Here is a 44,871-nt window from a genome sequence, read left to right as displayed (position 1 = left end):
GGTGCCTTCACGGGTGGCCGGACCGGGAGGCGCGCGCAGTGGGGCTGCGAGACAGGACGTCGAGCAAGGGTGACCAGGACAGGGATGTCCTGTTCACCCGTGCCCCCGAGCACGGCTCCCGGGCTGGGCACCTGCCGCGCCTCCGGCGCGGCAGGCCACCCGTGCGGCACCATGGCTTTGGTTCCTTTGGCCGTAACCAAAGGAACCCGCGCCGGTCGAGCGGCATCACTCGATAGCGCCGAGGTTCCAAAGCGCGGAACCCGAGAGCAAAACGGGGCCAACGAAGAAGCTGTGAACGCCAGGACAGGGACCACCGAGGTACCCCATGCTTGAAGCCATCCTCGCCATGGGCGGCCTGGCCGCGGCGTTCGGCGTCGGGCTCGGCTTCGCAAGCCTGCGCTTCAAGGTCGAGGGCGACCCGCTGGTCGAGCAGATCGACGCCGTGCTGCCGCAGACACAGTGCGGCCAGTGCGGATATCCGGGCTGCAAGCCCTACGCCAAGGCCATCGCCGCGGACGAGGCGGACATCAACCAGTGCCCGCCGGGCGGCGAGGAAGGCATCGTCAAGCTCGCCGAGCTGCTGGGCAAGGAACCCAAGCCGCTCAATCCCGAGAACGGCACCGTCAAGGAGACGCCCACGGTGGCGCTCATCGACGAGGAGACCTGCATCGGCTGCACCAAGTGCATCCAGGCCTGCCCGGTGGATGCCATCGTCGGTGCCGCCCAGCAGATGCACACCGTGATCGAGGATCACTGCACCGGCTGCGAGCTGTGCATCCCGCCCTGCCCGGTGGACTGCATCACCATGGAGCCGGTGCAGCCCACCCAGAAGACCTGGACCTGGCCGGCGCCGGACGAGCAGAAGCGGCGCGAGGCGGCATGAGCGCGACGGTGCTGAACCTGTCGTCCTTCCCGGGCGGCCTGCATCTCGACGATCACAAGGATCTCGTCGCCGGCGAACCGATCGCGCCGGCCCCGGTGCCGCCGCAGCTGGTGGTGCCGCTGGCGCAGCACGTGGGGGCCGCGGCCGATGCCATCGTCCAGGTCGGCCAGCAGGTCCGTCGCGGCGAGCCCATCGGGCGCGCGCACGGCTACATCTCCCTGCCCATCCACGCGCCCAGCTCGGGCACGGTGGTCGCCATCGAGGACCGGCCGGTGGCGCACCCTTCCGGCATCCCGGCGCGCTGCGTGGTCATCGACACCGACGGCGCCGACACCCCGGCCGAACCGGACTGGGAGACCATCGCCGAGCCCGAGACCGCCGAGCCGCACGCGCTGCGCGACATCGCGCGCGCCGCCGGCATCGCCGGCCTGGGTGGAGCGTCGTTTCCGACCTTCGTCAAGCTCAACCCCAGCCGCCCGGTCGACGCGCTGATCATCAACGGCGCCGAGTGCGAGCCCTACATCGCCTGCGACCAGGCGCTGATGGCCGAGGACGCCGAGCAGATCATCGCCGGCGCCCGCGCCATGATGCGGGCGCTGGACACGCGCCAGTGCCTGGTCGGCATAGAGGACAACAAGCCCGGCGCGATCGCCGCCATGACCGCGGCCGCCGCCGGCGACGAGCGCATCACCGTGGTGACGGTGCCCACGCGCTACCCGCAGGGCGGCGAGAAGCAGCTCATCCAGACCCTCACCGGGCGCGAGGTCCCCAGCCAGGGGCTGCCGCTGGATATCGGCATCGTCTGCCAGAACCCGGGCACGGTGCGCGCCTTCCATCGCGCGGTCGTGCACGGCGAGCCCATGATCGACCGCGTCATCAGCCTGACCGGCAACGCCATGGCGCATCCGCGCAACGTGCGCGCGCGCATCGGCACGCCGCTGTCCTTCCTGGTGGCGCACTTCGGCGGCTATGCCGTGCCGCCCGGCCGACTGGTGATGGGGGGCCCGATGATGGGCATCGGCATTCCGGACGACGCCGAAGTACCGGTGGTCAAGTCCAGCAACTGCCTGCTGGCCATGCGACCGGAGGAAGTGCGTCCGGACGAGCAGGCCATGCCCTGCATTCGCTGCGGCGCCTGCACCGACGCCTGCCCGGCCGGACTGCTGCCGCAACAGCTCTACTGGCATGCACGCGCCCGCGAGCTCGACAAGACGCAGGCCTACAACCTCTTCGACTGCATCGAATGCGGCTGCTGCGCCGCCGTCTGCCCCAGCCACATTCCGCTGGTGCAGTACTACCGCTTCGCCAAGACCGAGATCTGGGCCGAGGAGCGCGAGCGCATCGCCGCCGACGCCGCCCGCGTGCGCCACGAGGAACGCCAGCGCCGCCTGGAGCGCGAGGCTGCCAAGAAGGAGGCCGCGCGCGCCGCCCGCAAGCAGAAGGCGCGCGGCACCGACACCGCCGCCACGGCATCGCCCGCCCCCGCTCCCGAGCCTGCCGATGATCCGGTGGCCCGCGCGATGGCCGCCGCCAGGGCGAAGAAAGCGGCAGCGGCCGGTGACACCGACACTGCGGCCACCGACGCCGATGGCGGCGACGACCCGATCGCGCGTGCCAAGGCCGCCGCCCAGGCCCGCAAGGCCGGGGAGGCAGAGGCATCGGAGCGAAGCGACGACGATCCGGTCGCCCGCGCCCTCGCCGCAGCCAAGGCGAAGAAGGCGGCGGCGGCGAAGGATGCATCGGCGCAGCCGACGGATTCCGCCGCGGAGTCCGACGACCCCATCGAGCGCGCCAAGGCCGCCGCCCGTGCGCGCAAGGCGGCGCGCGATGGCGCGGAGGCGGACGCGGAAGCGGCCGCGCCGGCGCCTGCCGCGGACGATGACCCGGTCGCCAGCGCCATCGCTGCGGCCAAGGCCAGGAAAGCCGCGGCGCAGAACGCGCCCGGAGACACGGCAAACACCGGCGCCGAAGCAACCGGCGCCGAGGCGGACGATCCCGTCGAACGCGCCAGGGCCGCTGCCCGCGCGCGCAAGGCGCAGCGCCAGGCCGCAGATGCCGACGCCGCGCCCGCCACGCGCGAGGCCGGTGGAGACGACGACGACCCCGTAGCCCGCGCCATCGCCGCAGCCAAGGCGAAGAAGGCGGCTGCAAAGAACGCGCCACCGGAGCAGGCCGATACCGCCGCCGACTCGGACGATCCCATCGAGCGTGCCAAGGCGGCGGCGCGGGCACGCAAGGCGCAGCGCGCGCAGCAGGAGAACGCAGACGGCAACGCAGCGGAATCCGCGCCAGCAGCCGATGATGGCGGCGACGACAGCGACCCGGTCGCGCAGGCCATCGCCCGCGCCAGGGCACGCAAGGCCGCGCAGCGCGGCGATTCCGGCAGCCAGGACGCATGAACGTCGTCTCTTCGCCGCACCTGCCGGTGCGCACCAGCGTGGGCGGCATCATGGCGCGCGTGCTGGCGGCGCTGATTCCGGGCCTGGTGGTCTACGTGCTGCTGTTCGGGCCGGGCGTGCTGCTCAACATCGCACTGTGCGCGGGCGCCTGCGTCGCCACCGAGGCGCTCTGGCTTAGGGCGCGCGGACGGCGTCCCGCCGCGCAGCTGCGCGACAACACGGCGCTGGTCACCGGCGTGCTGCTGGCACTGGCACTGCCGCCGCTGACGCCCTGGTGGATCCCGGTGCTGGGCGGCGTCTGTGCCATTGTGCTGGGCAAGCAGATCTACGGCGGACTGGGATCGAACCCGTTCAATCCGGCCATGCTCGGCTACGTCGTGCTGCTGGTGTCGTGCCCGCTGCAGTTGTCGCTGTGGCCGGCGATGACACCGCTGTGGTCGGATCCCCAGGCGGCACTGTCGCAGCTCGCGATCGCGTTCTCGGGCGACTGGGTCGCGCACATGGATGCGGTCAGCGGCGCGACCGCGCTCGACGCGGTGCGCACCGGCCTGGCCGACGGCCGCGCCATCGGCGAGATCGCCGCGGGCGGCGTCTCCGGCGCCTTCGCGCAGGGTCACGCCTGGGTGGCGCTGGCCTGGGCCGCGGGCGGCGCATGGCTGCTGGCGCGCCGGCTCATCGCATGGCAGATCGTGGTCGGCGTGATCGCCGGCACCGCGCTGTTCGCGCTGCCGTTCTGGGCCTTCGACCCGAGCCGCTTCGGCTCCCCGCTGTTCCACGTTCTGGCCGGCGCCACGCTGCTGGGTGCCTGCTTTATCGCCACCGACCCGGTGTCGGCCGCCACCACGCCGGCCGGGCGCGTGTACTACGGGCTCGCCATCGGCGCGCTGACCGTCATCATCCGGACCTGGGGCAACTACCCGGATGCCATCGCGTTCGCGGTGCTGCTGCTCAACCTGTGCGTGCCGCTCATCGACCAGTACACGCAGCCACGGGTCTACGGACAGCACAAGCGACCCGAGGACGCACCGTGAGCCCTCTGCTGCGGCAGATGGCGATCTCGGGCGGCCTCCTCGCCGCCTTCGCGGTGGTGGGGGCTCTGCTGCTGGCCGTGTCGCATGCGGTGACGGCGCCGCGCATCGCGGCCAACGTACAGGCGACGCTGGAGCGCCGGCTGGGCGAGGTGGTGCCGGACGGCGCCTATGACGGCCCGATCACCGACGACACCAGTGTCATCGACGACCCGGACGCAATGGCCGCACTGGGCACGCGCGAGCCGGTCACGCTCTATCGCGCCCGCCGCGACGGCGACGTGGTGGCGGCGGTCTTCGATGTCACCACGCCCGAAGGCTACGGCGGCGACATCCGGCTGCTGGTGGGCGTCGACCGCGACGGCGTCATCACCGGCGTCCGCGCGGTCTCGCACCGCGAAACCCCCGGGCTGGGCGACAAGATCGAGACCGGCAAGACCGACTGGATCCTGGGCTTCACCGGCCGCTCGCTGGGCGACCCGCCCGCCGGAAAGTGGCAGGTCGAGCGCGACGGCGGGGTCTTCGATCAGTTCTCCGGCGCCACCATCACGCCGCGCGCCGTGGTGCGCCAGGTCGCGCGCGTGCTGACCTATGTCCGCGGGCATCACGAGCGGCTGTATCCAAAGCGGCACGCACCGTGAGATCGGACGCATGAGATCAGATACAAGATCGGGGACAGTATATGAATTCCCGGGCAATGAGGTTGATCCGTACGGCGCCTTCAGGGAATTCATATACTGTCCCCGCTTTGTGGCCCGTTCTGTTCGATAGACTGGATTCGTCATGAGCTACGCCAAGATCGCCCGCGAGGGCCTGTGGAACAACAACCCGGCGATGGTGCAGCTGCTCGGCCTGTGTCCGCTGCTGGCGACCTCGTCGACGGTCGTCAACGCCACCGGCATGGCACTGGCGACGCTCTTCGTGGTGCTGCTGACCAACGTCCTGATCTCGGGCATCCGCTCGCAGACGCGCAAGGAGATCCGCATCCCGGTGTTCGTCATGATCATCGCGGCTGCGGTTACCGCGGTCGAGCTGTTCATGAATGCCTATCTCCACGAGCTCTTCCTGCGACTGGGCATCTTCATCCCGCTGATCACGACCAACTGCATGATCCTGGGCCGGGCCGAAGCCTTCGCGTCGAAGAACGCCATACCGCGCGCGGCCTTCGACGGACTGATGATGGGCGCGGGATTCGGCCTGGTGCTGATCGCGCTGGGCGCGGTACGCGAGGCGCTCGGTCAGGGCACGCTGCTGGCCGGCGCCGAGCTGCTGTTCGGGCCGGCCGCTGCCGCCTGGGAGGTCCGCCTGGTCCCGGGCTTCGAGGGCTGGCTGCTCGCCGCCCTGCCCCCGGGCGCCTTCATCGGCCTGGGCTTCCTGGTCGCCGGCAAGCAGTGGCTGGACCAGCGCGCCAGCCGGCGCGCGACGGCGGCCGAGGCCATGCCGAGCCAGGCATGACGCTTTGTGCACGCAATCAGGGGCGCACACAACCGGGGACAGTATATTGATTTCTTCTTCCGCCTGGGAGGATCAACTGCCCTGCCTGAAATCAGTATACTGTCCCTCACCCGCCCAAGAATAGAACCACAGATTGCACAGATTTACACAGATTACTTTCGGTTCCGGTGTGCGCCGGCGAAGCCGGCGCCACCAGTAGAAAATCCTTTTAATCTGTGAAATCTGTGGTTCTTTGCATGTTGCGTTTGTCTCCTGCTCACACCCCACACCTCACCCAATGAACAAGGCCAAGCGCACGGCCATCTTCGAGCGCCTGCGCGCCGACAAGCCGGCACCGACGACGGAGCTCCGCTACGACTCGCCCTTCGAGCTGCTGGTGGCGGTGGTGCTGTCGGCACAGGCCACCGACGTCGGCGTCAACAAGGCCACGGCTCGGTTGTTTCCGGTGGCGAACACGCCGGAAGCGATCCTGGCGCTGGGCGAGGAGCAGCTGCGCGAGCACATCAAGACCATCGGCCTGTACCGCGCCAAGGCGGCCAACGTCATCAAGCTGTGCCGCATGCTCGTGGAGCAGCACGGCGGTGAGGTGCCGCGGTCGCGCGAGGCGCTGGAGGCGCTTCCCGGGGTCGGCCGCAAGACCGCGAACGTCATCCTCAACACGGCCTTCGGCGAGCCCACCATCGCGGTCGACACGCACATCTTCCGGGTGGCCAATCGCACAGGACTGGCGCCGGGGCGCAACGTCCGCGAGGTCGAGGACCGGCTGGTGCGGCTGACACCGCCCGAGTTCCGCAAGGACGCGCACCACTGGCTGATCCTGCACGGACGCTACGTCTGCAAGGCACGCCGCCCGGAGTGCGGCAACTGCGGCATCGTCGATCTCTGCGAGTACCGGGAGAAGGTCCTCCCCGCCGATCAACCGGCGGACTGAACGACGGACAGGACCACCGGCAGCTCCAGCGCGATGCTGGTGCCGGCGCCGGGCCTGCTGTAGACCCGCAGCTTGCCGCCCAGCGCTTCGGCGCGGTGCCGCATGTTGGCCAGCCCCTTGCCGCACGGTCCGTGACCGTCGGCGGAACCGTCCTCGCCGGCCGCGAAGCCGCGCCCGTTGTCGCTGATGCGGACTTCGACCGTTCCCGGGTCGGCGCCGGACCCGGGGTGATGCATGGTGGCGACGGTCACCCGGTCGGCGCCGGCGTGCTGGATGACGTTCCCCAGTGCCTCCTGCGCGATGCGCAGCACGTGCAGCGCCTGCGGCGCGCGCAGCCATTCGAGCTGCGGCAGCGGTGCCGCCTGCCATTCCATCTCGATGCCGGCGTACTCCAGCTGGGGCGCGAGCCGGTAGCGGAGGTTGCCGAGCAGGCTGAGCAGGTCGCCCTCCACCGGCTCCAGCGAGTCGACCGTGAGCTTCAGATCGGATATGGCTCCGCGCAGCGCGCGGACGGCCGCGTCATCGCCGGCGCCGCGCGACTGCAGCGCCGCCAGCGTGGCAACCAGATTCGAGCCGATGCCGTCGTGGATCTCGCGCATCAGGCGCTGGCGCTCATCGGCGAGCACCTGCTCGCGACCCATGGCCTCGAGACGCTCGAAGCTCTCCTCGAGGGCGACCTGACGCTCGTGCACGCGCGCCTCCAGGGTCCGATTCATGGCCTCAAACTCGCCGAGCCACTCCACGTAGCGCGCGCCCAGGGCCAGCGAGAAGCTCAGGAACAGCACGACCGCGCCGATGGGCATGACATAAGGCAGCTCGATCGAGCTGATGTGAGTCATCACCAGGAGGTCGTGACTGCTCGCGACGATGGTGATCCCGTAGCCCACCGCCAGCAGGATCTGGGGTGCACCGCGGTGAAGCCACGCCCGCTGCAGCAGGAGTCCCGCCGTGAAGAGAGCGATCGGGATGAGGCCGAGATAGACCCAGGGGGCCGACTCGTAGGCATCGAATCCGATACCCGGCGCCAGCAGCAGGGTCATCGCCATGGCGATGGCCAGCAGCACCGCGGTCAGCCAGCGGCGCTGGATCCCGTAGTAGTGGAACGCGAACAGGAACAGGAACAGCATCGCCCAGGGCAGCGACACCACCGTCAGCCACCAGAAGAAGGCCGGCGAAACGGGCGGCACGATCAGGAAGTAGTGCAGCAGCCGCACCGAGAACATCGCCGCACCCAGCCCCAGCAGCAGATGCAGCGTCTCCGAGCGCCGTACCGCCCAGACGCCCAGCGAGAAGATGGCGAGGCCGCCCAGCATCCAGGTGCCGGCCTGCGCGGCGCCCACCCGGAGCATGTAGCTGATCTCGTAGCGCGTGCGCAGCGCCTCGGGCGGTCCCAGCCAGACCCGCGAGAGCCCGACCGATCCGGTATACGGCGAATCCAGGCCGATGAGGAGCTCGTTGCGCCCCGGCTCCAGCGCGATGGCCGGGATCACGCTCCAGACAGGGTGATTCCAGCCGTGCTCCACCCGCTCCGGCTGCAGGAAGGTGCGATCGATCATCGAACCGTTCACGTATACGCGGGCACGGTCGGAGAAGCGCGGCGTGAACAGGGCGAGCTGCCCATCGATGGGCGCCGTGAGGTTCACGTGGAAGCGATACCAGTGCACCGGCGCGTCGTCGGTACCCCGCGGGCGACGACCCAGCCGTGTGCCGGTGTAGCGCTCGGTTGCATCCGGATCGGGCAACGGCACGCGGGTCCACCCCGAGGTAAGCAAGGGCGTCTCGTCGTGCGGCGTGACCACCCAGTCCGCTTCGGCGAAGGTCAATGTCTCCGACAGCGGCGACCCCGATTCGGCGAATGCCGGCAGCAGCGCCGCCGCCACCAGCGCCGCGATCCCGCAGAACGCGCTACGAAAGCAGCCCCATGCGCTGGGCCTCGAACACCGCCTCGCCGCGCGAGCGCACCTGGAGCTTTTCGTAGAGGCGCTTGACATAGGTTCCGACGGTATGCGGCGAGACATCGAGCAGCCGCGCGATCTCCTGATAGGCAAAGCCGCGCGACAGCAGGTTCAGGACCTCTGCCTCGCGCGGCGACAGGACCGATTGTTCCTGATCGCCGAACGATGCGCCGGCACCGGCCGGCTGCAGGCGCTGCAGGAGCTGGCGCGCGATGATCGGCGTGATGGGCGAGCCGCCGGCGCGCAGCTCCATGATGCGGGCCGCGAAATCGGTGTCGGTATCGTCCTTGAGCAGGTAGCCGGTGGCACCGGCCTCGATGCTCGCCAGCACGTTGCGCTGGTCGCCGAACACCGTCACCACCATGATGTCGCACTTCGGGTACAGCGTGTGCGCCTTGGCGATGACGGTAATGCCGCTGGCGTCCGGCAGTCCGAGATCCACCAGCAGCACGTCGGGCTCCCGCGCCTCCAGCGCTGCAATGCCGGCGGCGGCGGTCATCGCCCAGTCGCGCACCCGGATACGCTCGCTCGCGGCGAGCGCCACCTCGAGCCGCTCGCGCATGCGCGGGTCGTCCTCCACCACGATCACGTCGACGATCTCGTCCATGCGTCGATTGTGCTGCGAAGTGCCGCTTTCTGAAAGCTGTGAACGCCGTCACAGGCGTCCCCAGATTTCGGTACGCGGCTCGAAATCGTGCGTCCTAGACTCGAACGCGTCGGCCGGCATACCCCCCAGACAGGGGCGGTTCCGGGCGAGCGACCCCATTCGAATCCCCGGAGAGCACATCATGCAGAACCCTTGGATCAAGACCGGCGCCCTGGCACTGAGCGCTTTCGCGATCGCCGCCTGTGGCGGCGGCGGCGGCGGCGGTGGTGGTGGTGGTGGTGACGACGGCGGCGGTGATGGCGGTGGCGGCGGCGGTGGTGAGCCGAGCGCCGAGACCCGTGACCAGGCTGCCGCAACCGCCTCCATTGCCAACCTCTTCGCGAAGGCCGGTGTTGCGGCCGCCAACCAGGTCGATGAGATGGACGACGAGGCCACCACACAGTCGTTGACCGTGAAGGAAGCCGTCTCCTGTGGCGCGGGCGGCACCATCGATGAAACCACGAGCACCGAGAACGTCGGGTCGCCCTTCGCGGCCAGCCTTTCGGTCATGACCACCATTGCCGACAACTGCCGGGAATCGGGTAGCGGTGACGGCTTCACCTTCAGTTCGCGCCAGGACGGCATCCTCGCCGTCGGCGAGGCAGAGGGTGGCGCCGTGACCTACCTGCGCGCCAGCGACATCAACGGCGACCCGGCAAGCGGCGAGCCCTTCATCATCCAGGCCAGCGGCAACACACCGCAGGGCAACTTCGAGACCGATGGCGCCTTCCAGGGCGAGCTCAACGTCTGCGACAACTGCGCAAGCCCCACCCAGGGTGGCACGCAGGAGATCATCGGCTATCTGGAGGCATCCTTCTCGGGAGGCAGCCTGCCCGGCGCTGGCGATATCCCGGACTTCACGTCCACCTTCGGCGACGGCCCCGACAGCCCGGTCACCCTGATCGCCAAGGACATGGGCGCGACCACGGAAACCACCATCGACGGGCGCTTCGGCTTCGACGACGGTGGCGCCTGCGACTTCATGAGCACCTATGAGACGGTCGATCCGCTCATCACCGACAACGAGACCGGCGTGACGGAAAGCGGGCGCCTCAACGTGACCACCGGTGGCGCCACGCTCGACGTCCGATTCCTCGGCGGCGGCAGCGTCAGCGTGAACGGCGAGACCTACACTGCCGAGGAACTCGCGGCGCTGAATGACAACTGCAAGGCCGCACTGGATCAGGTGGGCTCCGGCGACGAGGCAAGCTGATCGCCGTCATGGCGCGCCCGCGTGCAGCGGGCGCGCCAACCCTCTCCCTGCATCGACCGCTTCCGGCGTTACAGCAGCGACAGCAACGCCAGCAGCAGCGTCCCGCCGCCGAACACGCCGATCACCTCGACGACCAGGCTGCGCAGCGGCATTGCCGCCCCGCAGCAGCGCGCGCGGCCATCCAGCAGCAGCCACGACACCACCGGCACCCGGTCGCGCAGCGGTAGCGGCCGCCTGCAGGCATTGCAGAAGGCCGGCACGCGCATGGCGCGGAGCCACCCCACGCGCCGTGCCATGTCGCGCCGATCCAGCGCACGGTTGACGCGCCCGGCGACCAGACCGCCGAGCACCATGCCCACCGCGAAGAAGGCCACCAGGGTCATCGCCCGCCCCGTTGCCGTGGGCGCCTAGCCGACCCAGCGCCGCGCATTGCGGAACATCTGCATCCAGGGCGTGAACGCCCGCTGGCGGTCGGGCCACCAGGAACCCACCGTGCCCGCCACCGTGCGCTCGGGATGCGGCATGAGGATGGTGATGCGGCCGTCCGCGTTGCACAGCCCCGTCAATCCCTGCGGCGAGCCGTTGGGATTGCTCGGATAGCGTTCGGCCGGCGTGCCGTCGGCGTGGGCGTAGCGCATCGCGATCTGCTGGTTGCGCTCCAGCCGCTGTATCGCGTCGGCGTCGAGCGCCATGCGCCCCTCGCCGTGCGCCACCGCCACCGGCAGCATGGCGCCCCCCATGTCGCGGAAGAACAGCGAGCGCGACTCGGGAATGACCACCTGGCTCCAGCGCGCCTCGAACTGCTCCGAGCGATTGCGCAGCAGCGGCGGCCAGTCTTCGGCGCCGGGGATGATCCCGGCCAGCGCGGCCAGCATCTGGCAGCCGTTGCAAACCCCGAGCGCGAAGCGCGTCTCGTCCGCGAAGAAGGCCGCGAAGCGCTCGCGCGCCTCGGCGTGGAACAGGATCGAGCGCGCCCAGCCCAGCCCGGCACCGAGCACGTCGCCATAGGAGAAGCCGCCGCAGGCCACGATGCCGCGGACGTCATCCAGCGTGCGGCCGCCGTCGAGGATGTCGCTCATGTGCACGTCGACGGCCTCGAAGCCGGCCGCATCGAAGGCCCACGCCATCTCGACGTGACCGTTGACGCCCTGCTCGCGCAGGATCGCGACGCGCGGCCGGGCGATGCCGGTCACCGCCGGCGGTGCATCGTGCTCGTCGACGATGACGCGCAGCGACTCGCGCGTCGACCGGTCGGCGTCGGCCTCGTCGACGCATGCCGGGTTGTCGCGCAGCCGCGTCATGTGATGGCTGGTCTCGGCCCACAGCGCTTCGAGCGCGGCGATGCTGTCGTCGAAGACCGCAGCGCCGTCGTGCCGGAGCGTCAGACGCTCGCCGGCATCGGGCGCGCCCAGCTCGGTAACGCGGCAACCGGCCAGCCGCTCGCGCAGCATCGCGACATCGCCGGCGGCGACCTGGACCACCCATCCGAGCCCTTCGTGGAAGGCCGCGGCGATCGGGTCGCGCCCCAGGCCGTCGAGCGTCACATCGATGCCGAGGCGGCTCGCGAAGGCCATCTCGGCCAGGGTGGCGAAGAGACCGCCATCCGAACGGTCGTGACAGGCCAGCACGCGTCCTTCGCGGATCAGCGCCGAGAGGCCCTCGAAGGCGGCGCGCAGCGCGTCCGGCGCATCGACATCCGGCACCGCCCCGCCGATGGCGCCGTGGACCTGCGCGAGGATGGAGCCCCCCAGCCGCGGGCCGGCCGCACCGGGCTCGATCAGCACCAGCCGGGTATCGGCCACCCGCTGCATCTGCGGCGTGACGTGGACGCGCACATCCGGAACCGGCGCGAAGGCGCTGACGATGAGCGACATCGGCGCGGTCTGGCGGTAGTCGCCGTCGCCGTCGCGCCACTGGCTCTTCATGGAAAGCGAATCCTTGCCCACCGGGATGGCGAGGCCGAGCTGCGGGCACAGCTCGGCGCCCACGGCGCGCACGGCATCGAACAGGCGCGCATCCTCGTCATCGTTGCCGCAGGCCGCCATCCAGTTGGCGGACAGGCGCACGTCGGTGATGCGCGCGGGCGCCGCCGACACCAGATTGGTGAGTGCCTCGCCCACCGCCATGCGCGCGGAGGCCGCCGCATCGAGGATGGCCAGCGGCGCGCGCTCGCCCATCGCCATGGCCTCGCCGGTGGCGGCGGTGAAGCCGGTGGCGGTGATGGCGTTGTCCGCCACCGGCACCTGCCAGGGGCCCACCATCTGGTCGCGCACGGTCAGGCCGCCGACCGTGCGATCGCCGATGGTGATGAGGAAATCCTTGGCCGCGACCGTGGGATGGCGCAGGACGCGCGCGGCAGCCTCGGCGAAATCGATGGCTTCCGTGGAGAAGCCGTCCGCCGGCGGTGCGGCCCGACGCGTCTCGCGGTGCATGCGCGGCGTCCTGCCCAGCAGCACCGGCATGGGCATGTCGATGGCGGCCTCGCCACCGGCGTCGACCACGCGCAGCTGCGGCTCGGCCGTCGCCGTGCCGACCACCGCCATCGGGCAGCGCTCGCGCTCGCAGAAGGCGCGAAGCCGCGCGACATCGGCCTGCGCCACGGCCAGCACGTAGCGCTCCTGCGACTCGTTGCACCAGATCTCCATCGGCGACAGCGACGGATCGGCGCAGTCGACATCGGCCAGCCGGAAATCACCGCCGCGCCCGTCGGCGTCGATGAGCTCGGGCAGCGCATTGGACAGGCCGCCTGCGCCGACATCGTGGATGGAGACGATGGGGTTGTCGTCGCCGGCCGCCCAGCAGGCGTCGACGACTTCCTGGCAGCGACGCTGCAGCTCGGGGTTGGCGCGCTGCACCGAGGCGAAGTCCAGCGCGATGTCGCCGGCGCCGGTGGCGCGGCTCGACGCCGCACCGCCGCCCAGGCCGATGAGCATGGCCGGGCCGCCCAGCACGACCAGCGCCGCGTCCACCGGCACGGCGTCCTTCTGCACGTGCGCCTCGCGGATGTTGCCGTAGCCCCCCGCGATCATGATCGGCTTGTGATAGCCGCGCCGGCGCCCGTCGGCGGTGACCTGCTCGAAGCTGCGGAAGTAGCCCGCGAGATTCGGCCGGCCGAATTCGTTGTTGTAGCGGGCAGCGCCGATGGGCGCTTCCAGCATGATCCGGAGCGGGCTCGCCATGTTGGCCGGCGCGCTGTCGGGCTGTTCCCACGGCCGGGCGGCATCGGGCATGCGGAGATTCGAGACCGAGAAGCCGCAAAGGCCGGCCTTGGGCCGCGCGCCGCGCCCGGTGGCGGCCTCGTCGCGGATCTCGCCGCCGGCGCCGGTGGCCGCGCCGGGGTCGGGCGAGATGCCGGTCGGGTGGTTGTGCGTCTCCACCTTCATGAGCAGGTGCACCGGCTCGTCCACGCCCTGCCAGCGCCCGTCGGCATCGCGCAGGTAGCGCATGGCGTGCGCGCCGGCCACCACCGCGGCGTTGTCCTTGTACGCCGACAGCACGCCGCCGGGCGTGGCGGCGTGCGTCATGCGGATCATCTCGAACAGGCTGTGCGGCTGCTCCGCGCCATCCACGGTGAAGCGGGCGTTGAAGATCTTGTGCCGGCAGTGCTCGGAGTTGATCTGCGCGAACATCATCAGCTCGGCATCGCTGGGGTCGCGACCGGCGCCGGCGTAGTGCGCGGCGAGGTAGTCGATCTCCTCGTCGGACAGCGCCAGACCCCACTCGTCGTTGGCGCGCGCCAGCGCCGCGCGCCCCTCGGCGGCCAGCGGCACGCGCACCAGCGGCCGCGCCGCCGGTGCGACGAACAGGCCGTCGAGCGCGGCGGGGTCGTCGAGCAGGCTCTCGGTCATCGGATCATGGAGCGCGCCGGCCGCTGCGTCGGTCAGCGACGCGCCCAGTCCGGTGATCAGGCGGCCGCGCTCGATGCGCCGGGCCGCGACGCCGCATACCCGGGCGATATCGGTGGCCTTGCTGCTCCACGGCGACAGCGTGCCGACCCGCGGCGTGGCGTAGCGCGTGCCGGCGCTACGCGGCAGCGCCGACGGCTCGACCGGCTCCGGTCCGCCGAGCAGCGCGCGCAGCGCGCCGTCGTCGCCCTCGGCACCGTCGACCAGGAAGAGCTCGCGGACGGCGAGCGCCTCGGAGGCGGCGCCGTGCTCCGCGAGCGTGCGCGCAAGCGCATCGCGCCGGAAGTCGGAGAGCGCCGGTGGGCCGAGATAGATGCGGGGCATGGGGTGTCCTGATGCGGTCCCTGGGGTTCTATACGGCCCGCCAGGCGAGACCGTCGTCCTGATACGCGACGCCCAGCCAGTCGGGCGTGCAGCCGAGCGCCTCGGCAGCGACGCCGCGGGCGCGCTCGGGCGTGTTGTTCTGCTCGGAGAGATGCGTGAGCACGACGTGCCGCAGCCGGCTGGTGTCGACGGCGCCGAGCAGCTGTGCCGACTGATGGTTCGACAGGTGCCCCAGGCTGCCGCCGACGCGCAGCTTCAGCGCCGCCGGATAGGGCCCTTCCGCGAGCATGTCGGGATCGTGGTTGGCCTCCAGCAGGAGCGCGTCCAGCCCGCTCAGACAGGCGACCATGTGCTGCGTGATGTGCCCGGCGTCGGACAGCACGCCGAGCCGGTGGGCGCCGTCGGTGACCACGAACTGGCTGGGCTCGCGGGCGTCGTGCGGCACCGGCAACGGATGCAGCGACAGCCCGTCGATGGCGAAGGGAGTGTGCGGGTCGTAGCGTTCCGGCTCGGGCATGGTGGCGGCAATGCGCGCCGGAAGCGCAGCGCGCGTGCCGGGCGTCATCCATACCGGGATGCCGTGGCGGCGCGCGAGCATGCCGGCGCCGCGGACGTGATCACCGTGCTCGTGGGTCACGACGATGGCGGAGAGGCTCCCGGGCGCCACGCCGAGACGCTCGAGACGTCTCTCGGTCTCGCCGAGATTGAAGCCGCAGTCGATGAGGATGCGGGTGCGGCCGTCGTCGATGAGCGTGGCATTGCCACGGCTGCCGCTACCCAGGATCGCGAAGCGCAGACCGGCCACCGGTGGCTCAGTTGCCCGAGCCGTGCGGGCCGAACATGGGCAGGGTCGTGACCTTGCCGCTCTCGCCCTGGGCGTCCGAGATCCGTGCCTTGCCGCGATGCTGCACCTGATCGATGCGCACCACCTGGTGAACCGGGACGAAGAAGCGCTCGACGCCCTCGAACTCGGCCTGGAGCTTCTCCTCGCTGGGATCGATCACGACCTGGGTCTTCTCGCCGAAGACCAGCTTGCCGACCTCGACGAAGCCCATCATCGCCGAGTGCGAAACCTCGCGCGCGTAGATCTCGTAGAGCTTGCCCTGCTGAACGAAGCTGACGCGGTAGAGATGCTGCTGCGGCATGGCGGCGGAGATGGTCGGCAGCGGGAAACGGAATTCCGTGATTTTACAACACGGCTCCCGCCCGCCGCCCCAGCGGGTCAGCCCTGCCCGCGCCCTCCGCCCTGCCGCCGGCCGCCCGAGCGTGCGCGCGGCTTCTGCCCGCCGCCGTCGCGGCGCTGCCCGCCACGCCCGCTCTTCCGGGCGGCGCCGGGCTTGCCCTGATTGCCGCGCGACCGCGGCTTGCTGCCGCTTCCGGGCCGCGGGGCCGCCTTCTTGCCCGCGCCCGGCGCCGGCTGCTCGGCCGGCGCCGAGGCCGGTGGCGCGAACCCGGCGACGTCGTAGGCCGGCAGCTTCCGCCCCAGATGGCGCTCGACCCGCTGCAGGTGCTCGACGTCCTCGGGCGTGACCAGGGCGATGGCGACGCCGGTCGCCCCCGCGCGGGCCGTGCGGCCGATGCGATGAACGTAGTCCTCGGGCACGTTCGGCAGATCGAAGTTGATGACGCTGGGCAGCAGCGGCACGTCGATGCCGCGGCCGGCGACGTCGGTCGCCACCAGCACGCGCGTGGTGCCGCCGCGGAAGGCGTCCAGCACGCGGGTACGCGCGCCCTGCGACTTGCCGCCATGCAGCGGCGCCGCCGGGATGCCGTCGGCGCTGAGCTGTCGCGCCACCTTGTCGGCGCCGTGCTTGGTGCGCGCGAAGACCAGCACGCGATCCCACTCGGGATGCTGCCCGATCAGCCAGGCGAGCAGCGCGCGCTTGTGCGCACGCGGCACGCGAATGCTGTGCTGGGCGACGCCTTCCGATGCCGGCATCTCCGGCGTGATGCTGACCTCGGCCGGCTCGCGCAGGAAGCGCTCGGCGAGCGCGCGCACGTCGTCGGCGAAGGTGGCGGAGAACAGCATGGTCTGGCGCACTTCGGGCAGCAGCTTGAGAATGCGCCGGAGGTCGTGGATGAAACCCATGTCGAGCATGCGGTCGGCCTCGTCGAGGACCACGTGCCGGACCGCGGAGAGCTTGACGGCACCCTGGGCATGCAGATCGAGCAGCCGGCCCGGCGTGGCAACGAGCAGGTCGATGCCGCGCGCCAGCGCCTGACTCTGCGGCCGCGGGCTGACCCCGCCGAAGACGGCGAGGTTGCGCACGTTGAGGCCGGCGCCGCTGGCCCGCGCCGACGCGGCGATCTGCGCGGCCAGCTCGCGGGTCGGCGCCAGCACCAGCGCACGCGGCGTGCGGGCGCCCGATGGCGCCGGCTCGCTGGAAAGCCGCTGCAGCAACGGCAGCACGAATGCCGCGGTCTTGCCGGTACCGGTCTGCGCGCAGGCGATGAGATCGCGCCCGGCGAGGATCTCGGGGATGGCGCGGGCCTGGATGGGCGTCGGGGCGGTATATCCGGCCTCGGCGCAGTTGCGCGTCAGCGCAGCGCCCAGACCGAGGGAGGAAAACGGCATGCGGAGCCCCGGCGCGCGGCGCGCCAGCGGGATGGAGGGCCGCGCACTATACGCGCCCGCGCGCGCCACGCCCAGCGTGCGGTACGACCGCCGCCGAAGCGGTGTAGAGCCACCAACTTGGTAACGGGCCGTTCAGGTGCGATATGGTGGCCGCGGCGGCCCGGGGGAGACGGGGCCGCGAGGGATCCATGGGAGCTTGAGTCCAGCCGGCTCGATTCGCCGATGGTGGCCGGCTGACGGAACAACGAGGAGAGAACGATGAGCGAAGACGTGGCAGAGAAGGTGCCGGACAATCCCGATGTCGACTACGAGATCGGGCAGGACAACATCCAGATCTTCGGTCTGGATATCCACAATCCGGTATTCGCGGTTTCCGGCGGCATTATCGTGCTGTTCGTGATCTACGCGATGCTGTTCAGCACGCACGCGGAGCACATGCTCGGCGACCTCCGGCCGTGGATCACGTCCACGTTCGACTGGGTGTTCATGGGGGCGGGCAACATCTTCGTGCTCTTCTGCCTGTTCCTGCTGGTATCGCCCTGGGGCAGGATCCGGCTGGGCGGACCCGATGCGGTCCCCGACTACGGATACGGGGGATGGTTCGCGATGCTGTTCGCGGCCGGCATGGGCATCGGCCTGATGTTCTTCGGCGTCCTGGAGCCGATGTACCACTTCCAGAACCCGCCGCTGGGCGTCGACCCGGCCGATACCCAGCGCGCGGTGGCCGCCGGCATGGCCGGCACCATCTTCCACTGGGGGCTTCACCCGTGGGCGATCTACGCGGTGGTGGCGCTGGCGCTGGCCTTCTTCACCTTCAACCGCGGCCTGCCGCTGACCATCCGCTCGGCCTTCTACCCGCTGCTCGGCAACCGGGTCTGGGGCTGGCCGGGGGACCTCATCGACATCCTCGCCGTCTTCGCCACCCTGTTCGGGCTGGCCACCTCGCTGGGGCTCGGCGCACAGCAGGCGGGCGCCGGTCTGAACTACCTGTTCGACACGCCCGAGGGCGTGCTCACGCAGGTCGTCCTGATCATCGGCATCACCACGGTGGCGCTGATCTCGGTCATGCGCGGTCTCGATGGCGGCGTCAAGCGCCTCAGCGAGATCAACATGGTGCTGGCGCTGGTGCTGCTGATCTTCGTGATCGCCGTCGGCGGCGCACTGGAGGTGTTCACCGGCTTCTTCGGCGCGGCCGCGGCCTACGCCCGCGAGATCGTGCCGCTGAGCAATCCGATCGGACGCGAGGACACCGACTTCATGCACGGCTGGACCACGTTCTACTGGGCCTGGTGGATCTCGTGGTCGCCCTTCGTCGGCATGTTCATCGCGCGCGTGTCGCGCGGCCGCACGGTGCGCGAGTTCGTGACCTGCGTGCTGCTGGTGCCGACCGTGGTGTCGATCCTGTGGATGACCGCCTTCGGCGGCACCGCCGTGCGCCAGTACCTGAACACCGGCTACGAGGGCGTGGCCAAGACAGTGAGCGACTACACCCCGGAGCTGTCGCTGTTCGCGATGCTGGAAGCGTTGCCGCTGACCGCGGTGACCAGCTTCATCGGCATCGTGCTGGTGATCGTGTTCTTCGTGACGTCCTCGGACTCGGGCTCGCTGGTCATCGACACCATCACCGCCGGCGGCAAGCTCGACGCCCCGGTCGCGCAGCGCGTGTTCTGGTGCACCTTCGAGGGTCTGGTGGCGATCGCGCTGCTGGTCGGCGGCGGCCTCGCCTCGCTGCAGGCGGCGGCCATCACCACCGGCCTGCCCTTCGCCATCGTGCTGCTCATCCTGACCTTCTCGGTCGCGCTCGGCTTGCGCAACGAGCTGCGCGAACAGAAGGCCGGTACCGCACCCACGCAGACCTGACGATGATGGCCGACCCGCTTCCCCGTCCTTCGGGGAAGCGGGTCGGCTCCGGGGTCCCGGTCCCGGCGCGCATCCGCCATCGACACCGCTGCCCCCTGCCCGCCGTCGCGGGCGCTCATCGGGGCGTTGCGATGGCGCGCCGCTACCCTTCGAGCGCTTCCCAGCGCGCGTAGGCCGCTTCCAGCTCCTCCGCGATGGCGCCGAGCCGCTGCTGCGTGGTCGCCGCGCGCTCGGGATCGTCGCGGTAGAGGGCGCCGTCGGCCAGCAGCAGTCCGAGTTCGGCCTGTTCGGCCTCGAGTGCTTCGATCCGCCGCGTCAGCCTGCGGACTTCGCGATCCTGTTCGGGCTTGCGCGGCGCCGATGCCGCCTTCTTCGACGCCCGGGCCGATGCCGGCGCGGTGCGCGCGCACTGGCGCTGCCAGTCGCTGTAACCACCGACCACGTCCTCGACGCGGCCACCTCCCGTGAAGACGAAGCTGCGCGTGGCAACGTTGTCGATGAAGGCACGATCGTGGCTGACCACCAGCACGGTGCCCTGGTACTCGATGAGCCGTTCCTCGAGCAGGTCCAGCGTCTCGACATCGAGATCGTTGGTGGGCTCGTCCAGCACCAGCATGTTGGAGGGTCTGGCGAAGAGCTGAGCGAGCAGCACGCGGCTGGTCTCGCCGCCGGAGAGCGACTTGACGGGACTGCGCGCGCGATCGGGAGTGAACAGGAAATCCTGCAGATAGCCGATGACGTGCTTGCGCCCCCCGGCCAGCTCGACGAAGTCACGCCCCTCGCCGATGTTGTCCGCGACCGAGCGCTCCGGATCCAGACCGGCGCGCAACTGATCGAAATAGGCGGTCTCCAGCTTCGTGCCGAGACGGATGCGGCCCGACTGCGGCTCGATCTGTCCCAGCAGCAACCGGAGCAGCGTGGTCTTGCCGACGCCGTTGGGGCCGATGAGACCGATCTTCTCGCCGCGCAGGATGGTCGCGGTGAAGTCGCGCACCACCGACTGCTTCTCCCAGGCGAAGGCGACGTTCTCGGCCTCCACCACCAGCTTGCCGGAACGCTCGGCCTCCGAGACGCTGATCCGCGCCCCACCCTGACGCTCGCGGCGCTGCGCCGCCTCTGCGCGCATCGCCTGCAGCGCGCGCACCCGGCCCTCGTTGCGGGTGCGCCGCGCCTGGATGCCCTTGCGGATCCAGACCTCCTCCTCGGCAAGCTTCTTGTCGAAGCGCGCGCGCTCGGCTTCCTCGGCGGCCAGCGCCTCGGCCTTGCGGGCGAGATAGGTGTCGTAGTCTCCTGGCCAGCTGGTCAGGTGGCCACGGTCCAGCTCGACGATGCGCGTGGCCAGCCGTCGCAGGAAGGCTCGGTCGTGGGTGATGAAGATCAGCGTCCCGGGCCATTCGAGGAGGAAGTCCTCCATCCAGCGGATGGCGTCGATGTCGAGATGATTGGTGGGCTCGTCGAGCAGCAGCAGGTCCGGCTCGGTGACCAGCGCGCGCGCCAGCGCCACCCGCCGGCGCTGTCCGCCCGAGAGCCGGTCGCAGCGCGCATCGCCGTCGAGGTCCATGCGCGACAGCACCGTTGCCACGCGGTTGTCGAGGGTCCAGCCGTCGGCCGCCTCCACGGCGGCCTGGGCCCGGGCCAGGGCATCGAGATCGTCCGGCTCCTCGCTGATCAGGCGGTGATACTCGGCCACGGCGCGGCCGGCCTCGCCCAGCCCCTCGGCCACCACCGTGTAGACCGGCTTGGGCTCGCGAGCGGGCAGACTCTGCTCCAGCCGGGCCACGCGCAGGCTGCCCTGATGCCGGATCTCGCCGCTGTCGACCGCCACTTCGCCGGCGAGCACCTTCAGGAGGGTCGACTTGCCGGTGCCGTTGCGGCCGACCAGGCAGACGCGCTCGCCCCGCTCGATGGCGAGGTCGACGCCGTCGAGGATCGCGGTGGTGCCGAAGAATAACTCGAGTTGCTGGGCCTGAAGCATGGGAGGTCTGGATGTGGGAAAGAGACTGGAACCACAGATTTCACAGATTGCACCGATTATTTTCGGTTCTGGTGTGCGCTGGCGAAGCCAGCGCCACCAGCAAAAAAATCCCGAAAATCTATGTAATCTGTGGCTAACCCGCTTTTGACGCCAGCTCTCGGCGCGTCACCCGGATTCGAGCGTCTCGGCAGCCTCCAGCCAGAGCGCCTCGACCTCGGCGAGGCTGGCGCGCAGCTCGCTGCGCTCGCGCTCGAGACGGGCGATCTTCTGCTTCTGGCTGCCGTCGTAGAGCGCGGGATCGGCGAGCTCGGCCTCGATCGCCTGCAGCTTCTGGTTCTGGCGTTCCATGTCGCGCTCGAGCCGCCGTACGGTCGCGCGCAGGGACTTGGTCTCCTGCGCGCTGCGCGCGGGCTTGCTGCCGCCGTCGCCGGCACCGTCGCGGCTGTCGCTGGAGAGCAGCCAGCGTGCGTAGTCGTCGAGATCGCCGTCGAAGGGGCGGCATCCGCCACCCGCCACCAGCCACAGCCGGTCGCAGGTCGTGCCCACCAGATGGCGGTCGTGGGTGACCAGCACCATGGCACCCTCGAAGCTGAGCAGCGCTTCCTCCAGCGCCGAGCGCATGTCCATGTCGAGATGGTTGGTGGGCTCGTCCAGCAGCAGCAGGTTGGGTTGCTGGTAGACCAGCATCGCCAGGCCGAGGCGCGCCTTCTCGCCGCCCGAGAGCGGTGCAATGGGCTGGAAGACACGGTCGCCCTGGAAGTGGAAGCGCCCCAGCCAGTTGCGCAACGGCTGATCGCGCGCCTCGGGATCGAGCCGCTGCATCAGCAGCATCGGCGACGCCCGGGGGTCGAGCGCATCGACCTGGTGCTGGTCGAAATAGCCCACGCGCAGTCCGGGTGCCCGCATGAGCTGGCCGGAGGCGGGCTGCAGCCGCCCGCCCATGAGCTTGACCAGGGTCGACTTGCCGGCACCATTGCGACCGAGCAGACCGACGCGGTCGCCCGGCTCCAGTCCGAGCTTGAGATCGCGCAGCACCGTGGTGTCGCCGTAGGCCGCGCGCGCGCCGTCCATGCGCAGCAGGGGCGACGGCACGCTGTCCGCCTTCGGAAAGCTGAAGCGGAACTCGGCCTCGGCGCGCACCGGCGCCACCTGCTGCATGCGCTCCATCGCCTTGAGGCGGGACTGCGCCTGCCGCGCCTTGGTGGCCTGGGCGCGGAAGCGGTCGACGAAGGCCTGCATGTGCGCCAGCTGGGCCTGCTGCTTGGCGTGCTGCGCGGCCTGCTGGGCGAGATGCTCGGCGCGCTGGCGCTCGAAGCTGGAGAAGTTGCCGTCGTACAGGGTGACCGCCCCGTTGCCGATGTGCAGCGTGTGATCGGTAACGGCGTCGAGGAAGTCGCGATCGTGCGAGACCACCACCAGCGTGCCCTGGAAGTGGCGCAGCCATTCCTGCACCCAGAGCACGGCATCCAGATCGAGGTGGTTGGTCGGCTCGTCGAGCAGCATGAGATCGGCGCGGCGCATCAGTGCCTGCGCCAGATTCAGGCGCATGCGCCAGCCGCCCGAGAACGCCGAGACCGGCGCTTCCTGCACGGCGGTGTCGAACCCGAGTCCGTCGAGCAGCCGTGCCGCACGCGAGCGCGCGGCGTAGCCGCCGATGGCATGCAGGCGCTCGTGGATGCGGCCGATGGCCTCGCCGTCGCCGGCGGCATTGGCCGGCTCCAGCTCGGCCTCCAGCCGGCGCAGCTCGACGTCGCCATCCAGCGCGTAGTCCAGTGCCGACTGCGCCAGCGCCGGCGTTTCCTGCGCCACGGTGGCGATGTCGATCCCGCGCTGCAGGCTCAGATCGCCCTGATCGGGGCTGATCCGGCCCAGCATCATCTCGAACAGGCTCGACTTGCCGCAGCCGTTGCGCCCGACGAGCCCCACGCGCCAGCCCGCGTGCAGGGTAAAGCCGGCATCGGAGAACAGGACGTGCTCGCCGCGACGGAGCGTGAGGTGGGAGGCGGTGATCATGGCGCGCGCAGTGTACCGGCACGCCCGCGGTACGGGCGATCGACCGAGGGCCGTACTTCCGTAGGTCCCATCGCGCCACGCGGGCGCCCTGACAATACAACCGCACAATGCGGTGACAGTATATCAATATCGGGGCGGCGTCTCGATGCAAGCACGCGGAGACAACGCCGGAACACGGACGGGCGACCGGTCCATCCGGCTGAAACGAATACGCTGACCCCGCCCGACACCCGCAGTGTCACCGCTTCCCGATCTTGCGGACCGGGTTTCCCTCAGCCGTCCATCCCCGCATTCGCCCCCGGATCGCCCGGGCCCGTTCCGGGCGCCAGCGCCTCCACGGCAGCCTGCGCGGAAAGGTGCACGCGCCCGGAACCGAGCATGGCGGGGAGCGCGCTGCGGTTGAGCTGATCCTGTACCGGCCCCTTCACTTCCGCGAGATGCAGGTGAATGCCCAGCCTCGCGAGCTCGTCGTTGAGATGCTCCAGCATCTCGACGCCGCTGGCATCGACCGCGTTGACACCCGAGAGCACCAGCACGACATCGCGCAACGCGTGATCATGATGCGACACCAGCGCCTGCAGCGTGTCGTGCACGCGGGGGCTGCTGGCGAAGTAGAGCGACTCGTCGACGCGCACGATCAGCAGATGCGGCCAGGTCTCGACCACGTGGCGATGGATGTTGCGGAAGTGCTCGGTGTCCGGAACCCGGCCGATGACCGCGATGTGGGGCCGGCTGGTGCGGTACAGGAAAACCGCCAGCGCACAGGCCACGCCCAGCACCAGCCCGGCCTCGATGCCCAGCGCCAGCACACCCGCGATGGTGATCGCCTGGGCGGCGCCGTCGCCGCGGTCGAAGCGCCAGGTGCGCACCACGGACCCGAGATCGATGAGCTGCCATACCGCCACCACGATGATGGCCGACAGCACCGCGTAGGGCAGCGGCGCCAGCGCGCCGCCGAAGAACAGCGTGATGAGCAGTACCCAGCCGGCGGTCACGAGGGCGGCAAGCTGGCTGCGCGCGCCGGCGTCGAAGTTCACCATCGAGCGCGAGAAGCCGCCCGCCGCCGGCATCGCGCCGGAGAACGCCGCGGCGATGTTGGCGCCGCCCAGACCGACCAGCTCGCGGTCGGCGTCCACGGCCTCGCGCCGGCGCAGGGCCAGCGTGCGCGCAACCGATACGCTCTCGACATAGCCCACCAGCGCGATCAGAACGGCCGACGGCAGCAGTTGCCACCAGCCGGGCAGCCACCAGCCGGTGATCGAGAACCCCGGCAGATCGCCGGCTATCCGGCCGACCGTCCGGACGCCGGCCTCGTCCGCGCCGGTGAATGCGGAGATCGCCGTGGCGCCGATGACGATCGCCAGGGGCGCCAGACGGGCGACCATGCCGGCGCGCGCCTCCGGCATGCCCATGCCGGTCAGGGCGGCCACGAGTGGACGGCGCGCCAGGATCAGCAGTACCAGGCTGCCGACGCCGTAGAGCAGTGTCGGAGCATGGCCCTGATCCATACCGGCCGCGAGTTGACGGAGTTCGGCGGCGAAGTGCAGCCCGTCGGGTGTGTCGATTCCGGAAAGCCCGGCGAGCTGGGTGCCGATGATGAAGATCGCCGCACCGGTGACGAAGCCGGAAAGCACCGGGTGACTGACGAAATGCGTCAGCCAGCCCAGGCGCAGTGCCGCCATCGCCAGCAACACCCCGCCGCTGAGCGCCGCGAGCAGGACCGCACCCGCCACGTAGCGCGCGGCATCGTCACCGGCCCAGCCATGCAGCGCCGCAGCAACCATGGCCGCCGCCACTGCCACCGGACCGACCGCCAGGGTCCGGCTGCTGCCGAGCAGCGCGTACACCACCGGCGGCAGGATGCTCGCGTACAGCCCCATTTCCGGCGGCAGCCCCGCCAGCAGCGCATACGCCAGCGCCTGTGGCACGAGCAGCACCGCAGTGATGCTGCCCGCCAGCAGATCGTCGCCCGCGCGCGCCGGGGTGAGCGCGCGCAGGTCGTCGAGCAGCGTCAGGCGCACGGGCGGATCAGGCCTGTCCGCAGGCGAGGTTGGCAGGGATCGCTACATCCATCATCTTCGGGTCGGGGAGGTCGAGTCCGTTCATGATGGCGATGTACTCCGCTTCCGTCTTGCCCGCAAGTCGCGGGTTGTGCTGGCGCTCCTCGCCGATGCTCGAGGCGGTCCACCCCTTGTAGTCGTGCGCCGGCCAGACCAGGGCATCGTCGGGCAGCCGGAACAGCTTGTTGACGATGGAATCCCAGCTGCGATGCGGATCCCCGCCCTGGAAGTCGGTTCGACCGGTGCCGCGGATGAGCAGGACATCGCCGGTGAAGACGCCGCGCGGATCGTCCGGGTCGAGCACGAAGCTGAACGACTCGTTGGTGTGGCCGGGGGTATAGAGCGCGCGCAGGCGCACGCCATCCACATCGATGAGATCGTTCTCGCGCACGTGATCGGAAACGCACTCGGCCCGGGTGAACTCGCCCATGAGCGTGACGCAGCCGGTCGCATCGCGCAGGTCGCCCAGCGCCGTGACGTGATCGGCGTGGGTGTGGGTGTCGATGGCGCGCACGAGCTTGAGGTCGAGCTGCTCGATGGCGGTGAGGTACTGCGCCGCCTGCTCCTTGACCGGATCGATGATCAGACCCTCGCGGCCGACGCCGGAAGCGAGCAGGTAGGTATAGGTACTGGATGCGGGATCGAAGAACTGGCGGAAGAGCATGTCGGGGACTCCGTGGGGCATGCGTGCATTATATTCCATTATTGATATATTGTTATTCCACTAATGATAGTCTGCCCCCATCGCCCCGAGGTCGCCATGAATACTCCTCCCTCCCACGTCGTCGTCATCATCGGCGGCGGCGCCGCCGGCATGACCGTGGCCGCGCTGCTGAAGCGGGCGCGCCCCGATCTCGACATCGCGCTCGTCGAGCCCAGTGACACGCACTACTATCAACCGGCATGGACGCTGGTCGGCGGCGGTGCCTACGACATCGCCGCAACCGGGCGGCCGATGGCCGACTTGGTGCCCGAGGGCGTGCGCTGGCTGCAGCAGCGCGCGGTCGCCGTCGACCCCGAGGCGCGGACGGTGGCGCTCGCCGACGGCACCCGCGTCGGATACGGCTGGCTGGTGGTCGCTGCCGGCATCCGGATCGACTGGGACGCCATCCCCGGGCTGCAGGAGAGCCTCGGCCGCAACGGCGTGACCAGCAACTACCGCGTGGATATGGCGCCGTACACCTGGGCGTGCATCCAGCGCTTCAGCGGCGGACGCGCCCTGTTCACGCAGCCGCAGATGCCCATCAAGTGCGCGGGCGCACCCCAGAAGGCCATGTACCTTGCCGCCGACCATCTCCGTCGCAATGCGGTTCCGGCCGACATCCGCTTCGCACTGCCCGGTCAGGCGATGTTCGGCGTGCCCTTCTATGCCCGAGCGCTCGATGAAGTGGTGGCCCACTACGGCATCGCACCGATGTTCGGGCACGAGCTGATCGCGGTGGACGGCGACGCACGACGGGCTCGCTTCCGGGTCACCGAGGGCGAGAGCACCCGCGAGACCGATCTCGCGTTCGACATGCTCCACGTGGTACCGCCCCAGTCGGCACCGGCCTTCCTGCGCGAGAGCGCGCTGGCCGACGCCGGTGGCTGGGTCGATGTCGACCGCCAAACCCTGCGCCACGTGCGCTACCCGCAGGTCTTCGCGCTGGGGGACTGCAGCAATACGCCCAACAGCAAGACGGCGGCGGCGGTGCGTGCGCAGGCCCCGGTACTGGCGGCCAACCTGCTTTCCGCCATGGAGGACCGCGATGCGGTCGAGCACTACGACGGGTATGCCTCCTGTCCGCTCACCACGTCGAAGGGGCGTGTGCTGCTCGCGGAATTCGGCTACGACGGGCGCCTGATGCCCAGCTTCCCGCTCGACCCGCGGCGCCCACGCAAGGCCTACTGGTGGCTCAAGCGCAGCTACCTGCCGCGGCTCTACTGGGCCATGCTGCGCGGCAACCTGGGTCCCGACTGGCACCGGGAGCGCAGTTTCGGAGATGCCCTGCCCGGATCGCTGAGGCCCTGATTCAGCGGCCATTCCGCGACGACGCGAAAAAATTCGCCTGCGCGTGGAACTCATTCCTGTCCCACGCGTCAGATGGGTTGATAGGCGCATAGCCCATCACGTGTCTCTCCAGACTCCGGAAGCTGTTCTCCCCGCTGGAAGCAGTCCGGTTCCCCCGCCCTCCCCCCGGGCGGGGATTTTTTTGCGCATTGCACGCCCGCCCCGGGGGATCGCTAGACTGGGTCGAACGGGCGGCCGGCCCACGAGCTGACGCCGCCATCCGGAGGGGACCGGGGAGCGCCGCGTGTTCACGTCCTGGCAGCTGCTGACTCTGGCCGGCATCTATGTCGGCGCGCTGTTCGTCATCGCGTGGGTGGCGGACCATCGGGCGCGCACCCGCCCGCGCCGCCAGCGCCCCTGGGCCTACGCGCTGGCACTCGCGGTCTACTGCACGGCGTGGACCTTCTACGGTGCCGTCGGACGAGCGGCCGACGACGGCTGGAGCTATCTCCCGATCTACCTGGGGCCGGCACTGGTCTTCGTGCTCGGCATGCCGCTGCTGCGCCGCCTCATCCGCATGTGCAAGACCGCACAGCTGACTTCGGTGGCCGACTTCATCGGCGCCCGCTTCGGCAACGATGCGCGCCTGGCCGCCGGTGCCACCCTGATCGCGCTGCTCGCCGGACTGCCCTACCTCGCGCTGCAGCTGCGCGGGATCTCGCTGGGCTTCGAGGTGCTGGCCAGTGACGGCGGCACCATGGGCGACGGTCTGCACGGCGTCACCCTGATCACCATCCTGCTGGCGGTGTTCGCGATGCTGTTCGGCACGCGCCACATCGCCAGCACCGAGAGCCACCACGGCATGGTGCTGGCGGTCGCGGTCGAGTCGCTGCTGAAGCTGCTCGCCTTCATCACCGTGGGCATCTTCGCCGTCTGGCGCCTGGGCGGCATCGGCGGCAGCGTGGAGGCGGTCTCGGCGCTGAGCGCGGTCGACATCGCCCAGTTCACGGCACCGCCGTTCTGGGTACAGACGGTGCTGGCCGGGGCGGCGGTGATCGTGCTGCCGCGGCAGTTCCACCTCATGGTCGTGGAGAACACCGGCGAGCGCGAAGTGCGCCGGGCACGCTGGCTGTTCCCGCTCTACCTGCTGGTGTTCGCCGGCTTCGTCCTGCCGCTGGCGGCGGCGGGCGTCGCGCTCGGCGACGTGGATGCGGACCGCTTCGTGCTCGCGCTGCCGCAGGCGGGCGACGCGCCGGCGATTGCGTTGCTGGCCTTCCTGGGGGGATTCTCGGCCGCCACCGGCATGGTGATCGTGTCCTGCGTGGCACTCGCGACCATGCTCAGCAACGAGCTGATCCTGCCCGCGATGCTGCGCGGCCGCGGCTACCAGCGCGCCGAGCAGAACCTGGGTGCCCTGCTGCTGCGCACGCGACGCCTGACCATCGTGGCGCTGCTGCTCGCCGCATGGCTCATCGACCGCCTGATGCTGACCCAGCTGCCGCTGGCCCTCATCGGCCTGCTCAGCTTCAGCGCCATCGCCCACCTCGCTCCTCCGGTGGTAGCGGGCGTGCTCTGGCCGCGCGCCAACCGCAACGGCGCCGTCGCGGGACTGGTGGGCGGCATGTCCGTCTGGATCGTGACCACGCTGCTGCCGTCCACGATCCCTGCCACGGCCACCGAAGTGGTGGCCCAGGACATCATCGTCAGCGGCAGCGCGTGGAGCCTGGCGGTGCACGTGGCGCTGCTGGTCATCGGCTCGCTGTTCGGTGCACCGACACTGACCGAGCAGGCCCATACCGCGCGCCTGATGGGGCTGCGCGAGCCCGAATCGAGCGGCGCGCGCAGCGGCAGCATCAGCATCAGCGATCTGGTGGTGCTGCTGGAGCGCTTCTTCGGCACCGAGCGCACACGCGCCTTCATCGCCGAGTACGGTGAGCGCCGCGAAGCACCGTGGCGCATGCGCGGCAGTGCCGACGCCGAGTTCATCCGCTTCTGCGAAAGCTGTCTGGCGAGCGCGCTGGGCGCTTCGTCGGCCCGCGTGCTCATCGAGCGCCTGCGCCACCCCGGCACCGGCGAGGTCATCGACATCATCGAGCAGACCTCGCGCGCGGTGCGCTTCAACCGCGATCTGCTCCACGCCACCCTGGATCACATGGACCAGGGCGTGAGCGTGGTCGACCGCGACCTGCGCCTGACCGCGTGGAACGACGCCTACGCCAAGCTCTTCGACTATCCCGACGACCTGCTGCGCGAAGGTACGCCGGTGGAGAAGCTGGTGCGCCACAATGCCGAGCGCGGCCTGCTCGGCGACACGCCGGAGGACGCCGCCGTGAAGCGCCGGCTCGCGCATCTCCAGCACGGCACGCCGTACCGCCACGAGCGCCGCATGCCGGACGGCCGGGTCATCGAGATCGCCGGCAACCCGATGCCGGGCGGCGGCTTCGTCAGTACCTTCTCGGACATTACCGCCTACAAGCGCGCCGAATCGATCTTGCAGCGCGTCAACGAGGAGCTCGAGCAGCGGGTTGCGGACCGCACCCGCGAGCTGACGGACGCGGAAGCGGATGCCCACCGCGCCCGCCAGGAGGCCGAGGCCGCCAACCTCTCCAAGACCCGTTTCCTGGCCGCGACCACGCACGATCTGGCGCAGCCGCTCAACGCCGCACGCCTGTTCAATCACGCCCTGGAGCAGGCCGAGGACGGCGAGACGCGCGGCGCCGCCCGCAACATCGGCCGCTCGCTGGCGGCCATGGAACAGCTGCTGGAGGGCCTCTCCGACATATCGCGACTGGATGCCGGCGCCCAGAAGACCGATATCCGCGCCTTTCCGGTGCAGACCCTGCTCGACACCCTGGCCACGGAATGCCGCGCCATCGCCGAGGAGCGCGGCCTGGTGCTGCGCACCGTTCCGTGCTCGGCCTGGATCCGCAGCGATGAAGTGCTGCTCCGGCGCATCATCCAGAACCTGCTGACCAACGCCCTGCGCTATACCGGTCGCGGCCGCGTGCTGCTGGGATGTCGCCGACGGGGCGGCGCCCTGATCATCGAAGTATGGGATACCGGTCCCGGCATCCCGGCGGACAAGCGACGCGAGATATTCGAGGAATTCCGCCGCCTGCATCCGCACGAACCCCATGCCGAGCGCGGGCTCGGCCTCGGCCTGGCGATCAGCGAACGCATCGCGCGGCTGCTCGGTCACGAGCTGTCGCTGGACTCGCGCATGGGCAGCGGCTCGGTATTCCGGGTGCACGTCGACCGCGCGGCCACCGCCGCAATCCCCGATGTCCCATCGCGGCCACGCACGGTCGCGCACGATTTCCAGGGCGCGACCGTGCTGTGCGTCGACAACGACCCCGACACGCTCGCCGCGACGGCGGCCCTGCTCGCGCGCTGGGGATGCAGCGTGCACACCGCCGCGGACGGCGATCAGGCTCTTGCGGCGTGCCCGACGGCGCCCGACGCCGTGCTGATCGACTATCACCTGGACGACACCACCGGTGATGCGGTGATGGAGCGCCTGCGCCGCTACTGGCAGTGCGCGCCACCCGCCGCGCTGGTCACCGCCGACCACTCGGCCGCCGCGCGCGAAGCCGCCACGCAGGTCGAGATGCGCTTCCTCGCCAAACCGGTCAAGCCGGCGGCCCTGCGGGCGCTGCTCAGCCGGATGCTGCCGGCGCGTCGGCCGCGACCCGCGGCGGATGGATCTGCAGCCGCTCGGCAATGACCGCGGCCTGGGTACGACTGTACAGACCGAGCTTGCGCAGGATGGCGGTGACGTGCGCCTTGACGGTGGCCTCCGAGACATCGAGTTCGTAGGCGATCTGCTTGTTGAGCAGACCGCCGGCGATCATCATCAGCACGCGGAACTGCTGCGGCGTCAAGCTGGCGAGACGCTCGGCGAGCTCGATGTCCCCGCCGTCGCTGTCCTCGTCGTCGCTTTCGGGAAACCAGAGATTGCCGTCACGCACCGCTGCCACGGCCTCGGCGATGACCTCCAGATTGGCGGACTTCGGAATGAAGCCCGACGCTCCGAAGTCGGCGGCACGCCGGACGACATCGGCGCCCTCGGCGGCGGAGACCACGATCACCGGCACGCTCGGATGATGACCGCGCAGGAAGACCAGCGACGAGAAGCCGTGCGCACCCGGCATGTGCAGATCGAGCAGCACGAGATCGGCCTCCGGGCATGCATCCACCGCCGACTCCAGCGCGGCCATGTCCTGCGCCTCGACCACCGCTGCTTCGGGCAGCAGCCGTCCCACCGTCTCGCGCAGGGCGGCGCGGAACAGCGGATGGTCGTCGGCGACGATGACCGTGGCGGCCGCCGTGCTCATGCCTATCGCGCCTTGGCCTCCTCGACCAGCGTATCGACCACGCCCGGGTCGGCCAGCGTCGAGGTATCGCCCAGCGAGCCGTACTCGCCCTCGGCGATCTTGCGCAGGATGCGCCGCATGATCTTGCCGGAACGCGTCTTGGGCAGGCCCGGCGCGAAGTGCAGGATATCCGGCGACGCGATGGCACCGATTTCGTTGCGCACGTGCTGGATGAGCGCCTTCTCGAGCTCGGGCGAAGGCTCGGAGCCCAGCACCAGGCTGACGTAGGCGTAGATGCCCTGACCCTTGATGTCGTGCGGGAAGCCCACCACGGCGGCTTCGGCGACCTCGGCATGCGAGACCAGCGCCGACTCGATCTCGGCCGTGCCCATGCGATGGCCGGAGATGTTGAGCACATCGTCGACACGGCCCGTGATCCAGTAGTAGCCGTCCTCGTCGCGCCGCGCGCCGTCACCGCTGAAGTAGCGGCCCGGATAGGTACTGAAGTAGGTGGTGACGAAGCGCTCGTGATCGCCGTAGACGGTCCGCATCTGCCCCGGCCAGGAGTCGAGGATCACCAGATTGCCGTCGGTGGCGCCTTCCAGCAGATGGCCGTCGTTGTCGACCAGCGCCGGCTGGACGCCGAAGAATGGCCGCGTCGCGGAGCCCGGCTTCAGATCGGTGGCACCGGGCAGCGGCGAGATCAGGATGCCGCCGGTTTCGGTCTGCCACCAGGTATCGACGATCGGGCAGCGGCTGTCGCCGACCACCCGGTAGTACCACTCCCAGGCTTCGGGGTTGATCGGCTCGCCGACCGTGCCCAGCACGCGAAGGCTGCCGCGGTCGCACTTCGTCACCGGCTCGTCACCCTCGCGCATGAGCGCGCGGATGGCAGTGGGCGCGGTGTAGAAGATGTTGACCTTGTGCTTGTCGCAGACCTGCCAGCAGCGGCTGGAATCGGGATAGGTCGGCACGCCCTCGAACATCAGCGTGGTCGCGCCGTTGGCCAGCGGGCCATAGACGATGTAGCTGTGCCCGGTCACCCAGCCGACATCGGCCGTGCACCAGTAGATCTCGTCCTCGCGATAGTCGAAGACGTACTCGTGCGTCATGCTGGCGTAGACCAGATAGCCGCCGGAGGTGTGCAGCACGCCCTTGGGCTTGCCGGTGGAGCCGCTGGTGTAGAGGATGAACAGCGGATCCTCGGCGTTCATCTCCTCGGGCGGGCAGTCGATGGAAGCGGCCGCGGTGGCCTCGTGGTACCAGACATCCCGGCCGTCGGACCAGCCGATGTCACCGCCGGTGCGCTCGACCACCACGACCTTCCGCACGCTGGCGGCGCCGGCCTGCTCCAGCGCCTTGTCGACGTTCGCCTTGAGCGGAATCCTGCGCCCGCCGCGCACGCCCTCGTCGGCGGTGATCACCCACTTCGAGCCGCAGTCCTCGATGCGGCCGGCGAGCGCGTCCGGCGAGAAGCCACCGAAGACCACCGAATGAATGGCGCCTATGCGCGCGCAGGCCAGCATGGCCACGGCTGCCTCGGGAATCATGGGCATGTAGATGGTGACGACGTCACCCTTGGCGACACCCATGTCGCGCATCGCGCTGCCCAGCCGGCAGACCCGATCAAACAGCTCGCGGTAGGTGATGCGGGCATCGTCGGTGGGCTCGTCGCCCTCCCAGATGATCGCGGTCTTGTCGCCGCGCGTCTCCAGGTGCCGGTCGATGCAGTTGGCGGCCACGTTGAGCGCGCCGTCGTGGAACCAGCGGATGTGCAGATCGGAAGCGTCGTAACTGACGTCCTTGATCTGCGAATAGGGCTTCATCCAGTCGACGCGCTTGCCGTGCTCGGCCCAGAACGCTTCCGGATCGCGCACCGAGTCCGCGTACATGCGCTCGTAGCCTGCGGCGTCGATCTTGGCGCCCTCGCGCCAGGCGGGCTGGACGGGATGGACATTGCTGCTCATCGGCTGAGGCTCCTCTGCTTTCTCGGTATGTATCAGCGCCCCCTTTATACAAGCTGTGGCAGGGACAGGCCATCCGACCATGGTCGACCGGCGGGAGCACGGGCGCGCCGTGACGGGCCGTGGCCGCGCGTTCGACCTTTGGCTAATGGACGCACCCTCTTTGTGCATTCGATGCTGCCGGCGCTGGATGCAAACCTACAAGAGGAGACACGCCATGCACAGCAAGCTCACCGGCATTCCGGCCGCCATCGCGACCACCTGTCTGCTCGCGGCGGGTCCGGCCGCGGCGGTATCCACCACCTTCGGCGACACCGAGTTCTCGCTCGGTGGCTACATCAAGCTCGACGCGGTCTACTCCAGCTACTCGGACGCGCCCGGCGGCAATGCCCCGGCGGACCGCGGGCGTGCCTTCACCATCCCGGCCCTGATCCCGGTCGAGTCGGCCGGAAGCGACCGCGACGGCGCCACCGACTTCACGGCGCGCGAATCGCGCTTCAACATCGGCACCACCACCAGCAAGAACGGCCACCGCATCAAGACCTTCATCGAGGTCGATTTTCTCGACCCCGCATTCGACGGCGCGCTCGCGAACGAGGAGCGCCTGGTCAACAGCTCGAATCCGCGCATGCGGCATGCCTTCGTGGCCTGGGACGACCCCAACGGCAACAGCTGGCTGTTCGGCCAGACCTGGTCGACCTTCATGGATCTGGGTGCCTATCCGGACCTGCTCGACTTCATCGGCCCCTCCGAAGGCATGACCTTCATCCGGCAGACCCAGGTGCGCTACACGCGCGGCCCGCTGCAGATCGCGCTGGAGAACCCGGAGACCACGGTGCTGCCGAACGCGAACACCGGTGGCGGCGGCTTCAACGACAACGAGAACCTGCCCGACCTCGTCGGCAAGCTGCGCTTCACGCGCAGCGACGGCAGTCTGGTCAGCTTCAGCGCGCTGGTCCGCCAGCTCGACGGCGACGGCATCACGCCCGGCGGCGACAAGGAGATCGGCTACGGCATCAATGTCTCCGGCAAGAAGATGCTGGGACGGGACGACATCCGCTTCCAGGCCAACTTCGGTGACGGCATCGGGCGCTACCTCGGCCTCAATACCGCCCGCGCCGCGGTCATCGACGACACCGGCGAGCTCGACACCATCCAGGCCTTCGGCGGCTACATCGCCTATCGGCACATCTGGACGCCGCGCTGGCGCTCGAATCTCAGCTACGGCTACTTCAGCGCCGATCACGACGTCGCCTTCAGCGGCAACGGCGTGACCAAGGAGGCGCAGAGCGTCAATCTCAACCTGCTGCACACGCCGGTCGAGAAGCTGACCGTGGGTGGCGAGCTGATCTACTCGGACCGCGAGCTGGAGTCCGGTGCGGACGGCAGCCTCGCTCGCCTGCAGTTCTCGGTGCGGTACGACTTCTGACGCGCATGACATGCCGCCGAACAGTGCCCGGCCCGGCGCCGGGCACTGTTCTTCGCGGCGAGGAGCCCGCACACTGGATGCTTCCCGTGTCAGCGAGAATCGCCGGTCCGTGAGTGCTGCACCATCCACCGACCCGCCGCAGCCCGAGGCCGGTGCACGGCCCGACGAAGGCGCCCTGCACGGCAAGCGCGTCCTGGTCGTCGACGACGAACCCGCCATCCGCGAATGCCTCGCCTTCCTGCTGGGCCGTCACGGCATCGACGTGGCGTGTGCCGCGGACGGCGACGCGGCGCTGGCGGCGATACGCGCCCGCCCACCCGATCTCGTCATCCTGGATGTCGTCATGCCGGGCACCGACGGCCATCAGGTCTGCCGTGCCGTGCGCGCGGATCCCGCCACCGCGCGCATGCCGGTCATCATGCTGAGCGCGCGGGACGGCGAGGCCGAGCGGCGCAAGGGTCTGGCGATGGGAGCGGACGACTACGTCACCAAGCCGTTCTCCACCGGCAATCTCCTGCGCCGCGTCGAAGCGCGGCTGGTCGCGGAATGACCCTCTCCGCGCTGCAGCGCACCGTCCTGCTCGCCTGCGCCTGGTGCACCGCGATGCTCGCCGGATCCGCGGTCCTGGCGTGGCTGGCCCTGGCGCCTGCCACGCGCGCTGTCGTCGCCGGCGATGCGCGCGCCGGGCTTCTGGCACTACTGGCACTCGCTGCGGTGGGCGCATCCTGCGCAGGCATTGCCGCGCTCCTGCGCCCCCACATCGGCACCGTGCCGCGGGTGGCGTACGCGCTGGACGTCATCCGCGAGACCAACCCGTCCTTCCGGCTCACGCGCGAGGCGCCGCGCGAGCTGGTGCGCGCGGTGAATGCGCTGGCCGAGCATCATCAGTACCGGATGGGCACCGTGGAGAACCAGATCCGCGAGGCGACCGACCAGCTCGCCGATGAGCGCGACCTGCTCGCGGCGCTGCTGGCGCAGATGCGCGACCCGGTGCTGGTCTGTGCCGACGACGGTCGCATCCTGCTCTACAACCCGCCGGCCCGCGAACTGCTCAGCGGCGAACAGGCGGCCTTCGTGGGCCTGGGACGCTCGGTGTTCACGCTGTTCCGGCGCAGCATCATCCTGCACTGTCTCGACCGGCTCGCCGATCAGCGCGCGCGCGACGGCGAGCGCGCGAGCGTCGCCGCCATCATCAGCACGCGCGATGGCCGCTTTCTGCGGGCACGTTTCAGCCCGCTTCAGCAGGGCCACCTCAACGGCTTCTTCCTCAGTCTCGCGGAGGCCGAGAACGTGGCCGGCGCGCCGGTCGACGGGACCCCCACGTCCGGCGACCGCGCGCGCGAGGCGCTGGTGCGGTTGACCGGCGTGCGCGCCGCCGTCGAGTTGCTGCGCGACTACCCGGACATGAGCGCCGCCGAGCGCGACCGCTTCGTGGCCCTGCTCGACGCCGAGAGCGGGGCGCTGGAGGCCGCACTGCAGCAGGACCAGCGGGTCCGCCGCGAGGCGCTGCGCGCGCGCCTGCCCCTGGAGGAGATTCCCGCCGAGACGCTCTGCGCCGTCGTGCAGCGGCGCGTGATGCGCGGCGTCGAGGCCGACGTACCGGTGACGGTCGCCGAGCGCAGCGACTGGATCCGCGCCGACAGCTACGCGCTGGCGGCGGCGGTGCGCTTCGTCGCCGGGCGCGTGCGGGCGGACCTCGGCGGCGCCGGCTTCCGGCTCCATCTGCACCGCGGCGAGCAAGGCCATGCCGCGCTCGATCTCGCCTGGGACGGATCTCCGGTGCCACCGGAACACTGGCGGCACTGGGCCGCACAACCCGTGCAGGCCGGAGACGGCGCCCTGCCCTACTCGCTCGCCGAGGTCGCCAGACGCCACGATGGCGAGAGCTGGCCCGGAGCGGACGCATCGGTGCGCTGGCTGCTGCCCCTGGCGACACCGCCGGAGCATCAGCCTGCCGGCGAGGGTGACGCCCGCGACACGCGCCCGGAGTTCTACGACTTCAACCTGTTCGATACCGCGCGCGCCGCCGGTGACCTCAGCGAGCGGCCGCTGCGCGAACTCATCTGCACCGCCTTCGACACCGAGACCACCGGCCTGGAACCGGCGGCAGGGGACGAGATCATCGCGCTCGGCGCCATCCGGGTGGTCAATGGCCGCATCCTGAGTCAGGAGGTATTCGAGTCCTTCGTCGCAAGCCGACGGCCGATCGCGCCCAACGCACAGCAGATTCACGGCATCACGCCGAGCATGCTGCGCGATGCACCCGCCGCCGACACGGTGCTGCCCCGGTTCGCGGACTTCTGCGAGGACACGGTGCTGCTGGCCCACAACGGCGCCTTCGACCTCAGCTTCCTGAGCCGGCAGGGAGCGCCTTTCGGACTCGCCTTCCGGCAGCCGGTCCTGGACACCCTGCTGCTGTCGGCCGTGCTCTACCCCGAACGCGAGGGCCACGCCCTGGAGGCCATCGCCGAACGCGTCGGCGTTTCGGTCGTGGGCCGGCACACCGCGCTGGGCGATGCCATCGTCACCGCCGAGATCTTCGTGCGGCTCATCCCGCTTCTCGAGTCGCGCGGCATAGAGACCCTGGGCGACGCGCTGTCGGCGTCGCAGGAGACCTGGTATGCACGGCTCCGCTACTGAGGCACCCGCCGGCGAGTCGGTACGGATCTATCGCGGCACGCGCGACCGCGTGCAGGCGATCGCCGACGCCTTCATCGAAGCCCCCGCGGTCAGCGTGGTGGCGGCGCGGGCGGCCGATGCGCGCGAGCTCGGCTTCACGCTGCTCGCCGAGGGCATGGCGGCGGTGCATCTCACCCGCATCGTCGCCGAGCTCAACGATGTCATGACGCAGCGACTGCTGCGCCTGATCGCGCAACGCCATGATCTGGACGGCATTCGCTGGTGCTGGATGGCGCTGGGCAGCGAGGGCCGTCTCGAACAGACACTGCACACCGATCAGGACAACGCGCTTATCTTCGAGGCCGAGGACATCGAGGAAGCCCGCGCCCGTCTGCTGCGCTTCGCGCGCGAGACCAACCAGGCACTCGCGCGCTGCGGCTTCCGGCTGTGCCCCGGTGACATCATGGCGGGCAACCCGCGCTGGTGCCTGACCGCCGCGGAGTGGCGCGAGCGCTTCGGCCAGTGGGTCGATACCGGCGACCCGGAAGCGCTGCTGCACGGTGCGATATTCTTCGATTTCCGCGCGCTGCACGGCGAAACGCGGATGGTCGATGCGCTGCGCGACTGGCTGTCCGAGCATGTCGCGGAGAAGCCGCTGTTCCTGCGCCAGATGAGCGAGAATGCCCTGCGCAACCGGCCGCCCGTGGGCCTGTTCGGCGCGCTATCGCCCCTTGCCCGGCTGGTCGGACGTCAGCGCCGCTTCGACGTCAAGCTGCACGGCGTATCGCCGTTCTCCGACGTTGCGCGCGTACTGGCGCTGTCGCGCGGGCTGAGCGCCACCAACAGCAGCGAGCGTCTGCTGGGGTGGGCGCGACGACCCCACGAGCAGCGCCAGGCCGAATCCTGGACGCGCGCCCTCGCCGCCCTGCAGACCTATCGCCTGCACCGGCAGATGGCGTGCGCCCGCGACGGTGAGCCGATGGACAACCATATCGACCCCCGCGCCCTGCCCGACTTCGACCGGGCGGTGGTGCGCGCCGCGCTGCGCGAGGCGCGCGAGGCCCAGCGGCACCTGGCGATCGCCTACCAGATACAGCGGTAGACCACCGCTCTTCCCGCGGGAGACGGAACCCTGGAGGGCACGCGACGGCCGCCCGGTGCGCCCCCTCATCCCCGCCCCTTCTCCCCTCGGGGAGAAGGGAGAAACAAGATCGGGCTTTGCGGTATTGCGAAACCGGCCGCCTCTCTCCCGCTCTCAGGGAAGACGATGCCGATGTAAGCAGGCGTACCCGGGCGACTGCGCCGCACGCTGAACCAAAAGAAAGGCCCGCTCGATGAGCGGGCCGAAGATCAGGCCGGGATGGAGAGGTCTTGTCAGTGTGCGGCAGCCGCACCCACGGCCCCGCGCGGGATGCGCACGTGCTCGACCAGTTCCTGGATATGAACCGGCGGCGGTGCGGTCACGCGCGATACGGCGATGGCGACGATGAAGTTGATCACCGCGCCGACGGCGCCGAAGCTCTGCGGCTGGATGCCGAGAATCCACCCTTCCGCGGTGTCGGGCAGCATCGCGGTCTCCGGGAAGAAGAACCAGCCCTTGTAGAGGAAGATGTAGACCAGCGTCGTGCCGAGACCGGCGAGCATGCCGGCGATGGCGCCTTCCTTGTTCATGCGCTGGCTGAAGATGCCGAGCATGAGCACGGGGAACAGCGACGACGCCGCGATGCCGAAGGCGAGCGCCACCACCTCGGCCGCGAAGCCCGGTGGATTCAATCCCAGGTATCCGGCCACCAGGATGGCCACGCCCATGCTGATGCGCCCGGCCAGCAGCTCCTGCTTGTCGGTGATGTCCTTGGCGATGATGCTCTTCAGCAGGTCGTGCGATACCGCGGACGATATGGCCAGCAACAGGCCGGCCGCCGTGGACAGCGCCGCCGCCAGACCGCCGGCCGCCACCAGCGCGATCACCCAGCCCGGCAGCTTCGCGATCTCCGGATTGGCCAGCACCATGATGTCGCGATCCACGTCGAGCTCGTTGCCCTCCCAGCCGTAGGCAGCGGCTTCATCGGCGAACTCCGGGTTCTTGGCGTTGTAGTACTGGATGCGACCGTCGTCGTTCTTGTCCTCGAAGGCCAGCAGACCGGTCTCTTCCCAGGTACGCATCCACTCCGGGCGCTCCTCGGCCACCAGGTTGCCGGTCTCGGCACCGACCTCACCGGGCTGCACGGTGTTGAGCAGGTTGTACATCGCCATGGCGCCCACCGCCGGCGCCGTGGTGTAGAGGATGGCGATGAACACCAGCGCCCAGCCCGCCGACTTGCGGGCGTCGCGCACCCTGGGAACGGTGAAGAAGCGGATGATGACGTGCGGCAGACCCGCCGTTCCGATCATCAGCGCCATGGTCAGCAGGAACATGTTCAGCATGCTCATGCCTCCGGGCTCGGTATACGCCGCGAAACCGAGATCGGTCACCAGTCCGTCGAGCCTCTCCAGCAGCCAGCTTCCGTCCGCCACGGTACCGCCCAGACCGACCTGCGGCAGCGCGACCCCGGTGATCTGGAGGGAGATGAACACCGCCGGCACCGTGTACGCGAAGATCATCACCACGTACTGCGCGATCTGGGTGTAGGTGATGCCCTTCATGCCGCCCAGTACCGCATAGGTGAAGACCACGCCCATGCCAATGAGCAGCCCGGTGGTGATGTCGACCTCGAGGAAGCGCGAGAAGGCGATGCCGGCACCGCGCATCTGGCCGATCACGTAGGTCAGCGACATGACCACGAGGCAGATCACCGCGACCACGCGAGCGGTCTGCGAGTAGAAGCGGTCCCCGATGAACTCGGGCACCGTGAACTTGCCGAACTTGCGCAGGTACGGCGCCAGCAGCATGGCCATGAGCACGTAGCCGCCGGTCCACCCCATGAGATAGACCGAGCCGCTGTAGCCGAGGAAGGCGATGAGGCCGGCCATCGAGATGAAGGAGGCCGCGCTCATCCAGTCGGCGGCGGTCGCCATTCCGTTGAGCACGGGATGAATGCCCTGCCCCGCCACGTAGTACTCGCCGGTGGAGCCGGCGCGCGCCCACAGCGCGATTCCGATGTAGAGGGCGAAGGTGCCGCCCACCATCAGGTAGATCCAGGTCTGGGTATCCATGGCGGCCTACTCCTCGTGCACGTCGAACTTGCGGTCGAGCTGGTTCATGCGGAACGCATACACGAAGATCAGCACGATGAAGGTGTAGATCGAGCCCTGCTGGGCGAACCAGAAACCGAGCTTGTATCCACCCAGCGGGATCGCGTTGAGCGGTTCGACCAGCAGAATCCCGGCTCCGAACGACACCACGAACCAGATGACGAGCAGCGATATCAGCAACCTGAGGTTGGCCTGCCAGTAGGCGACGGCCGCATCTTTTCTTTCCTGCGACATGAGCGTGTCTCCTCGCTTGTTGTCATGAATGCACCGATGACCGACGCAATCTAGCAACCCGCGGCGCCACCAACATCCCCGACTTTGGTCGAACAGCCCGGAACTCAGGGCTGGCGGCGCACCCGGCCGGGGCCGCCGCGCAGGCGGACATAATCGCCGGGAGACACGAAATCCCGGCAGGCATCGAACTGCTCGGGGCTCGGATGCAGACCGCAGAAGTCGGCCAGCCCGAGCAGATAACCCTCGCGATCGGCGAGTGCCTTCTCGTAGGAGATCGCCAGCACCGGATCGCGACAGCGGGCGACGAAGCGCGCCAGACGCCGGTACCGCGCCTCGGCCTCGCGCAGCGCGCGGTCGAAGGGCATGCCGTCGGCGCGGTTGAAGGCCTGGGCCACCGCCACCGCATCGCGGAACACGACGATGAAGCGGGGATTGCGCAGGCTGCCGCGGATGCGCGCGAGGTAGTCGAAGGCGTGCGGATACTTCCAGCCCCAGACGGCGTGCGCCGCATTGCGCTCCGCGATCAGCCGGCGCAGGGTGCGACGATCGTGCACGTGGAAGTCGCGGTCCTCGTGGCTGTCGCTGGACAGCCGCTGCCCCATGAAGACCCCTGCCAGACGGAGCGTACCTGCCACCATCGAGGTGCCGCCGCGGGAAACGCCCAGCACCACGAGCGTGCGCTTCGCCCGCGGCTCGGGGGCGCGCAGGATGGCGAAGGGCCGGCGCGATGCATCGGGTGCCGCGCGGCCATCACCGCGGTCGGCGGCAAGGCGTTCGGCGCCCAGCGCGCGGCGGCCGCTGCGCACGCGCCAGGCCACGCCCGGCGGGCGCTCCGGACACGACCGGGCGGCCGCGATCAGGGCCCGGTCCTGCTCGACGAAGGGCGCGAGCACCGATTCCGGAATGCTGTCGAAAACGGTCGGCGCCGACGCCGGCATTCCCGCTCCGACGGGTTCCGGAATGCCGTACAGGCGCCCAACCCGGTTGCGCCCTGCCCCCGGATCGCCATCCACCGCCACCGCATCGAACCACCCCAGATGACGCTGCGCCGCGCCCCCCTGCCGCGGCCCGATGCGATCCTGCCGCGGCGGCAGCAACAGGCGGCACTGCGGGTTGTCGATCAGGGCGCGGATCGCCGCGGGCGCATCCGCGAGGCAGGCCGCCAAAGCCGGCGCGTCGGCGGTATCGACCGCCGCCAGACGGTCGAGCCAGGCCCGATCCGCCTCGGCGCCGCCGCGCAGCGGTGCCGCACGGCCATCGCACAGCTCGGCGAGCGTCTCGCGCAGATGCCGGACCGGATCCGCGAGCAGCAGCACCCATGCGTAGTCGACCAGCCCGGCCTGACGGGCCGTCATCGCCGGCAGATCGCCGACCACGTAGCGGCATCCGCGCGGGAAGGCATCGGGAAGGTCGAGGGCGTCGCGCACACCATGCATCTCGGCGACACTACCGCCGTGAGCGGCGCGGAGGTCGTGCGCCAGCGACACTGCCCGCGTCCGCCCCGCCGTGAGGATGCAGGCTGCGCCGCCGCGTTCGACATCGGGATGCAGCACCAGAACCTGCGGGCTGCGCGCGAGCTCGTCGCGACCGCCGCCGTCACGCTCGACGAACACACGAACAGCGGCGTAGCGACTGCCACCGAGCGCGGTGAAGCGCGTATCCGCCGCAAAGCGGAAGCCGGTCGCGGCGCGATCGTACGCCTCGGTCGGCAGGTCGGCGTCGGTGCGCGCGACCTCGATGCCGTCGATCTCCAGCACGACCGTCAGCGGCTCGCCGGCAGCGCCGGCCATCACCCAGCCGGTGACCTCGCGCCCGCTGACCGTGGTCAGGGCGCCGGGCGCGGGACGGCGGGCACGGGGCTGGAACATGAAGCGGTGTCGGGTCTCGGGCGCGGGTCCCGCATCATACCGGTGCAGCGGCGCGGTCCGGCCGCCGGGTCCGAGAACGGGTATCGTCTCGTCATGTCCGCCCGCGTCGCGTCCGTCATCATCCGCTACAACCCGCCGCCGGGCTTCGACGACCGCGTAGCACGCGCCGCGGAGCAGAGCGCGCTCACGGTCGTGGTCGACAACGCGTCCGACACGCGGTGGTCGCCGGAGGCGCTGCGCGCACGCGGTGTCGGCCAGCTGCACGCGCTGGACAATGCGCGCAACGAGGGCATCGCCGCCGCCACCAACCGCGGCATCGCCCACGCGCGCGCACTCGGTGCGACGCACGCCTTCCTGCTGGATCACGACAGCGTGCCGCAGCCGGGGGCGGTCGACCGCCTGCTGGCGGCCGCCGAGGATCCGCGCCATGCACCGGTGGCCGCCGCGGTGCCGCGCATCGTCTACGGCCATCCCGACATCACCTGCCGGTGGCCGGCGTCGCGCGGTGGCCGCAGCCCGTTCTTCCGCTTCGTCTATGCCGAGCGCATCGACACGCCCACCCGCGTCGATCTCGCGATCAGCTCCGGCATGCTGGTACCGGTCGCGGCCTGGTCCGCACTGGGCGGCTTCGACGAACGCCTGTTCATCGACCTCGTCGACACCGACTTCTGCCTGCGGGCGCGGGCGGACGGCTACGCCATCGTCGCGGTGCCTGACGCCACCCTCGGACACGCCCTCGGCGAGGTCGAGCAGCGACGGCTGCCCGGCGGCGTGCGCGCCTATCCGACCCATCACGGCGCGCTGCGGCACTACTTCATCAGCCGCAACCGCATCATCCTGGCACGCCGCCACGCGGCCCGCTTCCCGGCCTGGATGGCATACGAGTCGCTCGGCGGGCTCAAGCTGCTGATCAAGGTCGCGGCCTTCGAGCGGCAACGGCTCGACAAGCTCGGCAGCATGCTGCGCGGCACGCGCGACGGGCTCCGGGGGCGCACCGGCGGCCGATGAGCGCGGGCGCGACGCCACCGCGCTGGACGGTATCCGTGGTCAGCCACGGGCACGGCATCCGTGCGCTCGACAGCCTGCGCTCGATCCACGCGCGCCTCGCGGATCGACCGCATCGACTGATCCTCACGTGCAACATCCCCGAGGATCCGGCAGCCCTGTCGACCCTGCCGGAGCCCATGCGCGACCGGCTCACCGTGATCCGCAACGCGCGACCGAAGGGGTTCGGCGCCAATCACAATGCCGCGCTGCGCGACAGTGACTCGGAATTCGTGCTGATGGCCGACCCCGAGCTGCGCGTGGACGAGGCCGTCTTCGACCCCGTCGAAGCGGAGCTGCGCCGCCCGGGCGCCGGGATCGTCTCGCCCATGGCGCACACCTCCGGCGGTGCGCCGCAGGACAACGGCCGCATGCTGCCCACGCCGGCGGCGCTGCTGCGGCGCTATCTGTCCGGCGAGCTGCGCGATGCCGCTCGCGCGCCCGGTCACGGTCAGCGCGATGTCGACTGGCTGGCCGGGCTCTTCCTGGCCATGCGCACGGACACCTTCCGACGACTGAACGGTTTCGACGAGGGCTACTACCTCTACTGCGAGGATGTCGACCTCAGCCTGCGCGCGCGGGCGCTGGGACTGTCGGTGGCGCTGCTGCCCGAGCTCCGCATCGTGCACGACCCCGGGCGCCGCACGCTCAGGCGCGCGCAGCATCTGCGCTGGCATCTGCGCAGCCTGCTCCGTCTCTGGCGCTCGCCGGGGTACCGCCACGCGCTGCGCGCGCGGCGGACCGGATCAGATCCCTAGCACCACGCCCGCGGTCAGCGCCACCTGCGACATCACCTGGGTGAGATCCTTGGTGAACTGGAAGGTCTTCAGCTGCACGGTGGGCAGCACCATGATCTCGTCACCGGGCCGCACCCGGGTCCGCGTGAAGAGGCCGCTCTTGGCATCGGCGATCTCGCCGTTGGCCCGCATCACGAAGATCTTGTCACCGCCGCCGGCCTGGGTCAGGCCGCCCGCCTGCTCGAGGTAGTAGTCGACG

At 70.1% G+C, this 44,871-nt stretch carries 33 protein-coding genes (1 of these 33 running past the window's edge); 16 read left to right on the top strand and 17 right to left on the bottom strand.

Annotated features, from left to right (window positions below; all coding sequences use genetic code 11):
* The first annotated feature begins 325 nt into the window (after positions 1–325).
* From rsxB to nth, 6 genes are all read left to right on the top strand, one after another.
* Positions 326–883, top strand: coding sequence for an electron transport complex subunit RsxB (rsxB, locus tag KAH28_RS01080; protein WP_290573953.1), 558 nt, complete (start codon positions 326–328; stop codon positions 881–883).
* Positions 880–3,282: an electron transport complex subunit RsxC gene (rsxC, locus tag KAH28_RS01075; RefSeq protein ID WP_290573952.1), complete on the top strand. Its 2,403-nt coding sequence runs from the start codon at positions 880–882 to the stop codon at positions 3,280–3,282. Before rsxB ends, rsxC begins: the two co-directional genes overlap by 4 nt.
* The gene (locus tag KAH28_RS01070; protein ID WP_290573951.1) at positions 3,279–4,313 is read left to right on the top strand and encodes an RnfABCDGE type electron transport complex subunit D; all 1,035 of its coding nucleotides are present in this window, start codon (positions 3,279–3,281) and stop codon (positions 4,311–4,313) included. The genes rsxC and KAH28_RS01070 overlap by 4 nt, the downstream gene beginning before the upstream one ends.
* Positions 4,310–4,951 (top strand): electron transport complex subunit RsxG, encoded by a 642-nt coding sequence (gene rsxG, locus KAH28_RS01065; RefSeq protein ID WP_290573950.1) that lies wholly within the window; start codon positions 4,310–4,312, stop codon positions 4,949–4,951. The genes KAH28_RS01070 and rsxG overlap by 4 nt, the downstream gene beginning before the upstream one ends.
* Before the next feature lie 142 nt (positions 4,952–5,093).
* Entirely contained in the window at positions 5,094–5,765 is a 672-nt protein-coding gene (locus KAH28_RS01060) for an electron transport complex subunit E (protein WP_290573949.1), read from the top strand.
* 277 nt (positions 5,766–6,042) lie between these two features.
* Positions 6,043–6,696 carry an endonuclease III gene (nth, locus tag KAH28_RS01055; protein WP_290573948.1) on the top strand — a complete coding sequence of 218 codons (654 nt, stop codon included), beginning with the start codon at positions 6,043–6,045 and terminating at the stop codon, positions 6,694–6,696.
* Here the strand turns inward: nth and KAH28_RS01050 are convergent.
* Together KAH28_RS01050 and KAH28_RS01045 are read right to left on the bottom strand one after the other, a co-directional pair.
* A complete protein-coding gene (locus KAH28_RS01050) occupies positions 6,681–8,576 on the bottom strand; it encodes a sensor histidine kinase (protein WP_290573947.1) in 1,896 nt (631 codons plus the stop codon). The genes nth and KAH28_RS01050 overlap by 16 nt on opposite strands.
* Before the next feature lie 25 nt (positions 8,577–8,601).
* Positions 8,602–9,258 (bottom strand): response regulator transcription factor, encoded by a 657-nt coding sequence (locus tag KAH28_RS01045; protein ID WP_290573946.1) that lies wholly within the window; start codon positions 9,256–9,258, stop codon positions 8,602–8,604.
* Between the two features lie 181 nt (positions 9,259–9,439).
* Between KAH28_RS01045 and KAH28_RS01040 the strand changes: the two genes are divergently transcribed.
* Positions 9,440–10,510, top strand: a complete 1,071-nt coding sequence (locus KAH28_RS01040) for a hypothetical protein (protein ID WP_290573945.1) — start codon at positions 9,440–9,442, stop codon at positions 10,508–10,510.
* Positions 10,511–10,578: 68 nt separating this feature from the next.
* On the opposite strand, the gene KAH28_RS01035 is transcribed toward KAH28_RS01040, so the two are convergent.
* The 5 genes from KAH28_RS01035 to KAH28_RS01015 form a co-directional block, all read right to left on the bottom strand.
* Positions 10,579–10,893: a prepilin peptidase gene (locus KAH28_RS01035; RefSeq protein WP_290573944.1), complete on the bottom strand. Its 315-nt coding sequence runs from the start codon at positions 10,891–10,893 to the stop codon at positions 10,579–10,581.
* A gap of 24 nt (positions 10,894–10,917) precedes the next feature.
* Positions 10,918–14,739 (bottom strand): phosphoribosylformylglycinamidine synthase, encoded by a 3,822-nt coding sequence (gene purL / locus KAH28_RS01030; RefSeq protein ID WP_290573943.1) that lies wholly within the window; start codon positions 14,737–14,739, stop codon positions 10,918–10,920.
* Positions 14,740–14,767: 28 nt separating this feature from the next.
* Entirely contained in the window at positions 14,768–15,544 is a 777-nt protein-coding gene (locus KAH28_RS01025; protein WP_290573942.1) for an MBL fold metallo-hydrolase, read from the bottom strand.
* Between the two features lie 7 nt (positions 15,545–15,551).
* Positions 15,552–15,884: a DUF1820 family protein gene (locus KAH28_RS01020; RefSeq protein WP_290573941.1), complete on the bottom strand. Its 333-nt coding sequence runs from the start codon at positions 15,882–15,884 to the stop codon at positions 15,552–15,554.
* A gap of 77 nt (positions 15,885–15,961) precedes the next feature.
* Entirely contained in the window at positions 15,962–17,314 is a 1,353-nt protein-coding gene (locus KAH28_RS01015; RefSeq protein WP_290573940.1) for a DEAD/DEAH box helicase, read from the bottom strand.
* Between the two features lie 258 nt (positions 17,315–17,572).
* Here KAH28_RS01015 and KAH28_RS01010 point away from each other — a divergent pair, with 258 nt between their 5' ends.
* Positions 17,573–19,174: a BCCT family transporter gene (locus KAH28_RS01010; protein WP_290573939.1), complete on the top strand. Its 1,602-nt coding sequence runs from the start codon at positions 17,573–17,575 to the stop codon at positions 19,172–19,174.
* A 142-nt stretch (positions 19,175–19,316) separates the two neighbouring features.
* On the opposite strand, the gene KAH28_RS01005 is transcribed toward KAH28_RS01010, so the two are convergent.
* From KAH28_RS01005 to KAH28_RS00990, 4 genes are all read right to left on the bottom strand, one after another.
* Positions 19,317–21,149 carry an ATP-binding cassette domain-containing protein gene (locus KAH28_RS01005; protein ID WP_290573938.1) on the bottom strand — a complete coding sequence of 611 codons (1,833 nt, stop codon included), beginning with the start codon at positions 21,147–21,149 and terminating at the stop codon, positions 19,317–19,319.
* 165 nt (positions 21,150–21,314) lie between these two features.
* On the bottom strand, positions 21,315–23,162 hold the full coding sequence (locus tag KAH28_RS01000) for an ATP-binding cassette domain-containing protein (RefSeq protein WP_290573937.1): 1,848 nt from the start codon (positions 23,160–23,162) through the stop codon (positions 21,315–21,317).
* 272 nt (positions 23,163–23,434) lie between these two features.
* Positions 23,435–25,183 carry a SulP family inorganic anion transporter gene (gene sulP / locus KAH28_RS00995; RefSeq protein ID WP_290573936.1) on the bottom strand — a complete coding sequence of 583 codons (1,749 nt, stop codon included), beginning with the start codon at positions 25,181–25,183 and terminating at the stop codon, positions 23,435–23,437.
* A 7-nt stretch (positions 25,184–25,190) separates the two neighbouring features.
* Positions 25,191–25,886 carry an MBL fold metallo-hydrolase gene (locus KAH28_RS00990; RefSeq protein ID WP_290573935.1) on the bottom strand — a complete coding sequence of 232 codons (696 nt, stop codon included), beginning with the start codon at positions 25,884–25,886 and terminating at the stop codon, positions 25,191–25,193.
* Between the two features lie 96 nt (positions 25,887–25,982).
* On the opposite strand from KAH28_RS00990, the gene KAH28_RS00985 reads away from it, so the two are divergent.
* Complete coding sequence (locus KAH28_RS00985; RefSeq protein WP_290573934.1) at positions 25,983–27,233, top strand: FAD/NAD(P)-binding oxidoreductase; 1,251 nt, start codon at positions 25,983–25,985, stop codon at positions 27,231–27,233.
* A gap of 283 nt (positions 27,234–27,516) precedes the next feature.
* Positions 27,517–30,936, top strand: coding sequence for a NahK/ErcS family hybrid sensor histidine kinase/response regulator (locus tag KAH28_RS00980; RefSeq protein ID WP_290573933.1), 3,420 nt, complete (start codon positions 27,517–27,519; stop codon positions 30,934–30,936).
* On the opposite strand, the gene KAH28_RS00975 is transcribed toward KAH28_RS00980, so the two are convergent.
* Positions 30,869–31,546, bottom strand: a complete 678-nt coding sequence (locus tag KAH28_RS00975) for a response regulator transcription factor (RefSeq protein WP_290573932.1) — start codon at positions 31,544–31,546, stop codon at positions 30,869–30,871. The two genes, KAH28_RS00980 and KAH28_RS00975, sit on opposite strands and share 68 nt — an antisense overlap.
* Before the next feature lie 2 nt (positions 31,547–31,548).
* Positions 31,549–33,492, bottom strand: coding sequence for an acetate--CoA ligase (gene acs, locus KAH28_RS00970; RefSeq protein WP_290573931.1), 1,944 nt, complete (start codon positions 33,490–33,492; stop codon positions 31,549–31,551).
* Positions 33,493–33,706: 214 nt separating this feature from the next.
* Here acs and KAH28_RS00965 point away from each other — a divergent pair, with 214 nt between their 5' ends.
* From KAH28_RS00965 to KAH28_RS00950, 4 genes are all read left to right on the top strand, one after another.
* Positions 33,707–34,918, top strand: coding sequence for a DcaP family trimeric outer membrane transporter (locus KAH28_RS00965; RefSeq protein ID WP_290573930.1), 1,212 nt, complete (start codon positions 33,707–33,709; stop codon positions 34,916–34,918).
* A gap of 109 nt (positions 34,919–35,027) precedes the next feature.
* On the top strand, positions 35,028–35,468 hold the full coding sequence (locus KAH28_RS00960; protein WP_290573929.1) for a response regulator: 441 nt from the start codon (positions 35,028–35,030) through the stop codon (positions 35,466–35,468).
* Positions 35,465–37,558, top strand: a complete 2,094-nt coding sequence (locus tag KAH28_RS00955; protein WP_290573928.1) for an exonuclease domain-containing protein — start codon at positions 35,465–35,467, stop codon at positions 37,556–37,558. Before KAH28_RS00960 ends, KAH28_RS00955 begins: the two co-directional genes overlap by 4 nt.
* Complete coding sequence (locus tag KAH28_RS00950; RefSeq protein ID WP_290573927.1) at positions 37,539–38,639, top strand: DUF294 nucleotidyltransferase-like domain-containing protein; 1,101 nt, start codon at positions 37,539–37,541, stop codon at positions 38,637–38,639. Before KAH28_RS00955 ends, KAH28_RS00950 begins: the two co-directional genes overlap by 20 nt.
* Before the next feature lie 272 nt (positions 38,640–38,911).
* Here KAH28_RS00950 and KAH28_RS00945 read toward each other — a convergent pair whose 3' ends face one another.
* The 3 genes from KAH28_RS00945 to KAH28_RS00935 all read right to left on the bottom strand — a co-directional run bounded on the left by KAH28_RS00945 (position 38,912) and on the right by KAH28_RS00935 (position 42,831).
* Entirely contained in the window at positions 38,912–40,690 is a 1,779-nt protein-coding gene (locus tag KAH28_RS00945; protein WP_290573926.1) for a sodium:solute symporter family protein, read from the bottom strand.
* Between the two features lie 6 nt (positions 40,691–40,696).
* Positions 40,697–40,963 carry a DUF4212 domain-containing protein gene (locus KAH28_RS00940; protein ID WP_290573925.1) on the bottom strand — a complete coding sequence of 89 codons (267 nt, stop codon included), beginning with the start codon at positions 40,961–40,963 and terminating at the stop codon, positions 40,697–40,699.
* Between the two features lie 104 nt (positions 40,964–41,067).
* A complete protein-coding gene (locus tag KAH28_RS00935) occupies positions 41,068–42,831 on the bottom strand; it encodes a sulfotransferase (RefSeq protein WP_290573924.1) in 1,764 nt (587 codons plus the stop codon).
* Positions 42,832–42,924: 93 nt separating this feature from the next.
* Here KAH28_RS00935 and KAH28_RS00930 point away from each other — a divergent pair, with 93 nt between their 5' ends.
* Positions 42,925–43,839, top strand: a complete 915-nt coding sequence (locus KAH28_RS00930; RefSeq protein ID WP_290573923.1) for a glycosyltransferase family 2 protein — start codon at positions 42,925–42,927, stop codon at positions 43,837–43,839.
* Positions 43,836–44,633, top strand: a complete 798-nt coding sequence (locus KAH28_RS00925; RefSeq protein WP_290573922.1) for a glycosyltransferase — start codon at positions 43,836–43,838, stop codon at positions 44,631–44,633. The genes KAH28_RS00930 and KAH28_RS00925 overlap by 4 nt, the downstream gene beginning before the upstream one ends.
* On the opposite strand, the gene KAH28_RS00920 is transcribed toward KAH28_RS00925, so the two are convergent.
* Positions 44,622–44,871, bottom strand: partial view of a polysaccharide biosynthesis/export family protein gene (locus KAH28_RS00920; RefSeq protein WP_290573921.1) — the 3' end only. Its footprint extends 1,457 nt past the window's final position; only the last 250 of its 1,707 coding nucleotides appear in the window; its start codon lies off the right edge, out of view — the gene reads right to left on this strand; its stop codon occupies positions 44,622–44,624. The two genes, KAH28_RS00925 and KAH28_RS00920, sit on opposite strands and share 12 nt — an antisense overlap.

It is taken from the genome of Algiphilus sp. (genome assembly GCF_023145115.1).
In the GTDB taxonomy this organism is placed as follows: domain Bacteria; phylum Pseudomonadota; class Gammaproteobacteria; order Nevskiales; family Nevskiaceae; genus Algiphilus.
Note: the sequence above shows the minus strand (reverse complement) of the source record. Positions and strands in the feature narration are given on the sequence as shown.

Coding starts and splice junctions, on each gene's coding strand:
- KAH28_RS00945 (WP_290573926.1), bottom strand. CDS start 40,690: ATGGATACCCAGACCTGGATCTACCTGATGGTGGGCGGCACCTTCGCC.
- KAH28_RS01040 (WP_290573945.1), top strand. CDS start 9,440: ATGCAGAACCCTTGGATCAAGACCGGCGCCCTGGCACTGAGCGCTTTC.
- purL (WP_290573943.1), bottom strand. CDS start 14,739: ATGCCCCGCATCTATCTCGGCCCACCGGCGCTCTCCGACTTCCGGCGC.
- rsxB (WP_290573953.1), top strand. CDS start 326: ATGCTTGAAGCCATCCTCGCCATGGGCGGCCTGGCCGCGGCGTTCGGC.
- acs (WP_290573931.1), bottom strand. CDS start 33,492: ATGAGCAGCAATGTCCATCCCGTCCAGCCCGCCTGGCGCGAGGGCGCC.
- KAH28_RS01010 (WP_290573939.1), top strand. CDS start 17,573: ATGAGCGAAGACGTGGCAGAGAAGGTGCCGGACAATCCCGATGTCGAC.
- KAH28_RS00975 (WP_290573932.1), bottom strand. CDS start 31,546: ATGAGCACGGCGGCCGCCACGGTCATCGTCGCCGACGACCATCCGCTG.
- KAH28_RS00940 (WP_290573925.1), bottom strand. CDS start 40,963: ATGTCGCAGGAAAGAAAAGATGCGGCCGTCGCCTACTGGCAGGCCAAC.
- KAH28_RS00935 (WP_290573924.1), bottom strand. CDS start 42,831: ATGTTCCAGCCCCGTGCCCGCCGTCCCGCGCCCGGCGCCCTGACCACG.
- KAH28_RS01015 (WP_290573940.1), bottom strand. CDS start 17,314: ATGCCGTTTTCCTCCCTCGGTCTGGGCGCTGCGCTGACGCGCAACTGC.
- KAH28_RS01045 (WP_290573946.1), bottom strand. CDS start 9,258: ATGGACGAGATCGTCGACGTGATCGTGGTGGAGGACGACCCGCGCATG.
- KAH28_RS00950 (WP_290573927.1), top strand. CDS start 37,539: ATGCACGGCTCCGCTACTGAGGCACCCGCCGGCGAGTCGGTACGGATC.
- nth (WP_290573948.1), top strand. CDS start 6,043: ATGAACAAGGCCAAGCGCACGGCCATCTTCGAGCGCCTGCGCGCCGAC.
- KAH28_RS00965 (WP_290573930.1), top strand. CDS start 33,707: ATGCACAGCAAGCTCACCGGCATTCCGGCCGCCATCGCGACCACCTGT.
- KAH28_RS01005 (WP_290573938.1), bottom strand. CDS start 21,149: ATGCTTCAGGCCCAGCAACTCGAGTTATTCTTCGGCACCACCGCGATC.
- KAH28_RS01000 (WP_290573937.1), bottom strand. CDS start 23,162: ATGATCACCGCCTCCCACCTCACGCTCCGTCGCGGCGAGCACGTCCTG.
- KAH28_RS00930 (WP_290573923.1), top strand. CDS start 42,925: ATGTCCGCCCGCGTCGCGTCCGTCATCATCCGCTACAACCCGCCGCCG.
- KAH28_RS01020 (WP_290573941.1), bottom strand. CDS start 15,884: ATGCCGCAGCAGCATCTCTACCGCGTCAGCTTCGTTCAGCAGGGCAAG.
- rsxC (WP_290573952.1), top strand. CDS start 880: ATGAGCGCGACGGTGCTGAACCTGTCGTCCTTCCCGGGCGGCCTGCAT.
- KAH28_RS00955 (WP_290573928.1), top strand. CDS start 35,465: ATGACCCTCTCCGCGCTGCAGCGCACCGTCCTGCTCGCCTGCGCCTGG.
- KAH28_RS00990 (WP_290573935.1), bottom strand. CDS start 25,886: ATGCTCTTCCGCCAGTTCTTCGATCCCGCATCCAGTACCTATACCTAC.
- KAH28_RS01060 (WP_290573949.1), top strand. CDS start 5,094: ATGAGCTACGCCAAGATCGCCCGCGAGGGCCTGTGGAACAACAACCCG.
- KAH28_RS00985 (WP_290573934.1), top strand. CDS start 25,983: ATGAATACTCCTCCCTCCCACGTCGTCGTCATCATCGGCGGCGGCGCC.
- KAH28_RS01070 (WP_290573951.1), top strand. CDS start 3,279: ATGAACGTCGTCTCTTCGCCGCACCTGCCGGTGCGCACCAGCGTGGGC.
- KAH28_RS00925 (WP_290573922.1), top strand. CDS start 43,836: ATGAGCGCGGGCGCGACGCCACCGCGCTGGACGGTATCCGTGGTCAGC.
- KAH28_RS01035 (WP_290573944.1), bottom strand. CDS start 10,893: ATGACCCTGGTGGCCTTCTTCGCGGTGGGCATGGTGCTCGGCGGTCTG.